Source organism: Olleya sp. KJ81-1 (assembly GCF_055808135.1).
This window is the reverse complement of the sequence record NZ_CM147854.1, coordinates 1,334,940-1,392,610: the sequence shown is the minus strand read 5'-3', so window position 1 is coordinate 1,392,610 and position 57,671 is coordinate 1,334,940. Positions and strand designations below refer to the sequence as shown.

41 protein-coding genes and 1 pseudogene (2 of these 42 cut by a window edge) are annotated in these 57,671 nt (G+C 31.8%); 22 read left to right on the top strand and 20 right to left on the bottom strand.

What is annotated here, in order from left to right; translation table 11 throughout:
* Position 1 carries a 1-nt sliver of a DUF4252 domain-containing protein gene (locus tag AC0L3M_RS06580; protein WP_473432278.1) on the top strand. 542 nt of this gene lie to the left of the window's left edge, so only 1 of the gene's 543 nt is visible here; its start codon lies beyond the left edge, outside the window; only part of the stop codon is in view: it crosses the left edge, with 1 base visible at position 1.
* Between the two features lie 77 nt (positions 2-78).
* On the opposite strand, the gene AC0L3M_RS06575 is transcribed toward AC0L3M_RS06580, so the two are convergent.
* The 3 genes from AC0L3M_RS06575 to AC0L3M_RS06565 form a co-directional block, all read right to left on the bottom strand.
* Positions 79-282, bottom strand: a complete 204-nt coding sequence (locus AC0L3M_RS06575; RefSeq protein ID WP_473432277.1) for a hypothetical protein — start codon at positions 280-282, stop codon at positions 79-81.
* Between the two features lies 1 nt (position 283).
* Complete coding sequence (gene purB, locus AC0L3M_RS06570) at positions 284-1,627, bottom strand: adenylosuccinate lyase (protein WP_473432276.1); 1,344 nt, start codon at positions 1,625-1,627, stop codon at positions 284-286.
* Positions 1,628-1,720: 93 nt separating this feature from the next.
* Positions 1,721-2,284, bottom strand: a complete 564-nt coding sequence (locus AC0L3M_RS06565; protein ID WP_473432275.1) for an adenylosuccinate lyase — start codon at positions 2,282-2,284, stop codon at positions 1,721-1,723.
* Between the two features lie 35 nt (positions 2,285-2,319).
* Here AC0L3M_RS06565 and AC0L3M_RS06560 point away from each other — a divergent pair, with 35 nt between their 5' ends.
* Positions 2,320-2,793 (top strand): heme-binding domain-containing protein, encoded by a 474-nt coding sequence (locus AC0L3M_RS06560; RefSeq protein WP_473432274.1) that lies wholly within the window; start codon positions 2,320-2,322, stop codon positions 2,791-2,793.
* Positions 2,794-2,818: 25 nt separating this feature from the next.
* Positions 2,819-4,063, top strand: coding sequence for a glycosyltransferase (locus AC0L3M_RS06555; protein ID WP_473432273.1), 1,245 nt, complete (start codon positions 2,819-2,821; stop codon positions 4,061-4,063).
* Positions 4,064-4,177: 114 nt separating this feature from the next.
* On the opposite strand, the gene AC0L3M_RS06550 is transcribed toward AC0L3M_RS06555, so the two are convergent.
* On the bottom strand, positions 4,178-4,624 hold the full coding sequence (locus AC0L3M_RS06550; protein WP_145002118.1) for a KTSC domain-containing protein: 447 nt from the start codon (positions 4,622-4,624) through the stop codon (positions 4,178-4,180).
* A gap of 348 nt (positions 4,625-4,972) precedes the next feature.
* Positions 4,973-5,539: an RluA family pseudouridine synthase gene (locus AC0L3M_RS06545; RefSeq protein ID WP_473432272.1), complete on the bottom strand. Its 567-nt coding sequence runs from the start codon at positions 5,537-5,539 to the stop codon at positions 4,973-4,975.
* Positions 5,540-5,960: 421 nt separating this feature from the next.
* Here AC0L3M_RS06545 and AC0L3M_RS06540 point away from each other — a divergent pair, with 421 nt between their 5' ends.
* Positions 5,961-7,598 (top strand): ABC-F family ATP-binding cassette domain-containing protein, encoded by a 1,638-nt coding sequence (locus tag AC0L3M_RS06540; RefSeq protein ID WP_473432271.1) that lies wholly within the window; start codon positions 5,961-5,963, stop codon positions 7,596-7,598.
* Here AC0L3M_RS06540 and AC0L3M_RS06535 read toward each other — a convergent pair whose 3' ends face one another.
* The 3 genes from AC0L3M_RS06535 to AC0L3M_RS06525 all read right to left on the bottom strand — a co-directional run bounded on the left by AC0L3M_RS06535 (position 7,599) and on the right by AC0L3M_RS06525 (position 10,320).
* Positions 7,599-8,606, bottom strand: coding sequence for a hypothetical protein (locus AC0L3M_RS06535; RefSeq protein WP_473432270.1), 1,008 nt, complete (start codon positions 8,604-8,606; stop codon positions 7,599-7,601).
* Between the two features lie 113 nt (positions 8,607-8,719).
* Positions 8,720-9,646, bottom strand: a complete 927-nt coding sequence (locus AC0L3M_RS06530) for a DUF4421 family protein (RefSeq protein WP_473432269.1) — start codon at positions 9,644-9,646, stop codon at positions 8,720-8,722.
* 2 nt (positions 9,647-9,648) lie between these two features.
* Positions 9,649-10,320, bottom strand: a complete 672-nt coding sequence (locus AC0L3M_RS06525) for an SIR2 family NAD-dependent protein deacylase (RefSeq protein WP_473432268.1) — start codon at positions 10,318-10,320, stop codon at positions 9,649-9,651.
* A gap of 105 nt (positions 10,321-10,425) precedes the next feature.
* On the opposite strand from AC0L3M_RS06525, the gene AC0L3M_RS06520 reads away from it, so the two are divergent.
* Both AC0L3M_RS06520 and AC0L3M_RS06515 read left to right on the top strand, forming a co-directional pair.
* On the top strand, positions 10,426-11,253 hold the full coding sequence (locus AC0L3M_RS06520; protein WP_473432267.1) for a CHRD domain-containing protein: 828 nt from the start codon (positions 10,426-10,428) through the stop codon (positions 11,251-11,253).
* Positions 11,254-11,316: 63 nt separating this feature from the next.
* Positions 11,317-11,976: a TrmH family RNA methyltransferase gene (locus AC0L3M_RS06515; RefSeq protein WP_292946636.1), complete on the top strand. Its 660-nt coding sequence runs from the start codon at positions 11,317-11,319 to the stop codon at positions 11,974-11,976.
* 79 nt (positions 11,977-12,055) lie between these two features.
* Here AC0L3M_RS06515 and AC0L3M_RS06510 read toward each other — a convergent pair whose 3' ends face one another.
* The 5 genes from AC0L3M_RS06510 to AC0L3M_RS06490 all read right to left on the bottom strand — a co-directional run bounded on the left by AC0L3M_RS06510 (position 12,056) and on the right by AC0L3M_RS06490 (position 17,105).
* The gene (locus AC0L3M_RS06510; protein ID WP_473432266.1) at positions 12,056-12,901 is read right to left on the bottom strand and encodes a carboxypeptidase-like regulatory domain-containing protein; all 846 of its coding nucleotides are present in this window, start codon (positions 12,899-12,901) and stop codon (positions 12,056-12,058) included.
* Between the two features lie 114 nt (positions 12,902-13,015).
* Positions 13,016-14,896 carry a DEAD/DEAH box helicase gene (locus AC0L3M_RS06505; protein WP_473432265.1) on the bottom strand — a complete coding sequence of 627 codons (1,881 nt, stop codon included), beginning with the start codon at positions 14,894-14,896 and terminating at the stop codon, positions 13,016-13,018.
* 318 nt (positions 14,897-15,214) lie between these two features.
* The gene (locus AC0L3M_RS06500) at positions 15,215-15,790 is read right to left on the bottom strand and encodes a non-canonical purine NTP diphosphatase (protein WP_473432264.1); all 576 of its coding nucleotides are present in this window, start codon (positions 15,788-15,790) and stop codon (positions 15,215-15,217) included.
* Between the two features lie 33 nt (positions 15,791-15,823).
* The gene (rlmH, locus tag AC0L3M_RS06495; RefSeq protein ID WP_145002106.1) at positions 15,824-16,297 is read right to left on the bottom strand and encodes a 23S rRNA (pseudouridine(1915)-N(3))-methyltransferase RlmH; all 474 of its coding nucleotides are present in this window, start codon (positions 16,295-16,297) and stop codon (positions 15,824-15,826) included.
* 31 nt (positions 16,298-16,328) lie between these two features.
* The gene (locus tag AC0L3M_RS06490) at positions 16,329-17,105 is read right to left on the bottom strand and encodes a hypothetical protein (RefSeq protein ID WP_473432263.1); all 777 of its coding nucleotides are present in this window, start codon (positions 17,103-17,105) and stop codon (positions 16,329-16,331) included.
* A gap of 198 nt (positions 17,106-17,303) precedes the next feature.
* On the opposite strand from AC0L3M_RS06490, the gene nadC reads away from it, so the two are divergent.
* Genes nadC through priA form a run of 4 tightly spaced genes read left to right on the top strand, consistent with a single transcriptional unit; the run spans position 17,304 to position 22,035 of the window.
* Positions 17,304-18,164: a carboxylating nicotinate-nucleotide diphosphorylase gene (gene nadC / locus AC0L3M_RS06485; RefSeq protein WP_473432262.1), complete on the top strand. Its 861-nt coding sequence runs from the start codon at positions 17,304-17,306 to the stop codon at positions 18,162-18,164.
* A gap of 36 nt (positions 18,165-18,200) precedes the next feature.
* Complete coding sequence (locus AC0L3M_RS06480; RefSeq protein ID WP_145002103.1) at positions 18,201-19,130, top strand: YihY/virulence factor BrkB family protein; 930 nt, start codon at positions 18,201-18,203, stop codon at positions 19,128-19,130.
* Between the two features lie 2 nt (positions 19,131-19,132).
* Positions 19,133-19,552: a DUF2147 domain-containing protein gene (locus tag AC0L3M_RS06475; RefSeq protein WP_145002102.1), complete on the top strand. Its 420-nt coding sequence runs from the start codon at positions 19,133-19,135 to the stop codon at positions 19,550-19,552.
* Positions 19,553-19,581: 29 nt separating this feature from the next.
* Positions 19,582-22,035, top strand: coding sequence for a replication restart helicase PriA (priA, locus tag AC0L3M_RS06470; protein WP_473432261.1), 2,454 nt, complete (start codon positions 19,582-19,584; stop codon positions 22,033-22,035).
* A 72-nt stretch (positions 22,036-22,107) separates the two neighbouring features.
* On the opposite strand, the gene AC0L3M_RS06465 is transcribed toward priA, so the two are convergent.
* The gene (locus AC0L3M_RS06465) at positions 22,108-22,803 is read right to left on the bottom strand and encodes a LytR/AlgR family response regulator transcription factor (RefSeq protein ID WP_145002100.1); all 696 of its coding nucleotides are present in this window, start codon (positions 22,801-22,803) and stop codon (positions 22,108-22,110) included.
* 211 nt (positions 22,804-23,014) lie between these two features.
* On the opposite strand from AC0L3M_RS06465, the gene rpsF reads away from it, so the two are divergent.
* From rpsF to hisS, 7 genes are all read left to right on the top strand, one after another.
* Positions 23,015-23,353, top strand: coding sequence for a 30S ribosomal protein S6 (rpsF, locus tag AC0L3M_RS06460; RefSeq protein ID WP_145002099.1), 339 nt, complete (start codon positions 23,015-23,017; stop codon positions 23,351-23,353).
* A gap of 2 nt (positions 23,354-23,355) precedes the next feature.
* Positions 23,356-23,652 carry a 30S ribosomal protein S18 gene (gene rpsR / locus AC0L3M_RS06455; RefSeq protein WP_028281796.1) on the top strand — a complete coding sequence of 99 codons (297 nt, stop codon included), beginning with the start codon at positions 23,356-23,358 and terminating at the stop codon, positions 23,650-23,652.
* Between the two features lie 13 nt (positions 23,653-23,665).
* Positions 23,666-24,109, top strand: coding sequence for a 50S ribosomal protein L9 (rplI, locus tag AC0L3M_RS06450; RefSeq protein ID WP_145002098.1), 444 nt, complete (start codon positions 23,666-23,668; stop codon positions 24,107-24,109).
* A gap of 129 nt (positions 24,110-24,238) precedes the next feature.
* Positions 24,239-27,355: a TonB-dependent receptor gene (locus tag AC0L3M_RS06445; protein ID WP_473432260.1), complete on the top strand. Its 3,117-nt coding sequence runs from the start codon at positions 24,239-24,241 to the stop codon at positions 27,353-27,355.
* Positions 27,356-27,441: 86 nt separating this feature from the next.
* Complete coding sequence (locus tag AC0L3M_RS06440) at positions 27,442-28,380, top strand: glycerophosphodiester phosphodiesterase family protein (RefSeq protein WP_473432259.1); 939 nt, start codon at positions 27,442-27,444, stop codon at positions 28,378-28,380.
* A 5-nt stretch (positions 28,381-28,385) separates the two neighbouring features.
* Positions 28,386-28,853 (top strand): DUF6495 family protein, encoded by a 468-nt coding sequence (locus AC0L3M_RS06435; protein WP_292946664.1) that lies wholly within the window; start codon positions 28,386-28,388, stop codon positions 28,851-28,853.
* Between the two features lie 119 nt (positions 28,854-28,972).
* Positions 28,973-30,343, top strand: coding sequence for a histidine--tRNA ligase (hisS, locus tag AC0L3M_RS06430; protein WP_292946667.1), 1,371 nt, complete (start codon positions 28,973-28,975; stop codon positions 30,341-30,343).
* A gap of 259 nt (positions 30,344-30,602) precedes the next feature.
* Here the strand turns inward: hisS and AC0L3M_RS06425 are convergent, their stop codons facing one another.
* The 6 genes from AC0L3M_RS06425 to AC0L3M_RS06400 form a co-directional block, all read right to left on the bottom strand.
* Positions 30,603-35,972, bottom strand: a complete 5,370-nt coding sequence (locus AC0L3M_RS06425) for a DUF8202 domain-containing protein (protein ID WP_473432258.1) — start codon at positions 35,970-35,972, stop codon at positions 30,603-30,605.
* A gap of 244 nt (positions 35,973-36,216) precedes the next feature.
* Positions 36,217-40,869: a DUF8202 domain-containing protein gene (locus tag AC0L3M_RS06420; protein ID WP_473432257.1), complete on the bottom strand. Its 4,653-nt coding sequence runs from the start codon at positions 40,867-40,869 to the stop codon at positions 36,217-36,219.
* A gap of 178 nt (positions 40,870-41,047) precedes the next feature.
* Positions 41,048-45,727, bottom strand: coding sequence for a M14 family zinc carboxypeptidase (locus AC0L3M_RS06415; RefSeq protein WP_473432256.1), 4,680 nt, complete (start codon positions 45,725-45,727; stop codon positions 41,048-41,050).
* Between the two features lie 885 nt (positions 45,728-46,612).
* Complete coding sequence (locus AC0L3M_RS06410; RefSeq protein ID WP_473432255.1) at positions 46,613-47,128, bottom strand: GNAT family N-acetyltransferase; 516 nt, start codon at positions 47,126-47,128, stop codon at positions 46,613-46,615.
* 417 nt (positions 47,129-47,545) lie between these two features.
* Positions 47,546-48,877 carry an exonuclease domain-containing protein gene (locus tag AC0L3M_RS06405; protein ID WP_473432254.1) on the bottom strand — a complete coding sequence of 444 codons (1,332 nt, stop codon included), beginning with the start codon at positions 48,875-48,877 and terminating at the stop codon, positions 47,546-47,548.
* Positions 48,874-49,647, bottom strand: a complete 774-nt coding sequence (locus tag AC0L3M_RS06400; RefSeq protein WP_339808844.1) for an XRE family transcriptional regulator — start codon at positions 49,645-49,647, stop codon at positions 48,874-48,876. The genes AC0L3M_RS06405 and AC0L3M_RS06400 overlap by 4 nt, the downstream gene beginning before the upstream one ends.
* A 52-nt stretch (positions 49,648-49,699) precedes the next feature.
* On the opposite strand from AC0L3M_RS06400, the gene AC0L3M_RS06395 reads away from it, so the two are divergent.
* From AC0L3M_RS06395 to AC0L3M_RS06375, 5 genes and pseudogenes are all read left to right on the top strand, one after another.
* On the top strand, positions 49,700-50,914 hold the full coding sequence (locus tag AC0L3M_RS06395; RefSeq protein ID WP_145002074.1) for a DNA polymerase Y family protein: 1,215 nt from the start codon (positions 49,700-49,702) through the stop codon (positions 50,912-50,914).
* Positions 50,914-53,870: pseudogene (locus AC0L3M_RS06390) on the top strand (DNA polymerase III subunit alpha). Before AC0L3M_RS06395 ends, AC0L3M_RS06390 begins: the two are co-directional and overlap by 1 nt.
* A gap of 483 nt (positions 53,871-54,353) precedes the next feature.
* Positions 54,354-55,079 carry a hypothetical protein gene (locus AC0L3M_RS06385; protein WP_473432253.1) on the top strand — a complete coding sequence of 242 codons (726 nt, stop codon included), beginning with the start codon at positions 54,354-54,356 and terminating at the stop codon, positions 55,077-55,079.
* Between the two features lie 105 nt (positions 55,080-55,184).
* Positions 55,185-55,544, top strand: a complete 360-nt coding sequence (locus AC0L3M_RS06380) for a hypothetical protein (RefSeq protein WP_473432252.1) — start codon at positions 55,185-55,187, stop codon at positions 55,542-55,544.
* Positions 55,545-55,721: 177 nt separating this feature from the next.
* On the top strand, positions 55,722-57,671 hold the 5' portion of the coding sequence (locus AC0L3M_RS06375) for a type I restriction endonuclease subunit R (protein ID WP_473432251.1). 840 nt of this gene lie beyond the right edge of the window; 1,950 of the gene's 2,790 nt are visible here — the first part of the coding sequence; the start codon lies at positions 55,722-55,724; its stop codon lies beyond the right edge, outside the window.

The window sequence follows — 57,671 nt, the reverse complement described above, 5'->3', positions numbered from 1 at the left end:
ATAATTAAATTACTATAAACAAAAAGGCTTATCCATTGGATAAGCCTTTTTTATATTATAACAATAAACCTGTTGTTTTTACTTTTTAATTTTTGTTTCAAAAAAGTCATCGTCTCCATTACTGGATTTTTTAACTAGCACAAGGTTTAAAATAACGGTTAAATAAACAATAACAACCAACCCAACGTAAATCGGATTACTTAATAAGTCTGTAATACCTCCAATAAATAAAAGTAATGCGGTTACAGCGCAAAGTATTAAAGATGTCTTGTCATTAAACATGTTATATTCCTGTATAATTACTTGGTGATATGGCTTTTAATTCTGTTTTAATAGCTTCACTCACGTCTAAGGTATCAATAAAATTTGAAATAGAGGTTTTATTAATCGCTTCATTGGTTCTAGTTAATCCTTTTAAAGCCTCATAAGGATTAGGATAGCCTTCACGTCTTAAAATAGTTTGTATAGCTTCTGCAACGACAGCCCAATTGTTTTCTAAGTCAGCTTCAAATTTAGCTTGGTTTAATAATAATTTACCTAAACCTTTAAGCGTTGATCCAAAACCAATTAAAGTATGACCAAAAGGGACACCAACATTACGTAAAACAGTACTATCAGTTAAGTCACGTTGTAATCTTGAAATAGGTAATTTTGCAGATAAATGTTCAAAAATAGCGTTAGCTATTCCTAAGTTACCTTCACTGTTTTCAAAATCTATTGGGTTAACTTTATGTGGCATAGCACTACTACCAACTTCTCCTGCTTTAATTTTTTGTTTAAAATAATCCATAGATACATAGGTCCAAATATCTCTATCTAAATCTATAATAATAGTATTAATACGTTTTAAACAATCAAATAACGCAGCCATATGGTCATAATGCTCGATTTGTGTAGTTGGAAACGAGTGGTATAAACCTAGTTTTTCCTGTACAAAGGTACCTCCAAAAGTTTTCCAATCTATATTAGGATAAGCCACTTTATGTGCATTAAAATTTCCGGTTGCACCACCAAATTTGGCAGCACTTGGGATATCATTTAATAAGTTAAATTGCTCTTCTAAACGTACAGCAAATACTTCAATTTCTTTTCCTAAACGGGTTGGAGACGCTGGCTGACCATGTGTTCTAGCTAGCATTGGTATATCTTTCCAATCTTTAGCAAGACGCTTTAATTCTTTTAAAACATTTAAGTATTCTGGTACGTAAGCCTCATTCATTGCATCCTTAATACTTAATGGGATTGCTGTGTTGTTAATGTCCTGAGACGTTAATCCAAAGTGTATAAACTCTTTAAATTCGCTTAAACCTAAAGCATCAAATTGTTCTTTTATAAAATACTCAACCGCTTTAACATCATGGTTGGTAACCTTTTCAATATCTTTTATAGCCTGAGCATTTTCAGTAGTAAACGATTTGTAAATGTCACGCAATGCTTCAAATTTACTAGAATCTACACCTTTAAGCTGAGGTAGTGGCACTTCGCATAAAGCAATAAAGTATTCAATTTCTACTAAAACACGGTATTTAATTAGTGCTTCTTCAGAGAAAAAATCTTGTAGTTTTTCAATTTTATTTCGGTAACGACCATCAATTGGAGAGATCGCATTAAGTTGATTTAAAGACATAAAAATAGTTGTTTTTTAACAAGCTATAAATATAGTTTTTTTAACGGGAAGACTAAAGGATTACGCTTTAAGAATTAATTAAAATAACAATTTTTATTTTTTAGTTTTATGTAAAATTTGCTTTGCTCTGGCTTTAAAAGCTGCACTTTGAGAAGCAAAATCACGTTCCAAAATGGTTATTAATTCTGGATGGACCCAATCATAGTCCTTACCAAACAAAAATAAAGTATTCATGCTATACGCTTTTGCAGCAACTTTAGCATCTGTAATTAACCAATCAAAACAAGCTTCAATAATTTTTTCCCGATGTCTCGGAAGTAAGGCCTCTTTTAATTTAGAAGGCGTTTTACCATAGTAGGCAATAGCAATATATTCGCAAATTTTTGCAACAGGTCTTTCTGCCGAATCTATATGCACACGACCCATGTTTTCTGTAAATGTATCTAAATAAGGGATTAAGGCATTTAGGTTTTCTTTACACATAAACTCTAAAACCCAAGCAGCTCTTGGAGATATTTTATCATCTACCTTAAAGGTAATATCTAAAATTTTAGGAATCAAACTGGTATTAGCCAATAACATTTGTGCATAATACAAACGCTTTTCACGAGAATGATTAACATAATTTAATTCTTGATATAAAGCGTCAGTCGTCAAAGATTTGTTATTTTTAAAGCCTAAAAATAACTAAAATGAAATTACTTAAAAAGATTGGACTAGTTTTATTACTGGTTTTTATAGTTGCCCAATTTTTTTCGCCTGAAAAAAACCAAGGTAATACAGAAGATTTAACCGCTTTTTTAAACGAAACTAAACCTTCTCCAGAAGTTAAAACCATTCTTGAAACTACCTGTTTTGACTGTCATAGTAGTAATACTAAATATCCATGGTATGATAAAATTACACCAATAAACTTTTGGTTGAATGAACATGTTGAAGACGGTAAAAAACATTTAGATTTTTCTAAATGGTCAGATTACTCTATAAAACGTAAAGACCATAAATTTGAAGAACTTGCAGAAGAAGTTGAAGAAAAGAAAATGCCTTTACCAAGTTATACTTGGACGCATGGAGACGCTAAATTATCCGATTCGCAAATAAAAGCAGTAGTGGATTGGGTAAATCAAGTTAGAATGGGCTATGCATTAGCACCAAAAGCAGAATAAATTTTAATATCTAAATATCCCTCAATTGGTACCTAAAGTTTTAATAATTGGATTTGTTTGGCCAGAACCTAAAAGTTCTGCAGCAGGAAGTAGAATGATGCAATTGATTGAAGTATTTCAATCAGCTAATTATGACATTACTTTTGCTAGTGCTTGTGCTAAATCGGATAATGCATTTGATTTATCAAGTATTGGTGTAACCATAAAAAACATTGTATTAAACGATGCTAGTTTTGATACATTTATAAATGACCTAAATCCATCCATAGTTGTTTTTGATAGATTTATGGTGGAGGAGCAGTTTGGTTGGCGTGTGGCAGAACAATGTCCTGATGCCTTACGTATCTTAGATACTGAAGATTTACATTGTTTACGTAAAGGACGTGAGCAAGCGTTTAAAGATCAAGCTATTTTTGATAAAAATTATTTACAAAATGATACTGCTAAACGCGAAATTGCAAGTATTTTACGTTGCGATTTATCATTTATTATATCACAAGTTGAGGTAGAGATATTAGTAAATCAATTTAAAATAGATGAGCATCTATTATATTATTTACCATTTTTATTAGATCCTGTATCGCCAGAAGCCCAAAGAAATAGTCCTAAATTTAAAGACAGAAACCATTTTATTACCATTGGTAATTTTATGCATAAACCCAATGTTGATGCAGTCATGTTTTTAAAATCTAATATTTGGCCTCTTATTAAAAAGGAATTACCTAAAGCCGAAATGCATGTGTATGGATCCTACGTATCAGAAAAAGCAATGCAATTACATAATCCAAAAGAAGGCTTTTTAATAAAAGGTTTTACGGACAATGTTAATCAGGTTATGCAAGAGGCTAAAGTCTGTTTAGCACCTTTACGTTTTGGTGCAGGACTTAAGGGTAAATTAATAGATGCGATGTTAAATGGTACACCATGTGTTACCACAACTATTGGAGCAGAAGGTATGTACGGAACCTTAAAAGATACCAATGCATTTATTGCTGACGATCCTGTTAATTTTGCTAAGCAAGCAGTGGAGTTGTACTCTAATAAAATTTATTGGAATGGGAAGCAAAAAAATGGATTTATGATTATTAATACATTGTATGATAAAGCTATTTATACCAAGGATGTTTTATATAAAATAGAATTGCTTAAAGCAGGATTAAAAGCACATAGGCAGCAACATTTTTATGGACAAATGCTAATGCATCATACCATGCAAAGTACTAAGTTTATGAGCAAATGGATTGAAGAAAAAAATAAACCTAAGAATTAAATACTAAGGACTAAAGACTAAAAATTTAAAAATTAGTAGTCAAATAATATTAAATAAAAAAGAGCTAAAATTTTAAATTTTAGCTCTTTTTTTATGTGTATTAAGTATTAGCAATTAAGCTGTAACTTCACTCTTTTTAATTTTTCTGTAAGGAAAAGAATTAAAAATACTACGTTTAGCAAAACGTGTTTGCTTGTCGCTTTGAGAAAACTTAATGTATAACGCTTTGTTTACACCAAAGTACTCATAAGTATCTCCATTTAAAAAAGTAACTTCTAATAACAAACCTTTATGCTTCCAATCCATAATAGGACTAGTAACTGTTACTGCATATTCTTCTTTGTTAGCCTCAATAGTTTCTGGAGAGATACTAACTAAAAAGTGGTATCCATCAATAACCTTACGACTCATTAATTCTGCTTCTTGCGCTTTTTCATCACCTGCTTGAAACTTATCAGGATGCCATTCTTTAACCAAATTACGGTAAGACGATTTTAACGTTTTTAAAGATAAATCTTGATCTACGTTAAATAGTTTTTTGTACTCATTAATACGCTTCATAACAGATGCTTTTTTTAAATAAGGCGCGAAAGTACTATTTTGTTTTGAATTGAGTGTTAGAAAGTTATAATAAATTAACGTATTTGTAATTTATAGTCTCTAAAACAGCTAATTAGTCTTAAAAGTTAGTTTTTGCTCTCTCTTTTTTTAATATCTCTCCTGGTAAGTATCATGGCTATAATTATAAGAAGATTAGATACGATTCCGCTAAAGGGTCCATTTTTAATATTATTAAAATCTAGATCATAAATATTAATAATTAATAATACAGTAGCAGCTAGAATAATAAAATTTGTAAAATGGAAGCGTTTCATTTTTGGGAGGTTTCTTTTTAAAATTTAATAAAAATTAAATGTCAGTAAATAACTTTTTAAAACGTTTAGGTAATTGGTCCTTTAAAGATAAGCTTTCATTAGTAAAAGGATGGGTGAATTGTAAAGAATAAGCATGCAGATATAGACCTTTTCCGTTTAATATTAAGTTTTCAAAGCCATAATCTTTGTCACCTAAAATAGGGTTGCCTATACTAAAAAGATGTTTGCGTAATTGATGCCTTCTTCCAGTAAAAGGCTCTAATTGGACTAAATTTAATTTTCCAAAACGTTTAGAATCTATCGTTTGATGTACCTTATATTTTGATTTTGAAGTTTTACCATCTACAGTAGTGGTAATACAACCTTCTTGTTGCATGGTCCCTATAGTTACTGCGTAATACGTTTTTTTTATCGCTCTGTTTTTAAACAAAGTATTTAGGGCACGTATACTGCTACTAGTTTTACCAATTAGTAAAATACCAGTGGTAGGGAAGTCTAATCTATGTACAGGCTGTGGTTTTGTTACGTCGCTAAGTGTGCTTCTAGTTATATTTTGTGTCAGTGCATTGGCTATAGTTTTAAAGCTATTACCATTAACCAAAATACCTGCTGGTTTGTGTATAGCAGCAAGATAATCATCTTCAAATAAAACCTCTAATTTAAACGTTAGACTTTTTCTTGGAGGTGCATCTTGTGTTATGGTTAAGCAAATAGTTTCGCCTCCATTAATATAAGTTGCAGATGTTGCAATGTTACCATTTACAGTTATGTATTGCTTTTTTAAAACTTTTTTTAAAGCAGATTTTGTTAATGCAGCTTCAAAAATACCAACACCATAATCTTGAAGTCTTATTGGTACATGCTGTTTAGGTACAATATGGGTTTGAGATAAATTGATATTTGTCTAAATTATAAAAGGGTTAGAATATTATCGAAGGTACTTGAAATAACAGACAAAATCAAATATTAAATAGAAGTAAATCCACACTTTTTATTACTTTCGCAACTTTAAAAAACAGACTATGATTTCTATAGATAATTTAGCAGTAGAGTTTAGCGGAACCGCCTTGTTTAGTGATGTGTCTTTTGTAATTAATCCAACAGACAAAATCGCTTTAATGGGTAAAAATGGTGCAGGTAAATCAACCATGATGAAGATTGTTGCAGGCGAACAAAAGCCTACAAGAGGTCATGTAAGAGCACCTAAAGACGCTGTTATTGCTTATTTACCGCAACATTTATTGACAGAGGATGACTGTACTGTTTTTCAAGAAGCAGCAAAAGCGTTTAAGCACGTTTATGCTATGCGTGACGAAATGGAAGCGCTTAATAAAGCTTTAGAAACTAGAACAGATTATGAAAGCGATGAGTACATGGCTATCATTGAAAAAGTATCTGATTTAGGCGAAAAATATTACGCTTTAGAGGATGTTAATTACGATGCAGAAGTGGAAAAAGCACTTAAAGGCTTAGGATTTAAACAAGAAGATTTTACGCGTTTAACTAACGAGTTTTCTGGTGGATGGCGTATGCGTATTGAGCTAGCTAAAATTTTATTACAAAAGCCAGATTTAATTTTATTAGATGAGCCAACAAACCATATTGATATAGAATCTGTTATATGGTTAGAAGACTTTTTAGTTAATAAAGCTAATGCAGTAATGGTAATATCGCATGACAGAGCTTTTATTGATAATATAACCAATCGTACTATTGAGGTAACAATGGGTCGTATTTACGACTATAAGGCTAATTATAGTCATTATTTACAGTTAAGAGAAGATAGACGTAGTCATCAAATTAAAGCCTATCAAGAGCAACAAAAATTTATTGCAGACAATATGGCTTTTATTGAGCGTTTTAAAGGGACTTACTCTAAAACAAACCAAGTCACATCACGAGAGCGTATGCTTGAAAAGCTACAAATTATAGAGATTGATGAAGTTGATAACTCAGCTTTAAAACTTAGTTTTCCGCCAGCACCAAGATCAGGAGATTATCCAGTATCTGTACAAAATTTGACAAAAAAATATGACGATGTCGTTGTGTTTAGTGACGCTAATATGTCTATTAAAAGAGGCGAAAAAGTTAGTTTTGTTGGACGTAATGGAGAAGGTAAATCTACTATGATTAAAGCTATTTTAGGGCAAATTGATTATGATGGAGCGTGTAGTCTTGGACACAACGTGCAAGTCGGTTATTTTGCACAAAACCAAGCAGCTTTGTTAGATAATGATTTAACAGTTTTTCAAACTGTAGATGAGGTTGCTAAAGGTGACGCTAGGACTGGAATTAAAAATATTTTAGGTCGTTTTATGTTTAAAGGCGATGATATTGATAAAAAAGTAGGTGTGCTATCTGGAGGAGAAAAAACAAGATTAGCAATGGTTAAGTTATTATTAGAACCTGTTAATTTATTAATACTAGATGAGCCTACAAACCACTTAGATTTAAAATCTAAAGATGTTTTAAAAGAAGCATTAAAATCCTTTGATGGTACATTAGTTTTGGTGTCTCACGACAGAGATTTTTTACAAGGTTTATCAGAAAAAGTTTTCGAATTTAAAGACCAACGTGTTATTGAGCATTTTGAAACTATTGATGCCTTTTTAGAACGAAACCGTATTAAAAGTATTGCAGATATTAATTTAATGAAATAGCTATTTTAGCTTATAGTTTTTAATAGAAAAGACTTCTTTTATAGTTAGAGCATTTAAAGGAAACTCTAAAAATACGTGCAAAAAACTTAAAAAGAATAAAGCAACTAATCCAGTTTTATAGTCATATAAGTATAATGCTACGGAAGCTATCCATATACCTAATATTAAAACCCCTTTTTTAACAGAAATAGCTTTTTGCCAACCTATTATTGATGTTTTTGAAAACCAATTTAAATAATGGTAGGTATACGCAAAACCTATAAATATTTGAATCTTTAAACCTACTTCAGATAGTGCATAAAATTTTCCGTTTTCAAATAGATTTAAAAAGCCTGCTATAGTACTATTTACTCCCATCATATTACTATCTACATAAGTGTCAATAGCACTTTGTGACAAATTATAACCTTTGGCATTTATCGGAATTTGCCAAATAATAATAGGAACGCATAATAATATAAATGCCAATATAAATCCATACTTGCTTTTAGCTTTTAAAGCTCCAAAAATTATAAATAAAAAAGTAAACAGATACACATGTATAAGCGTTGGTAAAAATAGCCCAACAAATAACAAGTATTTTGGTACATACAATGTTAAAGTGAAGGCTAATACTACAGCAATAAATAATATGAGTATTAGATGTTTAACCTTGCTAACAAATATTAATCCTACAGCAAGAAAAAAGCCTATTAACAGTAAAGCGTTTGTGTTTTGGTTTATTAATTTTAAAAGATCATTAAAGCTATTATTTAAGCCTAAATCTAAAAATTTGTAAACAGGATATATAGCCAATATTATGGCAAAAACAGTAAAAAAATACGTCCACTTTATATTTTTCTGTACAAAGTAATTACGTTCTTTTAGCCAATTAATTTCGGTTAAATAGTGCAATGGTCCTAAAATAGCATAAGAAAACAAAAACAATTCAAAAGGAATTTTTATTGCAATCAATAATGATATGGTAATAAGTCCAATATTAAGAAGGTCTATCTTCTTAGTATTCATATTTATTTAGTGGTTGGTTAATAGCGATTATTGATTAAATATATAACACCTTAACCATAATAACTAATTTGATTAAATATATTTAATCTGTTGGTTTTCAATTTGTTTGTTTTTTATAAGCCTATGGTGGATTCTATTTGTTCTACCGTTCGTTTTAAAAAATTTGGAGGCGTAAACCTATAACCAAAATAAAGGCTAGCATAACTTTTATCGTTAACCATACTTTGTGTCAGATCCTTATTAATAGCATTGGAGTCAAAATTAAAACTAGCTCCTGCACTTATCGTTTCAGAAGTATATCCAAATTGTAGTGTTAAATCTAATGCTCGCGATATAAAAGTGTCTTTATTTATAGCAGTGTTTAGTTTTTCGGTAGTAAACCTAACACCTACAGCTGGAGCAATAGACGAGGATATAAACCAATGTTCCTTGAAGGCCCAAGTATAATAGTAAGCAGGAGCAAAGGAAAGGTCAAAACTATTTTCTGCTACTTTTTGATAATCAATAATATTACTTAATCTATTAAAACCGTATTTTAAAGTTGGGACAAAACTACCAGCTGTTTCTCGTTGCCATTCATTTAGATGTGTTAAATGTTTCAACGAAAAATTATCATTTAAAACATAAGAGGTTGTACCAAGCCAACTTGTTGTTTTTAAATCAGGAAATTGAGCTAACAACTGCGCATTGTTTTCTTGATAAAAACCTTTTACTTTTCTATACTCAAAACTTTGTATCCACTGTTTAATAAAGATATTTAATTGCGAATTCAAAAATTTTGATTTAAAATCAGAAGATCTGCTGCTTGGCGAAAATCCGATTTTTAATCCTAAAAATTTATAGTTAGCACCAACTTCTAACCGATAGGTATTATTAGCATTAACAAGAATAGATTGGTTGTTGTTTTGTATTGAAAAGGATTCGTTTTGCGTGTTAATATTTGATTTTAGTAATAGATTTTCTCTAAACGAAAGTACAGCGTTTTGACTAACTACAATTGTACATAAAAACAAAATTAATACTACAAGCCAATATCTCATAATTATAAAACAGAGATAAATGTGTCAATACCCTTAGTAGCAGTTTCTGCAATGACAGTTAAGTTTTTTGAGCTAGAAATTGAAGGATCAGGATCTATAAAAAAAGTAGGTGTATTTTCTGGTACATAATGCATTAAACTGGCAGCAGGATATACTTGTAAAGAGGTACCAATGATTAGCAGCTTATCTGCAGTAGCGCAAACCTCTACAGCTTTATCTATTAAAGGGACAGCTTCTCCAAACCATACAATATGTGGTCGTAATTGATGACCATTACTGTCTAAATCACCAAGGTTTAAATCTTTTTTCCAATCTAAAATGTTAGTTTCGGTTTTAGTACTTCGCACTTTTAATAATTCGCCATGTAAATGGATAACATTTGTACTTCCAGCACGTTCATGTAAGTCGTCAATATTTTGAGTAATTATAGTAATTTTAAAATGTTTTTCTAAGTTAGCCAACTCTAAATGTGCTTTATTAGGTTTTACTTGTAATAGTTGACGTCTACGTTGGTTGTAAAACTCTAGGACTAGTGCTGGATTATTAACAAAGCCTTCTGGAGAGGCTACTTGCATAACGTCATGACCTTCCCAAAGCCCATCTGCACCTCTAAACGTTTTAATTCCGCTTTCAGCACTAATACCTGCACCTGTAAGTACTACTAGATGTTTCATTTTTTTTACTACATTTGAATTTCGATTATAAACTTAAGATTAATTCCCTTTAATATCTTAAAGCTTAGTAAAAAATTTAAGTTATTCATTTTAAAAAATTAATCCATGAAAACCCTCAAGTATCTTTTTCTTTGTATTTCTATTACATTATTTACCAATTGTTCTGATGATGATGCTTCAGAACAAATAACATCTATAGCTTCAGAAATTTTTAATATCGAAGCATTTGGTGATTCTAATATCTTTGGTACAATAGAATATTTTAAAAATTCCAACAGTACAATAACTATCGAAGTTAATTTGGTTGGAACCGAATCTAATCAGTTTTATCCTGCCAAAATCGCTTTTGACACAGCAGCAGATTACGATGGTGCAAATAGCCAAGTAGCAATAAATTTAGTTCCTATTGATGGTAATTCTGGAAAAAGCAGAACCACCTTTTCTACACTAGAAGATGGTACCACTATATCTTATGAAGCCTTATTAGACTTTGATGGAAATATTGTGATCAATCAAAGCGAAACAAGTAACGTTATTGTAACACAGTCAGATATTGGTCAAAATATATTAACAACAAATACTTTTAGTTATCCTTTAAGCGAAGTTGATGTGAGTGATATTTCTGGAACTATAACCTTTACTGAACGCGTTAATGGAGAAGCTCTTGCTGAAATATCTTTAATAGGAAGCCCTGAAGGAGGTGTACATCCAGCGCATATCCATTCAGGAAGTGTCGCAACAGCACCAGGAGCTATTGCTTTTACCTTTAATCCTGTAATTTCTAGAATTAGTAAAACTAATGTGGCACAATTAGATAACGGTACACCATTTGGGTTTGACGATGTTTTTACAGTCAATGGATACGTTAATGTGCACTTAAGCGCAACTAATTTAGGGGTTATACTAGCACAAGGTAACATAGGAGCCAATTAATTATAATATTAAACTATTTAAAAAACCTGATGCTAATACCATCAGGTTTTTTATTTTTATACCATGATAGACTTACAATTATTACAACATCTAGAAACCTATTTAACAGACCATAGATTAGCACGTTTTAAACAAGTTTTAGATCAACGTACAAAACATTTTACTGTCGCAACAGAAGATGTTTACCAATTACACAATACTAGTGCTGTCATGCGTACTTGTGATGTTTTTGGTTTACAAGAATTAAATATTGTAGAAGAAACTAATAGTAAAAGTATTGATGGTGAAATAGCGATGGGAGCGCAAAAATGGGTAGACTTAAACCGTTTTGATACTGTAACAGATTGTATTAAAAACTTAAAACAAAAAGGGTATCAAATTGTAGCAACAACACCACATACAGATGATTGTGATTTGTATGATTTTGATGTCACTAAAAAAGCGTGTTTTTTCTTTGGAAGAGAAACTGAAGGATTATCTGATGCTGTTTTAAATCAAGCAGATAGCTTTTTAAAAATACCTATGGTTGGTTTTACTGAAAGTTTAAACATATCTGTTAGTGCTGCAATTATTTTACAACATGCAACATCTAAGTTAAAAAAAACAGATATTAATTGGCAATTAACTGAAGACGAAAAGTTAGAAAAAAGACTAGATTGGTGTAAAAAAACAATTAAGAGTTATGACGACATAGTTGCGCGATTTTATAGCGACAAATCGTGATTGACTTTAATTTAGTATATAAAAAAAGCTCAAATTAAATTAATTTGAGCTTTTTTGTATTTCTTGTAAAATAGTTTAATTATAGTCTTTTTTTACGACCACGATTTAAAACCTTATATTCTTCATAACACTCACTAATAGCATCTAATATTTGTAAGTCATTAGCTGTTGTTACAAACTCTTCAGAGTAGTTACATTGGCTAACAATTTCGTCTAAATCAACTTTATTAACACCAAGTAATGCTATCAACATTTCTCTGTCAAAGCGTGTAGCTAACGTGTTACGTATATTATCATCCTCTTTCATTTTTTTTAGCTTTCTAAGCTCTTTCCCTTTATTACTAAAGGTATTGTATAAAAAGTCAAGCGGATTAAATATTGATCCTAAAACCTTAGTTACAGCACTAGGTTGCTTTTTTCCGGCTTCATAACCATTAGAAAGACCTGAAATACTATATCTATAATTTGTGTTTATATTTACTTGCTTAATGTCTACTTCTAAATAACCTGTTAATTTTAATCCAGTAACAACAACTTCTTCTAGAGCTAAAGCTAACTCTGTTAGTGTAATAGTAGATTTTTCGATTTGATCAACCCAGTCATTGGTTACTTTAACTTTAATGGATTTAAAACCTAAATAGGATAGGTGAAGGGTATCATTTGCTTGTGCACGCAATTCAAATTCACCTTTATCATTTGTAGCTGTACCTATAACTTGATTTAGATTAACAATGTTTACGTTTTCTAAGGGTTGTCTTGAAGTGGCATCAATAATTATACCTTTGACAGTAGATTCTGCTTTTACAGCAGAAGAGTCAATACTTTTTTTGATAGAAGTTACTGCTTTTGTGTTTTCTTTTTTAGTTTGAGAAAAACCAAAAGTTGTGCTTAAACCAACTAGTAAAATAAATAAGTAGTACTTCATGTATGAAATTTCAGTTATAAAAATAACAAAGAAAACGCTATAAATAGCGTCTTCTTTTATTTTTGACTAAATATTAACAAAAAGGTTTAATTTTAAGTTAACTAGTAGGTTGTATTAATCTTTACGTCTAGAGCGTGTAGGTCTAGAGTGCGAGGTTTTAAACTCTGATTTATCTCTGTTAGAACGACTAGATCTTTCAGAACTACTATCGCTACTTCTGCGTCTGTCACTTCTGTTACCAGAACTGTCATCGCTTCTTCTAGACGATCGTCTTTCTCCTCTTGGTTTATCGTCACGACGTCTTCCGCCACCACTTCCACCATCGCGACGTCTTCCGCCACCTCCACGGTTTCTATCACGACCACCACCACGACTTCCGCCTCTGTCTTCTGTAACTTCTACATTAACAAAACGTCCGTTGTCCTTGTAGTCAGTAAAGAATGCTAAGACTTTTTCTTGGTGTTCTTTTTCAGTATTAAAGAAAGAGAATGTTTCTTTAACGTCAACTTTAAATACATCATCACGACCTAAATCTAAAACTTCTTTTAAGAAATCTTTTAATTTCATCCAGTCATAACCATCTTTTTCTCCAACGTTAATAAAGTAACGTGCAGCACTTCCAGAAGATTGTGATCTTCCTTCACGACCACCATCACGTCCAGAGTCTCCAGCTGTAACGTTTAGGTTTTTAGATTTTTGATAGTAATTAAAGAAACGTGTAAACTCAACAGAAAAGAATTTTTTAATTAACTCTTCTTTAGACGTATCAGCAAACAATGTGTTGATGTCCTCTAAATACTTGTCAATTTCGTGATTAATTTCTGTGTTATGTATTTTGTTTGCTAAAGACATTAATTGTACTTCGCAAATTTCCATTCCGTTAGGAATTTCTTTTAATTCAAATTTTTGATTGATAATACGTTCGATACTTTTTAAACGACGTACTTCACTTTTAGAAACAATTACCATTGATACACCAGTTTTACCTGCACGACCTGTACGACCAGAACGGTGTGTGTAAGTTTCTATTTCGTCACTTAATTGGTAGTTAATTACGTGTGTAATATCATCTACATCAATACCACGTGCAGCAACGTCTGTTGCAACAAGCATTTGGATTTGACGAGATCTAAATTGTTTCATGACAATGTCACGTTGGTTTTGTGATAAATCACCATGTAATGCTCCTGCACTATAACCATCTTCGATTAAGTTTTCTGCTACTTTTTGAGTATCACGTTTTGTTCTACAAAATATAACTGAAAAAATATCTGGATTTGCATCTGCTAAACGTTTTAAAGCTTGGTAGCGATCACGTGCATTTACTAAATAGTATTCGTGCGATACGTTATCTGTACTTTGATTTTTATGACCAACAGTAATTTCTTGTGGGCTGTTCATAAAATCTCTTGCAATACTAGCGACTTCTTTTGGCATAGTTGCAGAGAATAACCATGTGTTTTTGTCTTCAGGAGTACCAGCTAAAATATCTGTAATATCTTCTTTAAAACCCATGTTTAGCATCTCATCTGCTTCATCTAAAACAGAATATTGAATTTTAGTAATATCTACTAAACGACGGTTGATCATATCTTTCATACGACCAGGAGTTGCTACAATAATTTGTGCACCTCTTTTTACTTCTCTTGCTTGATCAGTAATGCTTGATCCTCCATAAATAGCAACAACGTTTAACCCTTTAAGGTGTTTTCCGTAGGCTTTCATCTCGTTAGCAATTTGTAAACATAGCTCACGCGTTGGAGATAATATTAAACCTTGTGTAGTACGACTGTCTACATCAATTTTTTGTAACATTGGAAAACCAAATGCTGCAGTTTTACCAGTTCCAGTTTGCGCTAACGCTACTAAATCTGTTTCTTCGTTTAATAAAATTGGGATTGCTTTTTCTTGTACTTCAGATGGTGTTTCAAAACCTAAATCTGCAATACCTTTTAATAGATCTTCGTTTAGACCTAAATCTTGGAATGTGCTCATTCTTTTATAGTATGTATTTCAATGTCAATCTGTTTGGTGTTACAAATAGAAGCGCATTGAATATACTTAACCTAAACTTCTAATAACACATCCTCTCTCTGAGGAATAAAATAACCCTCTTGGGTTTTTCAAGGTGCAAAGGTACGTTTTTATTTCTGATATTCAATTTTTATTATTTTATCCTCTGTAAGTGCTGTAAATAAAAGGCGTTAGTGTTTTTGTGACTATGATGAATACATTACAAACAGTCATGAAATTAACCTTGAAAAGATAATTATTGGCTTAATTGAATTCAATTTGTTAAATCCTGTAACCTGTTTAAAGATTATTAAGAAAATTGACTAATAATTGTACTGCTTTACCACGATGTCCAATGCTGTTTTTTTCTGTTAAATCCATTTCGGCAAAAGTGTATGTGTATCCATTTGGTTTAAAAATGGGATCGTAACCAAAGCCTTTTTCTCCATGCTTAACTGTAGTTATTTCGCCTTTACAAATACCTGTAAACGTGTCTAGTTTGTTATTTATGTGTAACGCTATGACTGTTTTAAATTGTGCGTTTCTGTTATTTTTATCTTTAAGATTGGTTAATAATAAATCCATATTATCACTGTCGTTGCGTTGTGGTCCAGCGTATCTGGCACTAAAAACACCAGGTTGTCCATTTAAAGCATCTACTTCTAATCCTGTGTCATCTGCAAAGCAATCATAACCATAGTTTTGTTTGATATATTCTGCCTTTTGTATAGCATTACCCTTGATATCTGGTTGGGTTTCTGGTACATCCTCAAAGCATCCAATATCTTTTAGGGTAAGTAGTTTTATGTGTGCAGGAATTAAAGCTTGGACTTCTTTAACTTTATTTAGATTATTAGTAGCAAAAACAAGTTGCATGTATATAATTTTTGATTATTAATTTAAATTGATTTACCTATGATGGTATGGTTCGTTCCTTAAAATGGTAAAGCCACGATATAATTGCTCGATAACAAATAGACGTACCATTTGATGAGAAAATGTCATTTTAGATAGCGATATTTTTCCTTGTGCTTTGGCATAAACTTCTGGGCTAAATCCATAAGGCCCACCAATTACGAATACTATTTGTTTTGCTCCAGAATTCATATGTTTTTGTAAATAATCTGCAAAACCAACGCTGTCAAATTGTTTGCCATTTTCGTCTAGTAATATTAAAATATCCGTAGGTTTAAGTTTGCTTAAAATTAGTTCGCCTTCTTTCTGTTTTTGTTGGTCTTCGCTAAGGTTTTTTACTTTTTTTAAGTCTGGTATAATTTCTAAATCAAAACCTATATAAAAGCCTAATCGTTTTGTATAATCATCAATTAACTGTTGTAGTTGTTTATTGTCTGTTTTGCCTATAGCAAGCAGTTTGATAGTCATATGTTAATTTTAGAATTAGTTTGATGTGTTACTAAAAGCAGTGTTTGCTGTTATGGTAAAATTCATATTTACTAAATATACCTTTTCCTTCGGTAAAATTTTTAGTGTTAGACGCTTCAAGGTCGGCTTTAAATTTTGTCCAATCGTCTGTTTTAAGTAGTTTTTCAAATTTACTATTTGTTAGATGTCCACCACTTAAAAAGTATTCGCCATCAGATTTAATTATTAGTAGGTTATAATTATTCTGAACGTCAAAAAACTTGTTTTTAAAAGCGCCTTGATCTTTAATCCATTCAAAATCCACATAAGTACTTAAAGCGTTTTCTTCAGTTTTGTACATATGAACAAAATCTAATGGATAGCGTTTTTCGTATTTTTCAATACATTTTTCTCTTCTTTTTTGCCAATCTGCTCTTTCTTCTTTAAATATGTCTTCATTAAACGGATGACTTTTTACTTGTTTTACATACACTTTGCCTGAGCTTCTATAAAAAGACTCTGTTATTTTGTGTTTAGCATGAATTTTTTCTGCTCTTTCAAATCCAAAAAGTGAATCATAATATTTTACAACAATGTATTTATTATCCTTAGTATTGTTGGATTGAGATTGTATTAAGGTCTTAATTTGATCGTATTCATCAACCTTTAATTTGCCAAAACGATACATTGGAGAAAGCTTATTTACAGTCAAACTATCTGTTTTGTATTGTAAACATTTTTTTGTAATCCCTTTACATTTTTTATAATAGCTAATAGAATCCATTTTAGTAAAATCTTCATCTATGTAAACTGAGTTTTGACTATGCATAGCAGTGCAAAAAAGAAAAATTAGTATCAGTAAAAAAGTAGAACGATTAAACATAGGCGTATTATTTAGGTTTGAGGCTTACTAACTTAGTTTTGTAAGTGATTAAAAGTCAATAGTGATAGATTTATTTTCAAAAATAATGTTTCTTAAATAATTATTCAACAAGCATTTGTTATTTTTACATCAAATAAGAAACACATGATAAGTCAAGCCCAATTTGATAAAGAAATAGATTTAATCATTACCAACGCGATTAGAGAAGATGTTGGCGATGGTGATCATAGCTCATTATCTTGTATTCCTGCTACTGCAGAAGGTAAAGCAAAATTGTTAGTTAAAGACGATGGTATTATTGCTGGTGTCCAGTTTGCTAAACAAGTATTTAAATATGTAGATCCAAACCTAGTTGTAGAGACTTTGATTGAGGATGGAAGCACAGTGAAATATGGTGATATTGTATTTTATGTTACAGGTGCATCACAATCTATATTAAAGGCAGAACGTTTAGTATTAAATGCTATGCAACGTATGAGTGCTATTGCAACAAAAACAAGACAATTTGTAGATTTGTTAGAAGGCACAGGTACTAAAGTTTTAGACACACGTAAAACTACTCCAGGTATTAGAGCTATTGAAAAATGGGCTGTAAAAATTGGAGGAGGAGAAAACCATAGATTTGCACTTTATGACATGATTATGTTAAAGGATAATCATATAGATTTTGCAGGAGGCATTACAAAAGCAATTGATAAAACAAAGCAATATTTAAAAGAAACCAATCGTGATTTAAAGATAATTGTAGAAGCTAGAGATTTAGACGAAATTAAAGAGATTTTAAAATCGGATGGTGTTTACAGAATCTTGATAGACAATTTTAATTACGAAGACACTAAAACAGCAGTTAAATTAATTGGTGATCAATGTTTAACAGAAAGTTCTGGTGGTATTAATGAAAAAACGATTAGAGAATATGCCTTATGTGGCGTAGATTTTATCTCTTCTGGTGCATTAACGCACTCAGTTTATAACATGGATTTAAGCTTAAAAGCAGTTGATTAATACATCCTGTAACAGTACAATAATTTTATCTAAATAATGTCTCAAGCAATAGAAGAAAAGCTTAGTAAAATCCCTGTGGTTAACCTTTTGGTTAAGCTATTAGGTAGGTTTAAATTGCCTGGACTAGAGGGTTTGTCATTATACGATTTAATAGAGTTGTACATAATTGGTATCGCTAGAGGAGCCTTAACAGCACGAGCAAGTGCAATTGCTTATAGCTTTTTTATGGCGTTATTTCCGTTTTTGTTATTTGTAATTATTGTTATTCCTTATATTCCAATAGAAGATTTTCAAACAGATTTTTTGGTGTTTTTAGAGTCTATTTTACCGCCAACCACATCAGATTTTTTCTCGGATAATATATTTAACAATATTGGCGGAAATCAAAATGGAGGATTATTATCATCCGTATTTTTATTATCCATTTTTTTAATGGCTAATGGTATTAATGCTTTATTTTCTGGGTTTGAAAACTCGTATCACGATCAATTAACACGCAATGTGTTTAAACAGTATTTTTACGCATTAGGCATTGCGTTAATTTTGTCATTTTTACTAATTATAACCGTTGCTGTTTTAGGTTATTTTAATATCTATGTAATAGATAATTTAACCAATCATGGTTATATTGCCAAAAGGCAAGTTAGTATATGGAGTACTTTGGCACAATACGGATTTTTTGTCGTCATGGTATACATAGCAACAGCAGTGTTGTACTATTTTGGTACAGCAGAAGGGAAGTCCTCTAAATTTTTCTCGATTGGTGCATTATTTACCACCATTTTAATTTTAGTAACCTCCTTTTTATTTGGTGTTTATATTGAAAATTTTGCTCAGTATAATGAGTTATATGGATCAATTGGAGCACTATTAATTTTATTATTTTATTTATGGCTTAATGCCAATATTTTATTATTGGGTTTTGAGTTAAACATGTCTTTAAAACAACTACGTAAAAGTTTTTAATTATGAAAAAGAGTATCATTATTGTAATAGTATTAATCTTTGGTTTTTCAGTAAACGCACAAGATATTTTAGGAAAATGGAAAACCATTGATGACGAAACTGGAGAGGCTAAGTCTATTGTTCAGATATACAAAAAAGACGGAAAGGTCTTTGGTAAAATTATCGAGATTTTTAATAAAGAACGACGTGACTTACCTTGCGTAAAGTGTAAAGGTGACGATTATAATAAGCCAATTTTAGGTTTAGATATTATTAAAAGTATGACCAAAGATGGTAAATACTTTAAAAACGGAACTATCGTAGATCCGCAAAATGGTAAAGAGTACGATTTAAGACTAATCGTAACAGATGAAGGAAAACTTCAGGTTAGAGGCTATATTGGTTTTTTCTACTCGACACAATATTGGGAAAGAATACAATAATATATTAATTAAACACAACAGCCTAACCATTGCATTTTATAGATGTCATACTGCCAATACCATTAGAAAAACGTTTTACATATAGTATTACGCAAGCAGAAAGCGAGTTTTTAACTATTGGTATGCGTGTGTCTATCCCTTTTGGGAAAACAAAAATTTACACAGGTATTGTAGCTTCAATACATCAAACAGCACCTGTTATATATGAGGCTAAAGAGATTCATCAAATTTTAGATGAACAACCCATTGTAACCCAAACACAATTACAATTGTGGCAATGGATTGCTAAATATTACATGTCTACAGAAGGCGAAGTAATGCGTGCAGCTTTACCAAATGCTTTTTTGCTTGAAAGCGAAACTATAATAAGTAAAAACAATGCTTTAGATTTAAATGAGAACGATTTAAAAGACGACGAGTATTTGATTTACGAAGCATTGCAGCATCAATCGTCGCTTAAAATTCAGGATATTTCTAATATTTTGGATAAAAAAAATGTGCTTCCTGTTGTTAAGCGATTAGTAGAAAAAGAAGCTATTATTTTAAATGAAGAAATCTACGATAAGTACAAACCAAAATATGTTAGGTATGTTAAGCTAACAGAAGCATACAGCTCTCAAGACGCTTTAAATCAATTGTTAGAAACATTAAGTAATCGAGCCAAAAAGCAACGTGACGTTGTGCTTACATTATTTTCTATTTCGGCAAAGACCAAAAAACCTGTTAAAGTAACAGATTTGATTACAGAAAGTCAAGCGTCATCTGCAACCGTAAAGGCTTTGATAGATAAAAATATTCTGGAGGATTATCATATCCAAACAGATCGCGTCGTTTATGATGGTGAAGATACTGAGGATTCAAAAGCATTAAATCAGTATCAAACTGAAGCATTACAAGAAATTCAGACCAGTTTTCAAACTCAAAACGTTGTGTTATTGCATGGTATAACATCTTCCGGTAAAACAGAAGTATATGTAAAACTAATAGAAGCTGTTATAAGTAAAGGACAACAGGTGTTGTATTTATTGCCAGAAATAGCATTAACAACACAATTAGTAACACGACTTCAAAATTACTTTGGAGAGCAAGTTGCAGTGTTTCACAGCAAGTATTCTGCTCATGAGCGTGTCGAGGTTTATAACCAAGTGCTAAATAATTCCGCGAAAGCGAAAATAATTTTAGGAGCACGATCGTCCATTTTTTTACCATTTAACGATTTGGGTTTAATTATCGTCGATGAGGAGCATGAGTCTTCCTTTAAGCAGTTTGATCCAGCACCACGTTATCATGCCAGAGATGTTGCTGTAGTTTTAGCTTCAATATTTAAAGCAAAAACACTACTAGGAAGTGCAACTCCAAGTATTGAAAGCTATCACAATGCACAAGAAAAAAAATACGGTTTAGTCGAAATAAATCGACGATACAATAATGTGCAATTGCCTGATATCGAGCTTGTAGATATTAAAGATAAGCAGAAACGGAAAAAAATGAAAGGTCATTTTTCTGATAGATTAATAGAAGAAATGACTGAAGCTATTGCAGATGGACATCAGATTATATTGTTTCAAAATAGAAGAGGATATTCTCCAATTGTAGAGTGTAATACGTGTGGACATTCGCCACAATGCCCTAACTGTGATGTTAGTTTAACGTATCATCAATACCGCAAACAATTACGTTGCCATTATTGTGGTTATAATAGTGCTATGCAGCTAAAATGTATGGCGTGTGGTACGCCAGGTTTAGATACTAAAGGTTTTGGTACAGAGCAAATAGAAACCGAAGTCAAATTGCTGTTTCCAGATCTTAAAGTAGGTCGTATGGATTTGGATACTACAAGAGGTAAGTTTGGTTACGAAAAAATTATTACAGCGTTTGAGCAGCAAGAAATTGACGTTTTAGTTGGTACACAAATGTTAACTAAAGGACTTGATTTTAGAAACGTAAAGTTGGTAGGAATTATGAATGCTGACAATATGTTAAACTTTCCGGATTTTAGAGCGCATGAAAGGAGTTTTCAGTTAATGTTACAAGTTTCTGGTAGAGCAGGACGCACCCAAAAACAAGGAAAAGTATTAATCCAGACGTATAATCCTTACCATAAAATTTTGCAACAAGTATCTACTAATGATTATATTGGAATGTATAAGGAGCAACTGGAAGAACGTTATAACTATAAATATCCACCATTTTACAGATTAATTAAAATTACGATTAAGCATAGGGATTATAATAAGGTAGATTTGTCAGGAGATTGGCTAGCAAAAGCATTAACACAATTGTTTAAGCATAATGTTTTAGGACCAGAGTTTCCGCCAATATCAAGAATAAGAAACCAATACCATAAAAACATTTTAATAAAGATTCCGCAAGGTCAACCCTTAGGTAAAACTAAAGAAGCTATCAAAAAAGTACATACTAGTTTTGAGGCTATTGGTAATTTTAAAGGTGTTAGAGTTGTTATTAACGTCGATAATTATTAAGTTTAATTAACTACTAGAAATAAAAAAACCTGCTTTTAAAAGCAGGTTTTTTTAGGGCATTATATTTTGTGATTAGATACTGTTTAAAGCATCTACTAATTGTGTTTTTTTGTTTCTACTTAACGGGATTTCGTAAGCACCAACTTCAACATTTTTACTGTTAAAGCGATCAACCTTGTCAAGGTTTACAATGTAAGACTTATGGATTCTTAAAAACTTACCGTCAGGTAATTCGCTTTCAAAAGCTTTCATTGTAGATAATACCACTAAGCTTGTATCCTCAGTAACTAGTTTTACATAGTCACCAAGTGCTTCAATCCATTTAATATCTCTAATATAAACTTTACGCTTTTTAAGATTACTCTTAACAAAGATGTGTTCTCCTTCTTCTTGGTTATAATCTAACTTTAATTTATGATGCTCTACAGCTTTATCTACAGCTTGACTAAAACGTTCTCTAGTAATAGGTTTTTGTAAATAATCAGTCGCATCATAATTAAATGCCTTAAAAGCGTATTCTGTTTTACCTGTAACAAAAACAATTTGGGGTTTATTGTTAAGTACGTCAAGTAATTCAAAACCATTTAAAACAGGCATCTCAATATCTAAAAAGATAAGATCAACTTTGTGGGTATTTAAACCGTTTTTAGTCTCTAAAGCACTGCTATATTCAGCAATTAAATTTAGATGATTATTATTCTCTATTAATTTTACAATAGAAAGTCTTTGTATCGCTGAATCATCAACTACTACACAATTTAATATCATAGTATATGTTCTTTATAGGTTAAGTTATCGACAATAGTACGAAAAAAGGGATTAAAACCAAAAAACATCGCTAAAATGTAACTTTTAACATTTAGTTAAGACTTTTAATTGGCTGTAAATTAAGTTTAAATTTAGATTAAAAACTATTTGTGGGATTAAATAAAAAGAAGTATTTTTGCACTCATTTTTAACACAAATAAATTAGATTTTTATGAATCATTATGAAACTGTTTTCATCTTAAATCCCGTTTTATCTGAAACACAGATAAAGGAAACAGTACAGAAATACGAAGAATTTCTTGTATCTAGAGGAGCAAAGATGGTATCAAAAGAAGATTGGGGACTTAAAAAGTTAGCTTACCCAATACAAAACAAAAAAAGTGGATTTTATCACTTATTTGAGTACCAAGTAGAAGGAGAAGTAATCAATCCTTTAGAAGTAGAGTTTAGACGTGATGAGCGTTTTATGCGTTACTTAACTGTAACTATGGACAAACATGCAGTGTCATGGGCGGAACGTAGAAGAGTTAAACTTAAACAAAAAGCGTAATTATGTCAAGTATAGAACAACAATCAAAAGGAAAAAAAGAAGGAGAAATTAGATATCTTACTCCTTTAAATATTGAAACTAACAAAAACAAAAAGTATTGTCGTTTCAAAAAGTCTGGTATCAAGTATGTAGATTACAAAGATGCAGATTGGTTATTAGGATTTGTTAACGCTCAAGGTAAAATTTTACCAAGACGTTTAACAGGTACGTCATTAAAGTATCAAAGAAAAGTGTCTGTAGCTGTAAAAAGAGCACGTCACTTAGCTTTAATGCCATACGTAGCAGATTTATTAAAATAAAAATATCATAACAATGGAACTTATATTAAAACAAGACGTTGAGAATTTAGGATTTAAAGACGATGTTGTAACGGTTAAGAACGGTTATGGTAGAAACTTTTTAATCCCTACAGGTCATGCTGTTTTAGCAACAAAATCTGCTAAAAAAGTATTAGAAGAAACTTTAAAGCAACGTGCTTACAAAGAGTCTAAAGAAGTTGAAGAAGCTAATAAAGTGGCTGAAGCAATTAAAGCTTTAGAAATCAAAATCGCTGCTAAAGTTGGTCAAGGAGACAAATTATTTGGATCTGTAAACAACATTGACGTTGCTGAAGCATTAGCTAAAGAAGGTCAAGACATCGATAAAAAATACATTTCTGTAACTACAGTTAAGCGTTTAGGTAAATATAACGCAGCAGTACGTTTACACAGAGCTGTAAATGTTGATTTAGAATTTGAAGTTGTAGCGCAAGCATAACTTAGATTTGTTAACAATACGTTAATAAATTATATCATAATATTAAAGCCACTCTATTAAGAGTGGCTTTTTTTGTTATATTTTTGTTAAATATTATGCACGCATAATGTCTAACAAACACACAACACAATGAAAAAACTAAATTTAACTATAGCTTTATTGCTATTTACAGTATTAAGTTTTGCGCAAGTTACCACAGCTAATATTAAGGGACTTATTACAGAAGATGCTAATATGCCATTATTTGGAGCTAATGTTGTTGCTATCCATGAGCCAACAGGAACAAAGTATGGTGCAATTACAAATTTGGATGGTCGTTACAATTTACTTAACCTTAGGGTTGGAGGACCATACAAAGTATCTATAACCTATGTTGGTTTTAAAGATCAAATTTTTTCTGATGTATATTTAACATTAGGTAAAACAACAAATTTAGATGCGGTTATGAGTTCTAGTGAAGTATCGCTAGATGAGGTCGTAATTACAGGTTCATCTTCCGGAACGTTTGGAAGTGATAGAACAGGAGCAGAAACAAGTGTTGGACGACGTGAATTAACTACGTTACCAACAATTTCTAGATCAGCTTCAGATTTTACAAGGCTAGAGCCTTCATCATCAGGAAACTCTTTTGGAGGTAGAAACGACCAGTTTAATAACTTTACACTGGATGGAGCAGTATTTAATAATCCGTTTGGATTAGATGCAGCAACTCCTGGAGGTCAAACCGACTCGCAACCAATATCTTTAGATGCTATCGATCAAATACAAGTATCATTAGCGCCTTACGATGTGACATTATCTGGATTTACAGGTGCTGCAGTAAATGCAGTAACAAAAAGTGGAACTAATGAGTTTCATGGTACAGTTTATGGTTTTACAAGAAATGAAGACATGACTGGTGGTAAAATAAGAGGAGAAGACGTGTTTCAATCAGATTTAGAGCAAAATCAATACGGAATTAGTATTGGTGGTCCTGTAATTAAAAACAAATTATTCTTTTTTGCAAACTTTGAAAAAGATGAGCGTTCAGATTTAGGAACAAACGGATTTGCTCCAAATAGAGGTACAGGTGCAATTAATGAAAGTCGAGTAGAATTAGAAGACTTATTAACTGTACAAAATGCATTATTAGATTTAGGATATGATCCAGGAAGGTTTGAAGGATTTAATTACGATTCAAACTCTACTAAAGGGTTATTTAAATTAGATTGGAATATTAATGATAATAACCGTTTAGCAGTAATTTATAATTTTTTAAATGCCTCTAAAGAAAAACCAGCCCATCCATCTGCATTAGGATTTAGAGGTCCTAATACTAATACACTACAATTTGAAAATACGGGTTATGAAATTAATAACAATATACAGTCAGTACAAGTTGAGTTAAATTCTACTTTATCAGGAAATGTGACTAATAAATTTCAAATGGGTTATACGCATTTTGATGACTTTAGAGATGCATTATCTTCGCCAGCACCAACGATTACAATTACAGATGGTGGATCAAACTATATAATTGCTGGTCATGAGCCATTTTCAATTAACAATAGATTAGACCAAAAAGTGTTTCAATTTTCTAATAATTTAAATTATGTAGAAGGTGATCATACATATACTGTTGGTTTTTCATATGAAAAATTTCAGTTTGATAACTCTTTTAATTTAGGTGCTTATGGTGCACAAGGTGTTTTCTTCCCAACCACAACAATGGATGATTTCCAAAACTTTGTGGATTCTGGTCAATTACAAAATTTATTTAACGAAGCTGCTGCTGCAGATGCAAGTTTACAAGCAAACGGAGAAGGTGTTGCAGGAGGATTTGCTCTAGCAGAAACTAATGTTGGACAATTAGCATTTTATTTACAAGATGAATGGAATGTTACAGAAAACTTTAAATTAACCTATGGTGTAAGATTTGACAAACCATTATTTTTTGATTCTTCTACTAAAGCACAAGAGGTTATTGACAGAGCATGTTGTTATGCTCCAGGTATTGAGTATACCAATCCAAATACAGGAGAAGGTGTATTTTTAGATAACACTAAAATGCCTTCAAACAAAGTATTAATCTCTCCAAGAGTTGGTTTTAATTACGATGTAAAAGGAGATAACAGTTTTCAAGTACGTGGTGGAACAGGATTATTTACAGGTCGTTTACCATTTGTTTGGTTAGGTAATCAAATAGCTAATCCAGAAGTATTCTTTTACCAAGTAGTAGATCCAGATTTTAAATTTCCACAAGTATGGAGAACAAACATAGGTACAGATTACAGATTTGAAAACGGTATTATAGCAACAGGAGATATCTCTTACACAAAAGATATTAATGGAGCGCATGTACAAAATTGGGGATTACGTAACCCTTCAGGAGTGCTTAATGCACCAGGAGACACAAGACCAATTTATACTTCAGGTGACATTATTAATAATGCTTATGTATTTACAAATTCGGATAAAGGACGCGTTTGGAATTTTACAGCAAAAGCGCAAAAAACATTTGATAACGGATTGTATACAACTATAGCATACAACTATTTAAATTCAAAAGACGTTAACTCAATCGAGGCAGAAATCACTGGAGATGCTTTTGCATTTAACCCAGTAGTTGGTAATGCTAATAACGACGTGTTGTCTTACTCTAAATATGGAGACACACACCGTTTTATTGGTGTAGCAAGTAAAAAGTTTACTTATGGTAAAGACAAATGGGCTACTACAATCTCTACATTTTTTGAATACGCACAAGGTGGACGTTTTAACTACACTTATGGTGGAGATTTAAATGGAGATGGATCTAACTTAAATGATTTATTATATGTTCCAACTTCTTCAGAGCTGCAGCAAATGCAATTTTCTGGAGCTGGACAAGCAGAAGCTTTTGAAGCATTTATCCAACAAGATGATTACTTAAGTGATCGTCGTGGAGATTATGTAGAGCGTTACGGAGCATTAGCACCATGGAGAGGACGTTGGGATTTAAAATTATTACAAGATTATAAATTTAACGTTGGTGGTGATAATTATAACACAATCCAATTTAGCGTTGATATTTTAAACTTAGGTAACTTATTAAATAGTGATTGGGGAGTAGTACAACAACCAACATCTGTACAACCAGTTGGTGTAGATGTAGATGCATCTGGAGTACCAACCTATACATTTACAGGTGTAACCGAAACTTTTTCATACGATACAAGCCTTTTATCAAGATGGCAAGCACAATTTGGAGTTAGATACATTTTCTAGTCCATACGTCACAGATATTTTTTAAATTTGCGCTCCTTTATAGGAGCGCATTTTTTTACACTAAAAAATACAAAAAATAATACTCAATGAAATTATTAAATCGCTTTCGCGGAAATCAAGCCATTAAGCCACTATATTTTTTACTAATTGTAATTAGCTTTATATCGTGCAAGAATAATAAGCAAGAGGTAACGGTTGTAAATGAAACAGCAGTAACAACACCAACATTAAAACCTTCTGCTTTAATTAACGCTTTTAAATACACACCAGACCAAGATGTTATTATTAGTGTGCATAGAGGAGGTAAAGGGTTAAAATATTATCCAGAAAACTGTTTAGAAACCTTAAAGTATATTAACGATAGTATACCTGCTATTTATGAAATTGATGTCGCACAAACTAGAGACAACGTATTAGTATTAATGCATGATAATACACTAGAGCGTACAACAACTGGAACAGATAGATTAAATAAATATACATTTGAAGAGCTTCAGGCTTTTAATCTACAAGATGATTACGGTAATGAGACTACTTTTAAAATTCCAGCTTTAAAAGACGTTTTAATATGGGCTAAACAAAACAATGTTGTGTTAACTTTAGACAAGAAAAAAAGCGTGTCTTTTGATGCTATTGTAGCATTAGTAAAGCAAGTAGAAGCAGAAGATGTATCAATAATTATAACTTATGATATGGAGCAAGCAATAGAAGCACATAAATTAGCACCTAATTTATTACTATCTGTTTCTGCCAGAAATCAAAAAGAATTAGATTGGTTATTACATTCAAGCATACCAACTCAAAATATGTTAGCCTTTACAGGTACTAAGTTATCACCAAATGACTTTTATAAAACAGTACAATCTCATGGTATTAAAACTATTTTAGGAACTTTAGGTAACTTAGACAAACAAGCTCAAGCTAAAGGAGAAGTACCATATACCATATGGAAAGACAAAGGAATAGATGTTTTTGCAACAGACAGACCTTTTGAGGTCGCTAAAGCGTTAAATATTAAGAAATAGAAAAAATGAAGTATTCTAGACTTACAAAAGAACAATTTGAAGAATTACATAAAGAGTTTATAAACTTTTTAGCAACACAGACCATTACAGCAGACGAGTGGGAAACCTTAAAAAAGGATAAACCAGAAGTAGCAGAACAGGAGCTAGATGTTTTTAGTGATTTAGTTTGGGAAGGTGTCTTAAACCAAGTAAAGTATGTGGAGCAAATATCTGCACATAACTTACATTTATTTACTTTTAATGACGACCATATGCACGTCATAGGTATCAAGATAGATGGTCCAATAGATGTAACTACACCAGATGGTTTTAACTGGTTACGCGAAAATTTAATGGACGAAACAGTAACCTTTACACAAGGTAAAAAAGACTATTCTGAGGATAAAAACTTAGATAAATTTAAGCTTATTCAATCAGGAAGTGCTATTACAAAAGGAGAATTGTATGAGTACATGAACAAGTTAATTAACTAAACAAGTCCTGAAAACGGTAGTTTAAAAAATAAATTAAAACCACTATTTTTGTTATTCTGTATAAGTACAGAATACGTTAAAGTAACACAAATAAAACCCTTTTAATAAAAGGAATATATATGGCACAAAAACCAAGTATACCAAAAGGAACAAGAGATTTTAATCCAGAAGAAGTTGCAAAACGTAACTATATATTTAGTACTATAAAATCACAATTTCAACGTTTTGGATTTCAGCCAATAGAGACGCCAAGTTTTGAAAACTCTGATACCTTAATGGGTAAATATGGAGAGGAAGGTGATCGTTTGATTTTTAAAATTTTGAATAGTGGTGACTTTTTATCAAAAGTGGACGAGCCATTATATGCTTTAAAGGATTCAGGAAAAATAACACCAAAAATCTCAGAAAAAGCATTACGTTACGACTTAACAGTGCCATTTGCTAGATACGTAGTGCAACACCAAAACGAAATAGAATTTCCGTTTAAACGCTATCAAATGCAACCTGTTTGGCGTGCAGATAGACCACAAAAAGGACGTTTTAGAGAGTTTTATCAATGTGATGCAGATGTGGTTGGTAGTGATAGTTTATGGCAAGAAGTAGAGTTTGTACAGTTGTATGACAACGTTTTTACAGCTTTAAAGCTAGAAGGTGCGACAATTAAAATTAACAATCGTAAAATATTATCTGGTATAGCTGAGGTTATTGGAGCAAGTGATAAGTTAATCGATTTTACCGTTGCTTTAGATAAATTAGATAAAATAGGAGAGGATAAGGTAAAGGAAGAAATGCTTGGTAAAGGTATTTCTGAAGACGGTATAGCTAAGCTTCAACCTTTGTTTACTTTAAAAGGTGATTTTGGATCACAAATAGAGAGTTTAAAATCTATTTTAAGTACCTCTGAAGAAGGTCAAAAAGGAATAGAAGAGTTAAGTTTTATTAATGAGGCTATAACTGCATTAGGTTTAAAATCTGCTAAATTACAGTTAGATGTAACCTTAGCCAGAGGATTAAATTATTACACAGGAGCTATCTTTGAGGTATCTGCACCAGAAGGTGTAGCAATGGGATCTATTGGTGGAGGAGGTCGTTACGACGATTTAACAGGAATATTTGGTCTTAAAAATGTAAGTGGAGTAGGTATTAGTTTTGGATTAGATCGTATTTATTTAGTTTTAGAAGAATTAGGTTTGTTTCCAGAAACTATTACAAAATCTACAGAAGTATTGTTTATTAACTTTGGTGATAAAGAATCCTTATTTAGCTTAAAAGCAATTAAAGCTTTAAGAGAAAATAATATAAATGCCGAGTTGTATCCTGATAGTGCTAAAATGAAAAAGCAAATGAATTATGCCAATAAGCGTAACATACCATTTGTTGTTTTAGTAGGAGAGGAAGAACTTAAAAATAATCAGTTCACTTTAAAAAATATGATTTCAGGGGAACAGGATAAAGTAAATTTAGAGGTATTAATTACTAAGTTGAAATAATTGTTTCTTGGATTTTTCTTTAGACATAATTATCGATTTTGTTCTTAGATTTTCAGGTCAAACTATAAGATGGTTGTTTTATCTAGGAAAAATTAAGTTTAAAGATTTAAATAACAGTGTTTATAATTATATTTTGTCAGTACTTTTTATTCTGGTAATAGTCATTATTATAAATGCTTAAATAGTATAAAATTAAAAAGCCGAAACATATGTTTCGGCTTTTCTTTTTAGTGAATTATAAAATGATTTGGGGCAATACTTATTCAACTAAAACTTTCTTTGAAATTTCACCTTCGCTCGTTTTTAATTTGATGATATAATTTCCACTACTTAACTCGCCAGAATTTAATTCTATGTAATCTTGTGTGTTAATATCTTTAAAGTTAGTGATGTGCTGACCTAATATATTGTACAAATTAACAGATGCAATAGTGTTTAACTTAGGATTATTAATAACTATACTTTGAAGGTTGTTAGAGTAATAAATGTTTATGTCGTTTGCTAAAATATTATCATCTACACTTAAACTGTCTTGTGGAATACTAAATACTAATTCAAACCTGTTATTATGTTCTCCTGCAGGTAAATTAACTATAAAATCTGATTGTCTTAAATCATGGTAAGTTGCATTTACAAGATCGTGTAAATAGATGTCTAAGCTATTTGGTACATTTTCTAAAGCGTCTAGGGTAAGTGTATTATCACCAGCAGTATTTGTAATTAAACTTATTGGTAACACTGTATTTTGATCTATGACGTTTGTACCTTGTATAATGTAGTCTTTGTTATCAATAGTCCAACACATGTCATCCATTTGAGCATCTTTTTTCTCTCCATCATAAGCCCAATCATATCCTGGAGTAGCATGACTGTCTTGAGTAACTAATAATTGTCTGTGTATTCCGTTAACAGAATTTAAACCTAACCTAATTTTTAATCTAGAGTCAGAATTATAGTTATCTGCGACAGAATTTTCAGCAGACATTCTTACAAACACAGATGATGATCCTTCTTTTTCAAAAACACGTTGGTTATTAGTAAATCTTAGTGTACCTGTATTTTCACTTTTTACAAAAAATCCTTGTGCAACCGGAATATAGCGACCTGGAAGTTTAGAAGGTGTACCACCTGTTGCTACCATAGGATCATTAGTACCATAACTTGCAGCAGGAGTTGCACCTGATAAATTATAGGTTGCATATCCACCTTGATAATCTGCTAGATTATGAGAGCCTCCTCCCCAATGTTCCCAAAAATATAATGTACCAGTCGTTCCTCCTGCTCCTAATATTGTTGGTGCATTATCCATAATAAATTGATGAGCATCTATTGCAGATGCATATGGATTACCAATTAAATATTCGTTTGAAGCAGTTATAGGTAAAGTTATATCACCATTATTTGGTTTTCCTTGTAACACATAATTTTGTTCTAAAGCTACATTTCCGCTTGTGTTTGTAACACCTTTCATTGTAAAGCCTTCACCAATTTGTAAAGATCCTGTACTTCTTACATGTTGCCAATCAGCATAAGCACCAGATTGGTTAGCGTATTTCCATATCCAATAATCTGCAATACCAATTGGTGTTCCAGAAGTACCATTATAACTATTAGTAATAAAGTTGATATTAGTTGGAGCAGCAGGATTGGTACCATCTTTATAAATTGTTGGTAATGTGTAGCTGTTATTATTTGTAGTTGCATTACTAGTTCCAACAGGCGACGACCAATAGTTATAGGTGTATAAATCCTGAGTACCTTGTTGGTCACGCTCTAATGTTCCTGAACTTGTAACATCTAGATCACTATTTAATGTTTGGATTAATTGTGATTCGCCTTCTAAATCTATTTTACCATCTAATTTTAAATAGTGTGTAATAGTCAAACCGTTACCTTGATTTAAACTGGTGTCACCATTGGCAGTTAGTTTATTACTTTCTACAAACAAACCTAAAACTGTTCTGTTTTGATTATTTCCAGAAGGAAGCGTGTTGTTATCTAATGTTAAATTATGGTTGGTTTTAACAATATTCCAATCTATAGTTACACTAGGATCAACAATACTAGCTGTTCCAGGCATATATAACTCGGCTCCATTAACCCAAGTACTGTTATTATCCCAACTACCATCACTTGAAGTGTTATAAGGTAAAGGAGAGGATTGGTACTCTAAAGTAAATTGATTAGGGTCTGTTAGACTACCTCTGTTACCATTACCAGAGACATCGTTAAGATGCGTTCCAATATAAGAATTCATGTTGTAATAAGCCTCTAGATTAGACCAGTCAACAACTTCAATATCATTTTTAGTTATTGCATTTGGGACTACAACACCATTTACAACAGTGCCTGCTTTTTGCAATTCTTGATTCATGACATATCGTAATTGAGTCAATGTTAATGCTTGGTCCCAAATTCTGATTTCGTCAATATCTCCTTTAAAAAAGTCTAAAATATTTAATTTGTCAATATAAATTGCACCAATAGCAAACTCGGCACCATTAGGCGTTGGATTGACAATGGTTTTTGAATTATCTAAAACTCCATCAATATAAAGACTAGCAATGTTGTTATCGTAAATTACAGCTACATGATGCCAAATATCGTTTGGTAAAGTTGTAATAGAATTTATTCGGTCTGTTGGATTGTTTCCTATTGAAAAACTTACAGTATTATTATCTGTTAAGAAAAATTTGTAACCATCTACACCATTATTTTTTGCAACTATTGTTTTGTCGCTAGCTAAGTTGTTAGAACCTTCAGGTTTTACCCAAGCCGAAGCAGTAAAGTCACCAGCTAAATCTACTTTATTACCTACTAAAGTAAAATTATCCACACCATCAAATCCTAAATGTCTAGATTTAACCTCTTCGTGTGCCACACCAAAAGTAAAATATTTAGTACCATCAAAATCATAAGTACCTTCTCTAGTGCCTTGACCGTTAAAAGTACTTGGGTCTAAAAATACCGTTTGTAAGTTAGTTGTAAAACCAGCATCATCTGATACAAGCATAACATAAGCGTCATTTCCTGTTAAAGGTGGTAATCCGGTTAAATCAGTATCAAATACAGATACCTCAACCGTTCCAATATCATCTCCAGCAGTTTCTACAATTTTCCATTTTCTGTTCATTACATCTGTAATAGTTGTAATAGTAGCAGGTCCTAAGCTTACTGTAACAGAAGCACCAGAAGTATTGGTGTTTTGACCATCATTACCCCAAACTAAAAACTCTTTATCAGTACTAAATGAGCTAGAGTTTAAGTTGTTTGTTAAAGCTGTGTTAGTTAATGATATAGCTACAATACTAGGGTTGTTAACGCTTTTAGATTGTTTTTGGATTAAATCCGAATCATCATCACGTCCAATTCCTGCAATATCATAATTAAAACCAGAATTTGCAGACACATCCCAAATTACGTTTCCATTGGAATCTACATAATCCTGAGACGTACCATTAATACCTAAGGTAACACCATATTTGATAGCTAAATAGGATTGGATTTTATTACGTTCGTCTAACAAGTTAGCATCATTTTTTCTTGAAGAAAAAGAGATAATTTCTACAATTCTAGCGTTAGTAGCAGCTTCATAACCTTCGCTTCTTCCAATCCAATAACGCGAATCATTAACATTAGAAAAATCGGCAACGTCATTGTGCACTGTTGCTACATTATTAGCATTATAAAATAACTCTTGTCTAGTTGCAGCAGTATTGTTTCTAGCATTTAAAATACCAACATTATTATAATTTGTAGTCGTATTATTATCTGCGACACCATAACCTGTATATGGAGCCGAATTAGTTGTAGGTCCAACACAATAGGCAAAAACCTCATTAGTAAATCTAGCCGAATAACGACCATATCCAAAACCTGTAACGTCTTCTGTATCTGTAGCTAAATCTTCGTCACCACAGAAAATATCCATGTTTCCAAAAGAGGTGTTAATGTTGTTATCAGGTAAAACAACTGCAAACATATCCTGAGTATAAAAACCAGAATCACTCTTTAAAAAGTCTCCATTGGTATTGTCAAAAGAGTAGTCATTATCTGTAGGAGCTAAGCTGTAAGAACTATCAAAACCTACAACAGCATTAAAGTTAACATTATAACTAGGATGATCTCTGTACGTAGGTTCTTGTCCAGCCACGTTTACTGTGGCATGATTAGTATTAGCTTGATCATACCAAGTTGTTAAAGGTTGGTTGTCGGTAAGTCCTGCTCCATCATTTGCTTTTAACCACGTTTCAAGATTAGATGTTACACCTCCAGGACCTTGTGCTAATGGCGTATTTCCATAACCCTGAACGTAAAAAGTATAAGGATTTTCATTGGAATCGTCATTAGCAATAGTAATTATTGCAGATCTTAATCCATTTGAAGAAGGATCAAAGGTGATGCTAAAAGTTGTATTACTTCCTGAGGCAATTGGAGTAGTTGGAATACTAGCTAAGGTAAAATCCGAAGCATTTGCTCCAGTTATACTAACATAAGGTAATCCACCTGTTAATGATAAAGGTAGTGTACCATCGTTGTTAATAATAAACATATTTGTATTACTACCAGAAGCAACATTAATAGACCCAAAATCTGTGTCATCTGTTGTACTAGGTGTATTATCTCCACTATTAATTGTTGTACCATTTCCTGTAATATTAATTTCAGGTAGAGGCGTAGTAACCGCAGTTAATGAAATATCATCAATAGCCATATCACTTCTGTAATCATTTCCTGTGTTTCCAGAAAATCTTATATTAATAGATTGCCCAACATAAGCGGTCAAGTTTATAGTAACTAAAACCCATGGAGATCCATTATTGGTTTGTACTTGATTACTTTGTGACCAAAGATTAACTGGGTATGTTGTACCACCATTTGTACTTAAATCTACATTTAGGGTTCCCATGTTAGCACCATACATATGATGGTAAAATGAAAATTGAGCAGAAGTCGCTCCTGTTAAATCAAAACATGGACTTAATAAGTTTGCTGTTCGGTTTGTATTATTAGTAGCTTCTGTGTATAAATACCAATTTCCGCCATTAGCGTTAGAAGGTCCAGTGTTATTTGAAGGTGTCCCATTTGAGTTTCTTGTCCAATTTAAATTTTCACTAGTATCCTGTGTCCAACTTCCTAAACCAGATTCAAACCCTTCGTTATAAGGAAAACTACTTACTATAGAAGAGCAACTAGTTGCACAACCTCCAGATACATTAAAAAATTGAGTAACACCTCCTGGTGTTGCTCCATTACCTGAGTTTGTTAATACAGTGGTACCACTAGATGTAATGGTTATATTAGATGTCGTTCCATTCCAACCATCATTATAAGTATCATAAAGTACTGCGTAATAATTAATACCATCTGCTATACAGCCTAAATCTAATGTAGTGCTGTATGAGTTATTAGCACTACCGTTATATCCATTATCAATAGTAGCTAATAAAGCGCCTCCAGGATTATAAATTTCAACTCTGTTTTCCGAGGACCAACTTGGCCAATTTACAGAGACTTGTACAATAGACGTCTGAGCAAACGTATTACATAAAGTAAATAGACTTATCAGTAATATGTGTTTCTTACTGAATAAGTTAGCTAATAAAGCTTTAAAAGTAAAGGTTGTCATAAGCAGGAATGTGTTTAGTTTGGGGACTAATTCAAAATTCGAGGTAAAACTATTGCTTTATTAGGTAAAATACAAATATTTTCGATGAAATGCACTTTTGAAGATTTTTTTGAATCATTTATGGGTTTAAAAGCATAAAAAAGGGTGTAAAGTATTATGTTTTTATATTAAGGTGAAATAAAAAAAACCAAGACATCATGTCTTGGTTTTTTAGTTAATAAGAAAAAAGTAGATTTGGGCTATATTATTCGATTAAAACTTTTTTAGATAATTTACCATTTTCTGTAATTACTTCTAAAACGTAAGTACCAGTGCTTATTTTGTTCGTTTTTAATTCGATTAAATCTGTAGATTCAAAATCATTAAAAGAAACAATTTCTTGTCCTAATATATTATAAAGACTTACTGTTTTTACATTTTCTAATTTAGGGTTATTTACTACTATAGTATTAGACCCATTTGCATAGTAATAATTGATTGTAGTTTCTATTTCAAAATCTTCTGTAGACAATGAGTTAGATACTTGACTAAACCTTAAATCAAATCTATCCAAATACACTCCTGTTACTAAGTCTAAAGAGACGTCGTTTTGTCTAAGATCATGGTAAGTATTTGTAACGTTGTCATAGATATAAATTTCTAAGTCATCTGGAACATTTTCTAAAGCATCAATTGTTATGGTGTTTATTCCATCAGTATCAACATGAATTCCTAGAGGTAAAATAGTTGCGTAATCAATAACATTAGTACCTTGTATTGTATATTTATTATCGCTAATCATCCAATACATATCGTCCATTTGCTCTGTTTTGGCTTCACCATCATAACCCCAATCATATCCAGTAGAAGCATTAGTATCTTCTGTGACTAATAATTGTCTGTGTACAGTGTTAACAGAATTAAAGCCTAATCTAATTTTTAATCTGTCATCTGCATTGTAACTATTAGATGTTGTTGCAGCATCAGAAGTAGACCTAACAAATACTGAAGAAGCTCCTTCTTTTTCAAAAATACGTTGTCCATTATTAAATCTAATGTTACCCGAGTTTTCACTTTTTACAAAAAATCCTTGAGACACTGGAATATAGCGACCTGGTAATTTAACAGGTGTACCACCTGTAGCGACTAATGGATCATTGGTACCATAGCTTGCAGCAGGAGTAGATCCTGATAAATTATAAGTAGCGTAACCACCTTGGTAATCTGCCAAATTGTGAGATCCTCCTCCCCAATGTTCCCAGAAGTATAATGTTCCGGTTGTACTACCAGCACCTTCTATTGTTGGCGCATTGTCCATTATAAATTGGTGCGCATCTAGTGCTGATGCATATGGATTACCAACTAAATATTCGTTTCCTGCAGTAATAGGTAGGTTAATATCTCCATTGTTTGGTTTTCCGTTAAAAACATAGTTTTGTTCTTGTGACAAATCATTACCAGTATTTGTAACTCCTTTTAAAGTAAACCCTTCTCCTGTTAAAAGTGATCCAGTGCTTCTAACATGTTGCCAGTCTGCATAAGCTCCAGATTGGTTAGAATATTTCCATATCCAATAATCTGCAATACCGATTGGTGATCCTGAAGTACCATTATAACTATTTGTTATAAAGTTTATATCAACCGGATTATTAGGGTCAGTACCATCTTTAAATACCTGAGGTAAAGTATATGCATTGTTATTAGTACTATTATTTGTTACACCAACTGGAGAAGACCAGAAGTTGTAAGTAAATAAATCTTTAGTCCCTTGTTGGTCACGTTCTATCGATCCTGTACTTGATGGATCTAAATCACTATTTAAAGATTGAATTAATTGCGACTCACCTTGTAAATCTATTTTTCCGTCTAATTTTAAATAGTGAGAAACTGTTATTCCGTTACCTGTATTTAAATCGTTATCACCATTTACAGATAATGTGTTATTAATAACATTTAAACTTAAAACCGTTCTGTTATCATTGTTATTAGCTGGTAGGTTGCTGTTGTTTAAAGTTATGTCATGACTTATTTCAACAATATTCCAATCTACAGTAACATCAGCATCTACTATTGATGTAGATCCAGGAATGTAATGCGTATTACCATTAGTCCATGTGTTATTATTTGCCCAATCACCAGATGTAGTAGTAGTGTATGGTAAAGGTGCTGTTTGGAAATCAACAGTATTTAAGTTTTTTAAAGCCCCTTGGATATTATTCCCTGAAGCGTCGTTAGTATTAGTATAGGTATAAATTGACATTGGATAATATCCTTTTAAATTACTCCATGGTAATGAAGCTACCTCATTATTTGTTATTGTATTAGGTACTATTTTTCCGCTTGTAAACGAACCGTTTTCTTCAATTTCTTGGTTCATTAAATAGCGCAATTGTCCTTCGCTTAGATTAGTACTCCAAACTCTAATTTCATCAATATTTCCTCTAAAAAATTGATCCGTAGATGTTTTTGAAGCAGCAGCAATTAAAAATGACTCGTCAGTATCAATAGGAGCAGACCTGTTTGCAGATCTATCTAATACACCATCTATATAAATTTTTACATTAGATCCATTATATATTGCTGCAACATGATGCCATTCGTTATCAGGAATTCTTGTTGCACTTGTTAGTCGCTGTCTACTACCATTTTGCCATTCTATTCTTATACGATTGTTATTTAAAATCTGAAAATCATATCCTGCATTAAAAACACTATTACGTTTAGATAATATTGATTTAGTTCCGGAATCTGCAGCATCTCTTTTTATCCAAGCAGAAACTGTAAAAGCAGATGGGTTTAAATCCAAATTATCTTCCATGTCAATATAGTTACTGGCACCATTAAAATATACAGATCTAATAACTTCTACTTGTGATGCGTATCCAAATGTTATGTATTTAGTACCATCAAAATCGTATGTAGTTTCTAAGTTTGTACCATTTATGGTCATTAATCTGTAATCTGCAGTTGGGTCAAAAACTGGAGTGTCTGATATAAACATGTAGTAACTACCTGGAGGAGAAATGTTTCTAATCGCGTTTTGCGGAATGGAAACTTTTACCTTACCAATATCTCCACCATTTTCTACTACTTTCCAAGTACGTTGCATACCTAAAAAGCTTACTAAAGTTGATAAACCTGGTATACCACTACTCATGTCTACACTTATTACTTCTGGAGCTGCATCTAAATCTGCATTATTGTTTCCCCATGTTAAGTATTCACGATTATTTAATGATACAGGATTTGACGCTTTATTTATACTATTTGTGTCGTAAATGTCAGTTAAGCCCATAGTAATTAATCCTCTAGTTTCTCCTGTAGCATCTAATTCCGAGTTTACACTTTTTGATTGTCTCTGGTCTAACTCAGCACTATCATCACGTCCAATACCAGCAATATCATAGTTGTATCCATTATTTGCAGATTGATCCCAAATTACATTTCCTTGGCTATCCACATAATCCTGAGAGATTCCGTTAACACCTAATGTGATTCCATATTTTATACCTAAATAGGACTGTATTCTATTACGTTCTTGTGTAAGGTTGTTATCAGATTTTCTTGAATTGTAAGTAATAACCTCAGCAATTCTACCATCAAAACTTCCGTTCCAATATTGACTTCTTCCTAACCAATATCTACCATTATTAATTGTTGCATATCTAGATATGTCATTAGTTTGATTACCAACTTGTTTGGCATTAAAATATAATTCCATGTTACTATTAGCTGCATTCTGTCTAACGTTAACTATTTGAATTTGATTGTAATCTGTCCCTGAATTTGTATCAGCTATTCCGTAACCATTTTCGGTTGGGTTTGATGGCGTTTCACTAGTCGTACCAATACAATATGAAAGACGCTCATTAACAACCCTTGCTGTATAAGATCCATATCCAAAACCTGTAACATCCTCAGTAAAACTATCTGTTAATGGATCCGATCCAGTAAAAGTATCCAAAGGTATCATTGAAGTTGTAATTTCTGGATCTGGTATTAAGACTACAAAAACATCATTAGTACTAAAACCTCCAGTTCCTTTTAATTCGTCTCTATTATTTATATAGGTCATATCAGATTGAGACGAATTATTGTTATTTTCAAACTCGATAACAGGGTTAAAATTTAAATTTTTAGAGCTATTGTCTCTGTACACTGGTTCTTGTCCTGCAACTACAACTTCTGCATTGTTCCCTTTTCCGTTATCTACCCATTTACTAACGTTAGCACCATCTAAACCATAATTAGAACCATCTAACTGATCTGCTTTTAGCCATAAGTCTAAATTACTTACAACACCTCCAGGTCCAGTAGTTGGTGTATTAAATGTTGTACCAGTAATTGTAATGTTATCTATCATTAAATAATCATTAGTGTCACTTGCATCACATCTTATTCTAAATCTACCTGTTCCTAATAAAGGAAAGTTAAAATCAGTAGCCATTAAGGTTGCTGTTTTACTATAAAAAATAGTCGAGTTACCTGATTGAAAGTCACCATTTTTATTAGCAACACTACCACTAACAAATCGTGCAACGGTTTGCCAACTACCACCTCCAAAGAAACCTCCTGAGCTGTATTCTATAAAAAAGTCTTCGCCATTTTCCATACTATAGGTAGTAAAGAAAAATTTAAAGTCAATTTTGTCGTAAGCTCCAACATAAAAATATGGAGAAGTCATTGAGGAGTTGTCACCTAAATTATCTCTTAACCAAAAACTGGTATTTCCTTCGTAAGCATAAAAGGTATTTGTTGCTCTGTAGGCTTGGGAGGACTGTGTCCAACCTTGAGTTCCAGATTCAAAATCATAAAATCCTAAAGTCGTTTCGGTTTGACCAATTGCAGAATAGTTATTAGCAATACTTAATAATGCTAAAAGAATTAGTAGGGTTTTGTTGAGGGTAATGTTTTTCATAGTTTAAAAGGTCGATTTGAGGGGAATCTTTTTTTGTTAATATGATGTAAAATTAAATTTAAGCAAGCACTAAATAGGTTGACTTTAGTTTGAATGCAATTAACTGTCGACAAATGGATAGTTTCTTGCTTTAGACCGTTTTCAGGCTATTTATTGCTTGCTTGTAGGTTGTTGTTGGTTAAAATTTAATTAGTTTTTGAGTTTGAACAAATGTGTTTTTAGAATCTGAAATACGTAAAAAGTAAGGTGCTTGTTCTAAGCTTTCTAACTGATTTAGTCTAATCTTTCCATTAATAGGTTGCGTTACTTTATTGTATATCACTCTACCATTTAAATCAAATATTGAAACAGATATGGTGTCGTTATTTAAGCGTATTGGTAGTTTAATGTCTATAAAAGCATTAAAAGGGTTTGGACTAATAACAATGTTCTCATTTTCAAATTCAGTAACTCCTAAAGTCTCGGTTTCGTCAGATCCATTGCAGTCCTCATCAATTCCGTTTTGTGGGATTTCGGTTGCTCCAGGATATACAGTGTCATTAGTATCATCACAATCTGTGCTATCCGTTACATAACCAATAGGCTGCGTACATGTTAATATTGAATTACTAGCGTCTCCAAAACCATCTGCATCATTATCTGCATAGTATGTGTTAGTAGCAGTTGTTACAGTGATGTTTAAAGTTTGATCTGCATCACATCCAGAACCAGTTACTGTAACAGATGTATCTCCATCTGCACCATTATATGTTACACTGTTTACTGACCATGTGTAGGTTTCGTTTGAGCAAATAGCAACATTGGTAATTACAGGTTCTGGAGGTGTTCCTGTTACAACCCAAGTACAAGTACTAGAGTTGTAAGTTGCTGTTTCATAACAAGCAGTTGTTGGAGCATCTTGTTGTAATATAGTAACGGTTGCAGTTGCTGTATCTATATTAGCATTTGTGTCTGTAACGGTAAGTGTGACTGTGTTTTCCCCAATATTAGAGCAATCAAAACTGGTTTGTGATAGACTGTAAGATGCAATTGCACAATTATCTGTTGATCCATTATTAACATCAGCAGGAGTAATGGTTGCATTTCCGTCTTGATCTAATTGCACATTTATATTTTGTGTTATGGCAACAGGATTAGTTAAATCTTCAACAATATTTACAGTAAAAGAAGCTGTTTCTGTATTACCAGAACTATCAGTCACGTTGTAACTAATTGTTGTTATTCCGTTAGGAAAAGTATCTCCACTATTTAATCCAGTAGTATCTGTTCTATTAGCTGTTAATGAATTATCACAATTATCCGTAACTGTTGGATCTGTCCAAGTTGGATTATTAGCACCACAAGTCAATGCAATATTTTCTGGTACACTGGCAAATACAGGCTTAATTTGATCTAATACAGTTATAGTCGCTGTACAAGTATCAGTTTGACCATCTGCATCTTCCACAGTTAATGTTACTGTAATAGGCGTACCAACATTAGAACAATCAAACGTATCTATATCAATACTATAGTTTGTAATGGCAACATCGTCTGTTGATCCATTATCTATTTGAGATGTTGTTATTGATGCGTTTCCGGTAGCGTCCAATTGCACATTTATATTTTGACAATTAGCCACAGGTGGAGCAGAAGTCGCTATATCAGAGGTAATACCTAATTTATCAATTGCAATGTCTCCAGACCATCCATCAACTGCGTTAGAGCTAGTTGTAGCACTTAATCTTAACTTAATAACTTGACCATCAAAAGATGATAAATCAACAGTTTGAGTTTTCCAAGCCTCTGTATGGCTAGCTTGTTGACTTCCAGAAAGTGTATAATCACTTAAAGTAACATAGTTTGCACCATTATCTGTACTTACATCTACTGTTAATACGCCAATAAAGTCTCCAAACATGTGGTAATCAAAATTGAAAGATGCATTTTCTCTATCAGAAAAATCAATACATGGACTTAATAAACTAGCTGTTTTGCTAGGAAAGTTAGGGTCTGATGCTTCAATATAAATAAAGTAAGTACCATCTGATGCTACAGAAGGTCCTGTGCCTGTTGATGGTGTAGAATTACCATCTGCTTCTTGTTGTTTAATTGTCCAATTAAAATCGTCAGTAGGTGAGGTTTGATCTGTCCAAGCACCTAATGTATTCTCAAAACTTTCAAAATAGGGGAAGGTCGCAATTGCTGTTCCTGTACAAGGCGCTGATGTAGTTGTTGTAAAATTAGTTATTGCACTGTAACTAGAATTACTAGAAGTACACTTTGTTCTTACTCTAACATCATAATCTGTAGCCTCATCTAAGCCATAAATAGTATACGTATTTGTAGCAATATCTGTAATGGTTGTCCATCCAGCAGATCCAGAACCTGTTTCTCTGTAACGTAAATCGTAAGTTGCTAACACGCCTTCATCCCAATTTACTTCTGCAGTAGCTGTTGTAATATTTGTTACAGTTACGTTGTTAGGTACATTAGGTTCACATGCATAAGTGATGCCTATAATTTTAAAGTCATCAATAAAAAAACCATCATTAGTTGTAGAGTAGTTTTCATTAACATTTAATGCGTCAGTCCTGAAGTTAAATCTGATTTTTACATTGTCAGAATTTAAAATTGAAGCATAATCACTGTCAATAGAAAACTCTTCCATAACCCAATTATCCATTCGGTCACCATCATATATCTGTCCAGAACTATTAGCTTGATAATTAGCATAAGTACTACTTTTATTGTCATGACTAGTTGTGTTACTAGTTGCGTTGGGTTTTGTGTAATTTCCGCAAAGCGAAATCCAATTTGATCCACCATCTGGTGAAGCTAAAACTTCTGCAAAGTCATAATTTCTTTCAATATCCCATTTTGAATAAAACTGAATTATTACTTCATTAGAATTTGTAAAATCAAAGCTATTAGTTGTTGTCAAAGATTTTGAAGCATTTGCCTGATAAGACCCTGTGCTTATTGCACTACTACCATCATAAGAGTTTGATGTAATAGACCAACTTCCAGATTGTGTCCAACCATTTAATCCGTCTGTATCAGGACTGTTTTGAAACAATATCGTAGGTTGATAGTATTTTGTGTATTCAGCTTCATAGATAACTCCATTATCGTTTGATAACGCGACGTTGTAGACAATTTTTTCGTTTGGAGAAATTCCAGTATTTAAATTTAAAGAAAAACTAACATTTCTTTGTTCTAGTACAGATATGCCTACTTCTGTTACTGGAGAAGCTATACTTGAAATGTTAGAAGATATTGGTGTTACAGTTACAGTAAAATCACTTGCTGTTTGTCCAATACGTTCAATACCTAATACAATATCATCACCAATAGCATTGTTAATTGTACTTTGTGTTAAATCGTGTAGCTTAGCATATTTACCTCCATAATACGCAGTCGCTAAGGAAATACGCATGGAGTTTACAGCATTTAATCTTACGTTTGCATTATTAGGCCAAAATCCAGAACTGTTTGCACCATGTTCAGGCGTTGTTGCTAAAATAGCTTGACCAGAACCATTTTTTCCATTATTATCGTTAGCTCCACCCATCATCCAATCATCTGGTAAACCATTAGATTCATAAAAAATAGTTGCTCCATAAAGGTATCTATTATACCTAGTCATTTCTTCATGCCATTTATAAAATTCATTTTCTCTACCAGAACTTAAAGTTGGTACACCACCATATGGATGCGGAACAGAATTAGCATAAGAGTGATTCCAAACACCTGTTTTAAAATTACGGTTAGTAATAAAATCTACCATAATTTGTGTCTCTGGTTCAGAAGCAGCAGATGGACCTCTATATAAATTACTTGTAGGAGATCCAGAAGATCCAACATCGTTGTAATCCCAATAGTAGTCAAAGTTTCGGTTTAAATCTACACCTCTTAATGCAGTCGAATTAGATGTGCTTCCAGTATTTGGTCTTAAGTTTTTACGCTGCATTCCACCTCCTCCTGGACTTAAATGTTGATTCCAACGTAAACCGTCAGGATTAACTACTGGTACAAAATATAACTCGTTATTATCAACTAACTCTTTAATCGCGTCGTTTGTATTATAGTTTTCAATCAAATACCACATAAAATATATGTTATTCATTAAAGCACTTACCTCTCTAGAGTGTATCATAGAAGTAAATAATATTTGTGGTTTTGTACCTTCAGCAGTAGCGCTTTCGTTACCTGTAATACGTATATAGTTAATGGTTTGTGGGTTCCATCTAGATGTACCTTGACCAGAATACGTTAATCCGTTGTTGGTAATTGTATTTTGTGGATTACCCCAAGTTTTTTTATTATTAGATGACGCATCTTGTCTAGCAGATACTATATTTAAGTTATTTGTAGCATCATAGGAATTCATATTATCCAGTTCGGTTAAGACTTCGCTTATTGTTAAGCAATTTCCCATTGATCCAAAATGAAAATTAGTTGGTTCTACCCAATTAAATTCGTCACACCCTGTATATTGTATAATATTGTCTTTAATAATATTAGATACAGAAGCTCTTAATTGACCTTGTGATGCATTACTGTTATAAGTTTGTTTACTGGTTGTAGTATTAATGTCATTTTTAATTCTATCCGCATAAAATTTTGTTAAGTCATCTATCACGACTTCAAACTGTATATTGTTTTCAGATAATATTTCAAGTTCAGTATCTGCTAACTCTAAAGTTAAATTATCATGATCATGAGATGCTCCACAATTTAAATCAATACCTCCAGTTGCAATAATACGTTTTGTAGCAGCGTCTGGATTTGTGATTTTAATTCTAGAATGTTTTTCTTGTGAAAAAGAAAACGTACAAGTAAGTGTAATAAGAATAAGTAATGTAATTTTATTCATTGTTGTTGGTTTGAGGTATAAAGGATTTTATAATTAGACCGCTAAACTAGGAAAAATATTACGAAAATCTTCTTTTAAATGCATAAAAACACGACAAAATGCATCTTTTTAGTCTAATTAGTTGAAAATGTGTAATTTACAAAATGCTTTTTTTATCGATAAAGTGTAATTTTTTGTAAAAATCTTCGATAAAATACACTTTTTATTAACTAAATATTATAATTAGCTGCTCTGAAATCATAAAATTATTCTAATTTTTAGGTAAAAAGTAAGAGGTTTCTTTACTTTTTATTGTCTTTTTTTCAATTGAATTTAATGCTAAAATTAGTCGTCCAATTACCTTGTTTTTTTGTTTAATTAACAAGTTTTAGCATGATTAATTTATAATTTCACGGAATACCGTTAGTTTATTTGTTGCTAAATACCTCAATTTTTGTAGCGTAAGTGTATAACAATAATTTAATAAGATGCATTAACTATGGAAAACGGTATTAATATTAAAATAGAATTAATAATTATAAATCCCTGTTGTCTTCACTATTTCAAACACCAAATCAAAGAGAATTATGTTCCTTTATTTAAGTCGTGATCTTTTAGGTTAACATATTATATAAGACACATTTGCCTTATGATCTATAATTTGTTCTTCTATTACAATAAATTAAATGTTTGAAATCTCAGTATTTTTAGTAGTGTCTTCATTTTAAGTGTATTTAAGTAGGTGAGCACACTTAATTAATGAGTCTTAATCTACAGCTCTAAGAATAACTATCATGTAAATACGTATAGACTATTAGTCCTTTATTGTTAGTGGTTTGCGTTTTTAGCTTAAAAAATGTGTTTTACGATTGTAAACACTCTATGGATATAGTTTAAAAAATATAATTAATACTCTAACAACATAACGTGATTAGGATTACTATGTGTTTTTGAAATATTAAAATCAAAAGCACCAGCAATTTTAAAGCCCATTTTATTATAAAACTGAATGGCTTTTTTGTTTTCTACCCATACGACTAGCCACAAACCATTTTGATTATGTTGTTTAGATAGTGCAATATTAAAATCCAACAATTTAACGCCTAATTGTTTACCTTGAAACGCCTCTAGGAGGTAAATTCTGTCTAATTTGGAGATGTTTTGGTTGATAATATTGGTGTTAGGCGTTTCTAGTTGGATTTTAGAAAATCCAGCCAATTGGTTATCGTAGTACAGTAGATGGTATAACGCCTTTTTGTTTTCAAACTCTTTAAAAATAGTGTCTGTATTGTAGGTGTTTAAAATAAAACGATCAATATCTTCTTTTGGCGCACTATTACCATGAGACTCTCTAAAGGTTTGTTGTCCTAATTTTGCAATTGTATCTGAATCTTCAGAAGTTGCCTTTATAATTTTAATCATTGCTCTTAAATTACTAAGCGGAAGTGTGTATTATTTTTTTTGTAAAATTAGGTGTTTATGTATTATGTACGTTAAAATATTAATTTAGAATTAATGTATTAAGGTAAATTATTTTAATATAAATTAATTGAAAGCTGTCTTTACTAGATTTGTATTTTTAATAGAGACTATTGTCCTTTTTTACTGAAAGACCATTAAGTGCATCAAACATGGTTTCTGCATTACACAAAATAGTAGCTAAAAAATACTGTTGGCATTAGGATAATAGACACTATTTTGAAAATGTTCTTGAAGCGATAGTTTATCTAAACACTATTTGCTTGTATTAAATAAAAGCTTAATTATTGACTGCAATATAAATGGAATTCAACTTTTTTTAATCACTGTATTTGGTGATATTTTTTGTTTCAATTATTATTACTTCAAAACCGTACGCAATATTTTCCAAACATCTAGATTATCTTTTTGAGGTATCAAAAAGGTTTCTAGATCTTCTGGATTATTGACTTGTTCAGACTTGTCTATAAAGCCATAACCCAAGTATATACTATTTTTAATTAGCACAAAAGCTTCCTCTTGACTATGTCTTCCTTGTTGTTTTAATACTACGTTTTCTTTATTGTTATTAATGTAATCAATTGCTGAGGTTACACGTAAATTGTAATTTGTTACACTTTCTTCGTTTGCGCAAACACCTTTACAGGTTGTTATTTTGTAATGCGAACATTGTGCAACACCATCTTGTAAATGACAAAATTTAGGGCATAACGAAAACTTAGTACAGAGTAGCTCTAAATATTGTCTACAGTCTGTAATATTAGAAAACATTTCAATTGGATTTGGTGTAGCTTTTAGTGTGTTAAATGCTAAATGCGTGATGCCTTGTCTGTCTTCATAACTAAAAATAGCATACGCTTTTGGAGTGCGTTTGGATACGACGTTGTATTCTGGGTAGTGCTGCTTGATTGCTGCGTCTTCCATTAGTAAAGCAATAATCTCGCTTCCTGATAACTCAAAGTCTATATCAGCAGTGTTGCGACATAAGTCTAAGGACTTTTGTGCTTTACTGTAAAAGTGACTTAAAACACGTTTTTTAATGTCTTTTGCTTTACCAATATATATAATCTGTCCTTTTTTATTTTTAAAATAGTAAATACCTGCTGAATTTGGTAAATTATTAAAAACTGTGGTCGGTAAGTGAGAAGGTAATGTGGCTTCTTTAGACGATTTTTTAAAAAATTCAGCAAAGACCTTTTCGGTTTCTTCTTGATTAAGTAGCATTTCAAATAAAACAACGGTTGCCTCTGCGTCACCTCTTGCTCTGTGTCTGTCTACAATATTAATATTTAGTGACTTGCATAATTTTCCTAGGCTATACGATTTATGACCTGGTAATAGCTTTCGTGATAAGCGGACTGTGCATAGTTTTTTTCTGTTAAATTCAATACCTAAAGCTTTAAATTCATTTCTAATAACATTATAGTCAAAGTTAACATTATGTGCAACAAAAGTAGTGCCTTCAGTTATTGCTAAAATAGCATTTGCTACTTCTGCAAACGTAGGTGCATCTGCAACAGTAGCATTGTCAATACCTGTTAAAGATGTAATAAAATCTGGGATGTAAACCTCTGGATTAACTAAAGAGGTAAACTCGTCAATAACCTGTGTGCCATCATATTTAAAAATTGAAATTTCAGTAATTTTATTTTTAGACCCACTGGTTTCAACATCAATAATTGTATATATCATTTTATAGACTTCTCTAAAGCTTTTAATTCGACACCTAACTCGTTAAACATACCTAGAATACTACTAATTTTTAATTCTTCTTGTGTGTATTCTTGTGTATTAATACTGCATGTAAATTCCCAAATTTCTAATACTTCATTAATTGGTACACTATAGTCATTATAGGTTTTATTGTCTGATATTAGTAATAATGAGTTGTTTAAATCAATATTATTATACACACGTTTATAAACCATACCGTCATTTAAAGTAACTAAAACATAGGTTCTGCCACTTTTAATTTCGCTTCTATCTTCTACAAAACGACCAATAACAAACGAGCCATCCTTCATTGGTAACATCGAGTCTCCTTTTATAGGAAATGCACGATGTTTTCCTGTAGGAAGAAAAGGTAGTTTTATTTTTTGAAGTTGCTCAATATATTCAGGATCGTCATAACCTGCTAAATATCCAGCCGAAGCTTTAACAGGCACGACTTCAATTAAATTTTCATTATCATCATCAACAGTAATTGGAAATAGGACACGTTGATTATTTAACTCTATAAAAGAGAAATCTTTAGCTTTAGTTAAGTCGTTGCGCAGTAAAATATCTATAGGTATTTTAAAGTAATCTGAAAACGCAATTAAAAACTCTAATGTAGGTGCAGATCGGTTCTCTTCGTAAGAGCCAATTCGCGATCTAGTAACATTTAACTCTTCGGCAATTCCCTCTTGAGATAGCTTTTTGAGATTTCTTAAATGTTTTATGTTTTTAGATATATAATTCATAATACTACAAATGTAAGCAATAATTACTTAAATATGTAGCTAATTTTGTAGCATGCAAAATAATATTTTACATCTAGATTTAGACACCTTTTTTGTCTCATGCGAGCGACTAATAGATAGTCGTTTACAAAAAAAACCTTTACTAGTAGGAGGTACAGGAGATAGAGGTGTCGTAGCAGCTTGTAGTTATGAGACTAGAGTGTTTGGTATACATTCTGGTATGTCCATGAAAGTTGCTAGACGCTTATGTCCAGAAGCTACAGTAATTAGAGGAAATGCTTCGATTTACACAAAATTTTCGCATCAAGTTACAGAGATTATAAAAGAGAAAGTACCTGTATTTGAAAAAGCAAGTGTGGACGAGTTTTACGCAGATTTATCAGGAATGGATAAGTTTTATGGCTGTTATAAATACGCGTCAGAGCTTAGACAAAAAATAATTAAAGACTCTGGATTACCCATTTCGTTTGGATTGTCTGCCAATAAAATTGTATCTAAAGTAGCAACTGGTGAAGCCAAACCAAATAACCAATTACAGATAGATTCTGGTTTTGAAAAAGATTTTTTGGCACCATTATCCATTCGTAAAATACCATCTGTAGGAGAAAAAACCTATCAGGTGTTAAGAGGTTTAGGAGTGGATAAAATTAGCGTCATCCAACAAATGCCACTAGAGATGATGATTAGCGCATTGGGCAAAAATGGACGTACTATTTGGAAGCGTGCACATGGTATTGATAATCCGCCTTTAGTCCCTTTTTATGAGCGTAAATCACTGTCTACAGAGCGTACTTTTGGAAAAGATACCATTGACATGGTCAAGCTTAGAACCACCATTTTTGCTATGGCAGAAAATTTAGCATTTCAATTAAGAAAGGGTAATAAACTAGCAGGAACACTAAGTGTAAAAATTAGATATTCAGATTTTAATACCTATTCTAAACAAATTAAAATATCATATTCTAGTGCAGATCATGTTATAATTCCTAAGGTTTTAGAGCTGTTTGAAAAACTATACCAACGTAGATTATTAATCCGATTAGTTGGTGTAAAAATTAGTGATATAGTAACAGGAAGTTATCAAATAGACCTTTTTGATGATACCGAAGAAATGTTAAGTCTTTACAATGCTATGGATACCATAAGAAACAGATATGGTGACTTAAGCATCATGAGAGCGTCTGCAATGGGAGCAAAAACCATTGGTAGATTTGATAACCCTTTTAATGGCGAACCACCAATTTTATTAGCGCATCGTAACCAATAATGTATTTAAACTGTCACACATATTACTCCTTGCGTTTTGGAACTTTTTCTGAAACCGACCTTTTAGATTTAGTACAAGCTAATGCTTTTGATGCTGTAGCGTTGACAGATATTAATAATACATCTGCTTGTTTAAATTTTGTACGACACGCAAAAAAACGCAAAATTAAAGCAATAATAGGTATCGATTTTAGGGTTGGAGCACAGCAAAATTATGTAGGCTTAGCAAAAAATAATGAAGGTTTTAAAGCCTTAAACCAATTTTTGTCTAAGCATTCCGAGCAAAAAATAAAACTACCTGATATTGCACCAACATTTGATAATGCTTTTATAATCTACCCTTTTGAAAAAGTATTGCAGCAAAATAAAAATACTTTTGCTAAAAACGAGTTTGTAGGCGTGTCAATTAATGATGTGCGTAAGCTTAGGTTTTCAAAAATAAAACAACAACAAAGTAAAATTGTTTTATTACAACCAGTAACCGTTAGAGATAAAAAAGATTTTAATGCACACAGATTATTAAGAGCCATAGATAATAATACATTATTAAGTAAACTTGAAAAAACGGAAGAGTGTAACCCATTGGATAAAATGTTGTCTTTGGACGAATTAAATACAGCTTTAGCTGAATTTCCTTTTATAATAGAAAACACAAAAAAACTAATTAAGCAATGCGATATCAATTTTGGCTTTGGTGATGAGAGAGAATCTCAAAATCAAAAACTATACACAGACTCGTTTGAAAATGATTGTTTACTACTAGAAAAATTATGTGATAAAGGTTTGCCAAAACGCTATACTAATCCAACATCAAAAGTGTTTACGCGTTTAAAAACCGAATTGGAGACTATAAAATCCATGCATTTTGTGTCCTTTTTCTTATCAATCACGATATCGTGTCTTATGCTAAAAGTAAAGGTTATTTTCATGTTGGACGTGGTAGTGGTGCCAATAGTATAGTGGCTTATATTATTGGGATTACAGACGTAGATCCAATCGAGTTAGATTTGTATTTTGAACGTTTTATAAACCCATACAGGGCATCTCCACCAGATTTTGATATTGATTTTTCTTGGAAGGATCGTGAGGATGTGACAGATTATATTTTTAGAAGATTTAAGCACACAGCATTATTAGCAACCTACAATACGTTTAAATATAAAGCAGTTGTTAGAGAGTTAGGTAAGGTTTTTGGTTTGCCAAAAGAAGAAATAGATAAGCTTAGCAAGAATAATTATGATGTCTCTGATTTGGATGATATTTCAAAATTGGTTTTAAAATATGGTAAATTAATTGAAGGTTTTCCAAATCATTTAAGCGTGCATTCCGCAGGAATATTAATATTAGATAAGCCTGTGCATTATTATTCTGCGACAGATTTACCTCCAAAAGGGTTTTCTACGGTACAATTTGATATGATTATTGCAGAAGATGTTGGCGTGTTTAAATTTGATATTTTAGGACAACGTGGATTAGCAAAAATTAAAGAAGCACTAGAAATTATTGCAGAAAATAGACCAGAATTACCACCAATAGATATTACAAATGTGGAGGCTTTTAAAAAAGATCCCAAAATTAATAATTTATTAAAATCTGGTGGTGCAATTGGTGCTTATTATGTGGAGTCACCTGCCATGCGTGGCTTGATGCAACAATTACAAACTCAAGATTATTTAGGTTTAGTCGCAGCTAGCTCGATTATTAGACCAGGTGTATCGGGTTCTGGTATGAAAGAAGAGTTTATTAAAAGACACCGTCATCCAGAAAGACGCAAAGAGGCACATCCAATATTATATAGCATTATGCCAGAAACCTATGGTGTAATGGTATATCAAGAGGATGTATTAAAAGTGGCAAATCAGTTTGCAGATTTAACTTTAGGCGAAGCAGATGTGCTTAGGCGAGGGATGAGTGGTAAGTTTAGGTCAAGAAAAGAATTTGAAGCAGTCGAGGAAAAGTTTATTGCTAATTGCAGAAACAAAGGGTATGCTGACAACTTAATTTTTGAAGTTTGGAATCAAATTAAAAGTTTTGCTGGTTACGCTTTCGCGAAAGGACACTCAGCATCTTACGCAGTAGAAAGTTATCAAAGTTTGTATTTAAAATGCTATTTCCCGTTGGAGTTTATGACTGCTGTACTTAATAACGGTGGAGGTTTTTATAGCGCAGAACATTATTTTCATGAAGCAAAGCAACAAGGCGCAACTATTTGTTTGCCTTGTATTAATAAAAGTGATCATCCTAACAGGTTAATTAATACATCTATTTATTTAGGATTTGGATATTTAAAAAACTTAGAAGATTATACTGTTAATAGGATTTTAACTGAAAGACAATTACATGGTCCATTTAAATCTTTAGATGATTTTATCGATAGGATTTTGATCACTATCGAACAATTAACCATTCTAATAAGAATTGATGCATTTAGGTTTACTAATAAATCTAAAGTAAAATTACTGTGGGAAGCTATTTTTAAATTGAACGCTAAAGAAAAAGAGACCATACAATCCAAATTATTTAAAACAGATCATAAGCAATTTACATTGCCCAAATTAGATAATAATTGGATTGAAAATGCTTATGACCAAATGGAGTTACTTGGATTTCCGTTATGTAATTATTTTGATTTAATAAGTGAAACTATGGCTGATGGATTTTTTGCAGATCAAATGAATCAATTTATTGGCAAAAACATGCTTATTTACGGAAATTTAGTGACCACACGTTTTAACAAAACGTCACAAGGCAAACTAATGCGACTTAGCACATTTGTAGACCAAAAAGGAGCCTATTTTGATGCAGTACATTTTACAGATGTTGTTAATCAGTTTCCTGTTAACGGTCTAGGTGTTTATAGATGTTATGGAAAAATAACAGATAGATTTGGTTTTTACAGTATGAGTGTGGTTTGGAGTAAAAAGCTAGCAATACTTAAAGATCCTAGAAGCGTATAGTTAGCGTCGTAAATTTTAGATGTTTAATTTTTAGTACTCAAATCGTATTCACTTTCGTACACAAATGTAATAATCTGTTTAAAATTAAGCATAAAAAAAACGGATTAGAAGACTAAATCGTTGATTTTTAATGTGTAAGTTTTGTAGAGAGAACGAGATTTGAACTTGCAACCTCTGGGTTATGAATTTCGAAAAAAAACACATAAATACCAGTTTAATAGGCTTTTCAAGCTGCAATTGTTAAAATCGTATGCAGTTTAATCTTGTGATTAATAAAATTATTTAATACGAATTTGCGCAATTTTTGCGCAATAGGCAAGAAAAAACTGCGTAATTTTTTTCATGCTTATATTTTTTATCCAATTGAGGATTCCCGTAAAACATAAAAATTCCAATCATTTAAGTTTGTGTCTTCAAGTCGGAATTATACCGAAAAAAGACTATAAACCGAAGTAGGTAAAACCTAATTAAACTTTTTATTAAATGAAAAAATCGCTTTTAATTTTAATTCTTATTATCACAATAATACCAAAGCAATCTTATGCGCAAAATAAAGGAGAAGCAATTGCAGGTATTGCAGGTGGACTTTTAGCTATCGGAGCAGGAGTAGCAGCAGTAGAACAAATGAAGGAAAAAGCTGAGTTAACAGCTACACAATGGATATTAACAAACAGACCTGAATTAACTAGTTTTTCATTAAAAACATTAGATTTTAATGGTAAAAAACTAAAAGATATGTCAGCAGTATCTGTAATAACATTTAAAATACAAGAGTTTACGCCAGAAGATAAGCCAGAATTAAATGGAAAAAAACAAGTGCTTTTTGGTTTTACTAGTAGTGGTTGGATAAGTGAATATGGTATTGATTTTGAAAAAGTAAGTTGGTATTTAATTGATGACTCAGAGTGGCTTAATATGATGGTAGCTTACGTTAAAGTGTCTTCAGGAGAAAGTGACGAGGTTAATTTAGGGGCTACTTTAAAAGAAGGAAAAGTAGTTAACAAAGGAGTAAAAGTTAAAAGTAAGTTGGTTATTCCTTTTTTCAAATTAACAGGTGATATGTATGTTGTTACAGACTATTCTTCAAAAATGAAACTACTATATAACGAACGTTCTTTAGGTATATTTTTGAAAGAAACTAGTGATCTTGTTCAGATTGGAAGAGGAGATATTATTAAAATTCACGATTTCTTTTTTGATGAAGAGTAAGATATCTTAATAACACTGTTTAAAAGCCTTACGGAAAACCGTAAGGTTTTTTCATTTTAACCATTTATGTTTACACTCACTATTAATCCCAAACATATATCAACCATGAAAAAACTATTATTCGCAACTTTACTAATGTTAAGCTTTTTTTATACTAATGCACAATCATGCCAAGACATGATAGATTCGGTTAAAAAAGACAATTACGGAACTACCTATAACAGTCCTACAAGTGAAGCAATCTCAAAGGTTACATTTTACACCAAACAAATTAAATATCAAACGTACTATTTTGCTATAGTGTGCTTTAAAAAGAAGTATTCTTACAGCTGTTCAGAGTATATATATCAAGTAGCTTCAAATACGCAATTCAATTATTCAATGCATTATTTAGAAAGTGCAGGTAGTGCTTTTTGGGATTACATTAAACCGTATAATAAGTATTTAGACTGTGCTCCTAATTAGTATTATAAAGTGAGATTACCTTTTGTTTTGCTTTTAAGTACAAGTGTTTCATTAGATTAATATATTAGAATTTTTGTGACTTAGTTTTTACGATAATTTACATTCTGTGTTTTCAAAAAAGGTTCTATATTTAACATTCATTTACGGCTCATTCAAATAGTATTATATTCTAACGTTTTGAACGAAAAACAAACAAGAAAAGATTTAATAGACAACCAACTTCTCGAAGCTGGCTGGAATATTAATGACCAGTCTCAAGTAGTTATTGAATATAATATAAGTAAAGATCAATCTGTTAAAGAACCAAATTCTAAATACGATACGAGTCAATTTAGCGATTACGTTCTTTTAGGTAAAAACGGAAAAGCTTTAGCTGTTGTAGAAGCAAAAAAATCTTCAATAGATGCTGAAATTGGGAGAGAGCAAGCAAAACAATACTGCTTAAATATTCAAAAGGAATCAGGAGGAGAGTTACCATTTTGTTTTTATACGAATGGTCATGATATATTCTTTTGGGATTTAGGTAATTATCCGCCAAGAAAAGTAATTGGCTTCCCTAAACGAGACGATTTAGATCGCTATTTATACATTCGAAAAAACAGAAACCCATTAGCAACAGAATTAATCAATACAGACATTGCAGGTCGTGATTATCAAATTCAAGCAATTCGTTCTGTAATGGAAGGCATTGAAAGAAAACGCAAAATGTTTTTATTAGTAATGGCAACAGGAACTGGTAAAACAAGAACTTGTATAGCCTTAGTTGATGCTTTAATGCGATCGCATTGGGCAGAACGAGTATTGTTTTTAGTAGATAGAATCGCACTTCGTAATCAAGCATTAGAAGCATTTAAAGAACATTTACCTAATGAACCCACTTGGCCAAAGGTTGGAGAAAAGAACATAGCAACAGATAGGCGTATTTACGTTTCAACATATCCAACGATGTTAAACATTGTTAGAGATGAATTAAACACATTATCGCCTCATTTTTTTGATTTAATAGTGGTGGATGAAAGTCATCGTTCGATTTACAACACTTATGGTGAAGTTCTAGATTACTTCAATACAATAACATTAGGATTAACAGCAACACCAACAGATGTAATAGACCATAATACCTTCAAGTTATTTGAGTGTGAAGATGGCTTACCAACGTTTGCTTATTCTTATGAAGAAGCCGTAAATAATATTCCACCTTATTTGAGCAATTTTCAGGTCATGAAAATTCAAACGAAGTTTCAAGAGGAAGGTATTAGTAAAAGAACAATTAGTTTAGAAGACCAAAAACGATTGATTCTACAAGGTAAAGAAGTTGCTGAAATCAATTTTGAAGGTACAGAACTTGAAAAAGCAGTTATAAATAAGGGTACAAACGTTACAATTGTTAAGGAGTTTATGGAGGAATCTATAAAAGATCCAGATGGTGTACTTCCTGGCAAAACTATTTTCTTTTGTTCAACAAAAGCACATGCAAGACGTATAGAAGAAATATTTGACGCGCTATATCCTGAATATGCAGGAGAGTTAGCTAAAGTAATGGTGTCAGATGATTCTAGAGTCTATGGTAAAGGTGGATTACTACACCAATTTACGAATAACAATATGCCTAGAATTGCTATTAGTGTAGATATGCTAGATACGGGAATTGATGTTAGAGAATTAGTCAATTTAGTATTCGCAAAACCTGTATATTCTTATACTAAGTTTTGGCAAATGATAGGTCGTGGTACAAGATTATTAGAACCAACCAAAATAAAACCTTGGTGTCCAGAAAAAGATAATTTTTTAATATTAGACAGTTGGGATAATTTTGAATATTTCAAATTAAACCCAAAAGGGAAAGAGTTAAAAGCACAAATACCATTACCTGTTCGTTTCTTTGGATTACGATTAGATAAAATTGAACTCGCCTTAGAACTAGACGAGAGAGAAATTGCAGTAAAAGAAATAAATAAACTTAGAGAGCAGATTTCAGAATTACCAAAAAAATCTGTGGTCATTCAAGATGCTAAGTCAGATATTGCCTTAGTGGAATCTGTAGAATTTTGGCAAAATCTAAACATAAAAAATATAGAATTTTTAAGACATAACATAAAACCATTATTCAGAACTGTTTCACAAGTC

Excerpts from the sequence above, each read along its gene's own strand:
- AC0L3M_RS06575 (WP_473432277.1), bottom strand. The coding sequence starts at position 282 with ATGTTTAATGACAAGACATCTTTAATACTTTGCGCTGTAACCGCATTA.
- purB (WP_473432276.1), bottom strand. The coding sequence starts at position 1,627 with ATGTCTTTAAATCAACTTAATGCGATCTCTCCAATTGATGGTCGTTAC.
- AC0L3M_RS06560 (WP_473432274.1), top strand. The coding sequence starts at position 2,320 with ATGAAATTACTTAAAAAGATTGGACTAGTTTTATTACTGGTTTTTATA.
- AC0L3M_RS06550 (WP_145002118.1), bottom strand. The coding sequence starts at position 4,624 with ATGAAGCGTATTAATGAGTACAAAAAACTATTTAACGTAGATCAAGAT.
- AC0L3M_RS06540 (WP_473432271.1), top strand. The coding sequence starts at position 5,961 with ATGATTTCTATAGATAATTTAGCAGTAGAGTTTAGCGGAACCGCCTTG.
- AC0L3M_RS06535 (WP_473432270.1), bottom strand. The coding sequence starts at position 8,606 with ATGAATACTAAGAAGATAGACCTTCTTAATATTGGACTTATTACCATA.
- AC0L3M_RS06530 (WP_473432269.1), bottom strand. The coding sequence starts at position 9,646 with ATGAGATATTGGCTTGTAGTATTAATTTTGTTTTTATGTACAATTGTA.
- AC0L3M_RS06525 (WP_473432268.1), bottom strand. The coding sequence starts at position 10,320 with ATGAAACATCTAGTAGTACTTACAGGTGCAGGTATTAGTGCTGAAAGC.
- AC0L3M_RS06520 (WP_473432267.1), top strand. The coding sequence starts at position 10,426 with ATGAAAACCCTCAAGTATCTTTTTCTTTGTATTTCTATTACATTATTT.
- AC0L3M_RS06515 (WP_292946636.1), top strand. The coding sequence starts at position 11,317 with ATGATAGACTTACAATTATTACAACATCTAGAAACCTATTTAACAGAC.
- AC0L3M_RS06510 (WP_473432266.1), bottom strand. The coding sequence starts at position 12,901 with ATGAAGTACTACTTATTTATTTTACTAGTTGGTTTAAGCACAACTTTT.
- AC0L3M_RS06505 (WP_473432265.1), bottom strand. The coding sequence starts at position 14,896 with ATGAGCACATTCCAAGATTTAGGTCTAAACGAAGATCTATTAAAAGGT.
- AC0L3M_RS06500 (WP_473432264.1), bottom strand. The coding sequence starts at position 15,790 with ATGCAACTTGTTTTTGCTACTAATAATCTAAATAAAGTTAAAGAAGTC.
- rlmH (WP_145002106.1), bottom strand. The coding sequence starts at position 16,297 with ATGACTATCAAACTGCTTGCTATAGGCAAAACAGACAATAAACAACTA.
- AC0L3M_RS06490 (WP_473432263.1), bottom strand. The coding sequence starts at position 17,105 with ATGCATAGTCAAAACTCAGTTTACATAGATGAAGATTTTACTAAAATG.
- nadC (WP_473432262.1), top strand. The coding sequence starts at position 17,304 with ATGATAAGTCAAGCCCAATTTGATAAAGAAATAGATTTAATCATTACC.
- AC0L3M_RS06480 (WP_145002103.1), top strand. The coding sequence starts at position 18,201 with ATGTCTCAAGCAATAGAAGAAAAGCTTAGTAAAATCCCTGTGGTTAAC.
- AC0L3M_RS06475 (WP_145002102.1), top strand. The coding sequence starts at position 19,133 with ATGAAAAAGAGTATCATTATTGTAATAGTATTAATCTTTGGTTTTTCA.
- AC0L3M_RS06465 (WP_145002100.1), bottom strand. The coding sequence starts at position 22,803 with ATGATATTAAATTGTGTAGTAGTTGATGATTCAGCGATACAAAGACTT.
- rpsF (WP_145002099.1), top strand. The coding sequence starts at position 23,015 with ATGAATCATTATGAAACTGTTTTCATCTTAAATCCCGTTTTATCTGAA.
- rpsR (WP_028281796.1), top strand. The coding sequence starts at position 23,356 with ATGTCAAGTATAGAACAACAATCAAAAGGAAAAAAAGAAGGAGAAATT.
- rplI (WP_145002098.1), top strand. The coding sequence starts at position 23,666 with ATGGAACTTATATTAAAACAAGACGTTGAGAATTTAGGATTTAAAGAC.
- AC0L3M_RS06445 (WP_473432260.1), top strand. The coding sequence starts at position 24,239 with ATGAAAAAACTAAATTTAACTATAGCTTTATTGCTATTTACAGTATTA.
- AC0L3M_RS06440 (WP_473432259.1), top strand. The coding sequence starts at position 27,442 with ATGAAATTATTAAATCGCTTTCGCGGAAATCAAGCCATTAAGCCACTA.
- AC0L3M_RS06435 (WP_292946664.1), top strand. The coding sequence starts at position 28,386 with ATGAAGTATTCTAGACTTACAAAAGAACAATTTGAAGAATTACATAAA.
- hisS (WP_292946667.1), top strand. The coding sequence starts at position 28,973 with ATGGCACAAAAACCAAGTATACCAAAAGGAACAAGAGATTTTAATCCA.
- AC0L3M_RS06425 (WP_473432258.1), bottom strand. The coding sequence starts at position 35,972 with ATGACAACCTTTACTTTTAAAGCTTTATTAGCTAACTTATTCAGTAAG.
- AC0L3M_RS06420 (WP_473432257.1), bottom strand. The coding sequence starts at position 40,869 with ATGAAAAACATTACCCTCAACAAAACCCTACTAATTCTTTTAGCATTA.
- AC0L3M_RS06415 (WP_473432256.1), bottom strand. The coding sequence starts at position 45,727 with ATGAATAAAATTACATTACTTATTCTTATTACACTTACTTGTACGTTT.
- AC0L3M_RS06410 (WP_473432255.1), bottom strand. The coding sequence starts at position 47,128 with ATGATTAAAATTATAAAGGCAACTTCTGAAGATTCAGATACAATTGCA.
- AC0L3M_RS06405 (WP_473432254.1), bottom strand. The coding sequence starts at position 48,877 with ATGATATATACAATTATTGATGTTGAAACCAGTGGGTCTAAAAATAAA.
- AC0L3M_RS06400 (WP_339808844.1), bottom strand. The coding sequence starts at position 49,647 with ATGAATTATATATCTAAAAACATAAAACATTTAAGAAATCTCAAAAAG.
- AC0L3M_RS06395 (WP_145002074.1), top strand. The coding sequence starts at position 49,700 with ATGCAAAATAATATTTTACATCTAGATTTAGACACCTTTTTTGTCTCA.
- AC0L3M_RS06385 (WP_473432253.1), top strand. The coding sequence starts at position 54,354 with ATGAAAAAATCGCTTTTAATTTTAATTCTTATTATCACAATAATACCA.
- AC0L3M_RS06380 (WP_473432252.1), top strand. The coding sequence starts at position 55,185 with ATGAAAAAACTATTATTCGCAACTTTACTAATGTTAAGCTTTTTTTAT.